This is a genomic window from Sphingomonas sp. Leaf67, from assembly GCF_001421965.1.
In the GTDB taxonomy this organism is placed as follows: Bacteria; Pseudomonadota; Alphaproteobacteria; order Sphingomonadales; family Sphingomonadaceae; genus Sphingomonas.
This window is the reverse complement of sequence record NZ_LMLP01000003.1, coordinates 57672-115342: the sequence shown is the minus strand read 5'-3', so window position 1 is coordinate 115342 and position 57671 is coordinate 57672. Positions and strand designations below refer to the sequence as shown.

Genomic DNA, 57671 nt, shown 5'->3' with positions numbered 1-57671 from the left:
AAAGCGATAGACGTCGGCATAGGTCGCGGGTGGTGCCGACAGGCCGTTGGCTTCGAGCAGGTCGGCCCGCCACCAGATCAGCGTCGGGCTGGAATAGATCGGCAGCGCCACGACCTGCCCGCCCTGTTCCCATCCCGCCATGATCGATCGCATGTGTCGCCGGTCGAGCAACGCATCATAGCCCGGCATCGCCGCGAGATTGGCGACCTGTCCCAGCGCGGCCAACTGTACCGCGAACCCTGAAAAGACGTTGGTGCACAGATCGGGTTCGGTGCCGGCGACCAGCGCCGACAACACCGTATCCTCCGAATTGCCGGCGGTCGGGATGGTCGTGAACTCGACCGGCAGGCCGATCCGCGCGGCGTTCCATTTCGCCACGGCGATCTTCCAGAATCCCTCCTCCGCCGCATTGGGCGCGACCCAGAGCCGGATGCGGTCGGTGCGCCGTTCGCTGCGCGGTTGCCCGCATCCGGCCAGCAGCGCCGCACCGCCCAGCGCCAGCAGCAGGGCGTCGCGCCTGCTGGTCATGGCAGCGGCGTTCCGGCGAGCGCGGTGGCGGCGAACAGCCCCTCGATGGTCGACTCCGCACCGGCGTTCGGGTTGATCTTGCCCGGGGCGATGATCCCGTCATAGCCGCGGCCGGCGGCGGGATCGTACATCACGCGTCGGGCATCGTTGCGCCCGGTGAACCACGTCCCCAGACGCTGCGCCAGCAACTGATAGCGCCCTTCCCCGGTCTGGCGATGCGCCTCGGTCGCGGCGAGGATCATCGGGGTGATACCATAGGCGATCTGCGGAAAACGTTCGGCCTCGACCGCTTTGAACCCCTGCCCGTCCTTTTGCAGCGCGAAGGCGGAGCGCATGCCCGTCTTGAGCAGCCAGGGATAGAAATGATCGACCTCGCGCAAGGCGCTGGCCGTGAAGTCGGCGCGTCCCAGCAGCTTGCCGGCGCGCAGCAGCGCATAGGCCTGCGCATTGCCCCACGCGTGCCAGCGATTCTGCCAGCTGAGGAACGCGCCGTGGGGGAAGCGCCTGGCATCGCCCGCCTGCATCGCGACCAGCCCGTCGCCGATCCGTCCGATCAGGGCGCGGGTCGCGGGGTCGCGTGTGCGTTGCCAGTGCGGCAGCAGGCCGAGCAGCGCGACCGATCCGGCATCGGCACCCGATTCGAGCGGCAGCCATGTCGGGACGGTCAGTCCGGCCACCGTCGTCGTGCCGCTGGCGCTGACGGGCAGGTCGCGCTGCAGGTTCGCGACGAGGCGGTCGGCGGCAGTGCGGGCGCGCGCGGCAGTGTCGGGGGCAAGGTGCGGCAGCGCCGCCTCCAGCCCCCACAGCGCGCGGAGCGACCACCAGTTCAGCTCGGCGAGCGAGGTGCGATAGTCGCGATTGATGCGACCATCGCCCCACAGGAAATTGTGGAAATAACCGTTCTCCGCCTGCATTTGCAGGACGAAGCGGGTCAGCATCTCGATCTGGTGCCGCCGCTTCGCATCCGGGTTGGTGGCGGTCAGCAGGACGATGCCCCGCGCCACATCATCGACGCAGGTATAGCCTTCGCGCGGTTCGATGGCGAAGCGATAGTCGGGGGCTTCGCTATAGATATGCAGGATGCCGACGCGTTCGCCGTTGAGGTCGCGTTCGGCATAGAGGTGGTCGAAGTGGACGAAGTTGCCACGTATCGCTGGTCGCGTCGGCGCTGCAATCGATTGCGCGACCGCCCCGCCCGGCAAGGGGATGGCAAGGGCTAGCAGCGCGGCCGCGCCAATGCGCAGGGTCGTCTTCACAAGCGGCCGTTCCTCTCCACCGCCCCCGTTTCGAGGTGCGGGTTTATCGTTAAACATTGGCAGTTGCGGCTGTCAAGGCGGCGCGGTAGGCAGGGGCCAACCGGCGGAACGGCCGACTGGAGAGAATGCCATGCCGCGCCCCAAACGCGCCACGCTGAAATCGATCGCCGCCGATCTGGGCATCACGCATACGTCGGTGTCGAATGCGTATAACAACCCGGCAAAGGTGTCGAAAGACCTGCGCGACCGCATCTTCGCCCATGCCCGCCATGTCCACTACGAAGGGCCGAACCCCGCCGCACGGTCGCTGCGCACCGGACAATGCGGCGCGATCGGGGTGCTGTTCAACGACCAGCTGAGCTATGCCTTCACCGATCCGCATGACATCGCGTTCCTGCGCGGCATCTCGTCGGTGTGCGAGGAGGAAGGGGCCAACATTGTCCTGATCCCGCTGAAGGACAGGCATCCCGAACGCCTCGACACGCTCACGGCAATCGTCGACGGCTATATCCTGAACGCACCGTACAAGAGCAATCCAACGATCCGCAAGGCGCTGGCGCGCGGCCTGCCGACGGTGGTCGTCGATTTCGATGCGCCGGGGCTGCCGAGCGTACGGACCAACGACCGGGCGATGATGCGGCAGGTGGTGTCGCACCTGATCGACCACGGCCATCGCCGGATCGCGATCGTCACCTTTCCCTGGACTGAGGATCATGGCGAGATCTACGCGCTGGACCGCGATTTCTCGGACGAGAATTACGTCGTCCATGAACGCATTCTCGGCTGTCGCGACGCTTTCGACGATGCCGGCATCGCCCGGCACGGCATCCTCGTATGCGAGACGCGCAATTCGGAGGAAGGCGGCGCGGACGCGGTCGACCGGTTGTTACAGCGGCAACGCGACCTGACCGCGATCGTCTGTTTCTCCGACCGGTTGGCGCATGGCGTGATGACGGCGTGCGAAGCGCTGGGGCGGCCGGTGCCGGGGCGGATGTCGGTGACCGGCTATGACGGAATCGACCCGCCGGGGCGCGTTGCCGATGGGCCGCGCCTGACGACGGTACGGCAGAATGCCTTCGAAAAAGGCCGCAAGGCCGCCGAACGGCTGCTCTGCGACACCGACGGCGGGGCCGCCCCGATCGGCATCGAGGCCGAATTCGTGATCGGCGACAGCAGCGCCGCCGCCTGGGAAGGGACCTGCGCATGACGGCACTGGTGCTCGAAGGACTCGGCAAGTCCTATGACGGGGTCGAGACGATCCGCGACATCGACCTGCAGGTGCGGTCGGGCGAGTTCGTCGTGCTGGTCGGGTCGTCGGGCTGCGGCAAGTCGACGGTGCTGCGGATGATCGCCGGCCTCGAAAGCGTCAGCCACGGCACGATCCGCATCGGCGACCGCGACGTGACCCATGCCCCCGCCGCCGATCGCGGCGTGGCGATGGTGTTCCAGTCCTACGCGCTGTACCCGCACATGACCGTGCGCGAGAATCTGGCGTTCGGGCTGAAGAACATCGGCACGCCCAAGGCGACGATCGCGCAGGCCGTCGACCATGCCGCGACGGTCCTCGAACTGGATGCGCTGCTCGACCGGATGCCGCACCAATTGTCGGGCGGGCAGCGGCAGCGGGTGGCGATCGGCCGGGCGATCGTGCGCGATCCGGCGATCTTCCTGTTCGACGAACCGCTGTCGAACCTCGACGCCGATCTGCGGGTGCGGATGCGGCACGAACTGGCGGCGCTGCACCGGCGATTGGGCAGTACGATGATCTATGTGACGCACGATCAGGTCGAGGCGATGACGCTGGCCGACCGGCTCGTGATCCTCGACAAGGGGCGGATCGCGCAGGTCGGCACCCCGCTGGAAATTTACGACCGGCCGGCCAACGTCTTCACGGCGGGGTTCATCGGGTCGCCGCGGATCAACCTGTTGGCGGCGACGGTGATCGGGCGCGAGGGCGCGATGACGCTGTTCGAACTGGCGGGCGGCGCGCGGATCGCGTGCGATCGTGGCGGGGCGTTGGCGATGGGCGACGCGGTCACGCTGGGGCTGCGGCCCGAGCATCTGCGGTTGCAGCCGGGGGCGGACGGCGTCGCGCTGCCGATGGTAGTCGAGGCGGTCGAGGCGCTGGGGCATTCGACCTATCTCTACGGACAGCTGGCGGCGGGCGGCGAATTTCGCGCGAAACTGGACGGGCATCATGCGGTGACGGGCGCGGTGACGCTGTACGCCGATCCGGCGCGGGTGCTGGTGTTCGATCGCGCTGGGGTGGCGGCGGATGGCGGGGCTTCGTCGTAACCTGATACTGATGTCGCACCGGGTAACGGTCAGCTCAGGGGACAAGGGTCTTTGCCGCACTAAAAACCAACACGACGAAACGCCTCAATCGGGCGATCGGTTCCGGGTTAACCATTTGCTAGTCCGATCGCGCTATGATTTAGGACAGACAGCGGAGAGCAGGGGGGCATCCCGCACTGGCAAAGGATAGCGCGAGCGATGGTCGAGACGGCAGTGTTCACCTATGGATTGTTGGCAAGTTTCGTGCTGTCGGGCGCGGCGCGCAACAAGCGGATGGAGCGGCCCAATCCGGCGATGCTGACCTATATGGGCTATCTGCTGGTCGGCATGTCGGGATCGGCGTCGGCGCTGTTGAGCGGCTATGCGGTGTGGCAGTCGATCTGACGACAGCCGTTCGTACTGCGTTCGCGCGCTGATCGCGCCGTTACATGCGTCCGGACGATGAGGCGTATGAGGACTGGGAAGTCTTCGATGTCGAGGAGTTCTCGTCCTACGGGCCGGTCATCAGTGGACTGAGCCTGCCATTGCTTGCGACCACGCTGATGCTGGCGTGGTTGCTCGATCGCCTGCCCGGTGCATTCTGGACCGGACGCGCGCTGGTCCTGTTGTTCGCGACCTCTCCCTTTGCCCTGTTCCTCTGGCGGGTCTGGGACAAGAAGGCGCTGCGCCTGCAGGATGGCCGGATCCTTCCCCGGCCTGCCGCGAAACGATATGCGGTGCGGCTATGGGCGACGGCCATGGCGGTCCTCGTCCTCTGTATGACGGGCAGCCATCTCCACAAGCCGTGCACCTGGTATATCGAACAGTTCAATTCCCGGTGCCAGCGGGCGGCCAAGCGAGCCCGGCTACATCCGTTCCCCGCGCCCGTTCGCGCACATCTACCGTGAGCAGCGGCGCGCACAGCGGCGATCGGCAAAAACCGTCCGCCTGACTCGCCCGCGATCTCAACCGCACATGCCCGCTTGCCGCGCGGCAGGTTGATCGTTAAACCTGTCGCTGCTTCCGACCGATGACCGCACGAACGGCATGGTGACAAGGGAAGCGATAGGGAGAGGATTCGGCATGAAATCCGATACGCGGTTCCGCTTGCTCACGATGGCCGGGATGGCCACGGTGCTGACCATCACCCCCGCCACGGCGCAGACGCAGGGGGCCGACAATCCGGCCCCGCCCGCCGGCACGGTGCAGGATGCGGCGACGTCCGCCGATGACGGCGAGATCATCGTCACGGGCCTGCGCGCCAGTTTGCGCCGCGCGACCGATATCAAGCGCAATGCCGACAATATCGTCGATTCGATCGTCGCCGACGATATCGGCAAGCTGCCCGACCAGAATATCGCCGAGGCGATCCAGCGCATTCCCGGCATCACCATCTCGCGCGACAATGGCGAGGGGCAGTTCATCACCGTCCGCGGGCTGGGCCCGGCGTTCAGCAGCGCGCTGTACAATGGCCGGATCCTCGCGACCGAGAATCAGGGACGCGAATTCAGCTTCGACATCCTGCCCGCCGAGCTCATCAACCGGGTCGACGTATCGAAGACGCCGACCGCCGCACAGATCGAGGGCGGCATCGCCGCGACGGTCGACATGTACACCGCGCGGCCATTCGATTTCAGCGGCACGAAAGTCTCGCTGTCGGGACAGGCCAATTACGACAAGCTGCGCGGGCAATTCTCGCCACAGGCGTCGGGGCTGTTCAGCACGACGTTCGGCGGCGGCGATTTCGGCATTCTCGGCGCGTTTTCCTATATCGACCGCAAGATCGAGGGGAAGCGCATCTTCACCGACGGGTGGGAAGCGAACCAGTCGCTCGACCTGAACAAGGACGGCACGCCTGAGTTCACCGGCGTGTCGTTGCCGACCTATGTCGAATGGGGCACCAACCGCACCAGTCGCAAGCGGCTGTCGGGCCTGCTGACCGCGCAGTGGCGGGCGGGCGACACGTTGCTGTTCACGCTCGACGGGCTGTATTCGAAGCTGGACGTGAACGACGATAACAAGGTGTTCTTCGTCTATGGCGGCCCCGGCGACATCACCGCCGCGACGGTCGATTCGAACAACACCATCACCAGCTATACCGGCATCGCATCGGGTCCGAACATCACCAACCAGGTCCGCCCGCGGCTTGCCACCACCTATCAGGCGGGCGGCAATCTCGCGTGGACCCCATCGGACCGGTTGAGCGGCTCGGTCGATTTTTCGTGGTCGAAGGCGACCGACGATACCGGCGGCAATCAGGCATGGTTCGAAAGCAATCTGGCGACGCCCAGCTATTCGCCGGCCGGCGTGCGCTTCGCGATCGGGCCGACCGGATTGCCGGTCTATACGGGCCTCGGCAACCTGCTCGACACGTCGAACGCGAAGGCGGGGTTCCTGACCTATGAGGGGGTCAGCGTCGAGGACCAGATCTATCAGGGCAATGCGAACCTGAAATGGGATGCCGATATGGGCATTCTCACGAAGATTTCGGGCGGGTATAATTTCTCGGATCGCAAGAAATCGCGGTTCTCGTTCAAAACGCCCGATGCGCTGCAATGCCTGTATTGCGGGGCAGGTGTCGGCGTGCCGCAGACCGTGTTCGGGCGACCGGCGGAGGCGACGAACTTCCTCGGCAGCGGAATGTTCGACAGCGCCTATCCGACCTATTCGGCGGCGGATCTCGCCAGCTATCTGCTCAGCGATGCCGCGATCAACCAGCTCGCCAATCCGGCGGCGGCGCGCGCGGCGTTGGCGGCCAATGGCGGTGGCTTCGGCGTCATTCCGGTGCCCGGCAACAGCGGATCGGCGCAGGAACGGACGATCGGCGGCTATGTGCAGGCGACGTTCGGCGGCGATTTCGGGTCGCGGCCGTGGTCGGGCAATATCGGGCTGCGCTATACCCGCACCGACGTGACCTCGCGCGGGTTCGGGCAGGAGATCGTGAGCATCACCCCCGCCCCGCCCGGCGGCGATCCGATCGTCAACCTGTCGGCGGCGCAACCGATCCGTCAGACCGGATCCTATGCGCAGTGGCTGCCGAGCGCCAATTTCAAGGTAGACGTGTTCGAAGATGTCGTGTTGCAGGCGGCGGTCGCCAAGACGCTGACCCGCGCGACGCTGTCCGACCTGCTGCTCATCCGCAACATCAACCCACGCCCGCGCGAACGGGCGATCACCGACGGCAATCCCGGTCTGGAGCCGATGATCGGATGGAATTACGATGCGGCGCTGACCTGGTATCTCGACCGGTCGAGCTTCGTCAGCGTCGCGCTGTTCGCCAAGGATCTGGACAATATCTCGGAAACGGTCACGTCGACGATCCAGCTGCTCGGCCTCGATTTCCGGCGGACGCGGCCGGAGAATATCGGCAGCCGCAGCTATCGCGGCATCGAATTTTCGGGGCAATATACCTTTACCGGCCTGCCCGCGCCGCTCGACGGGCTGGGCGTGCAGGCGAACCTGAGCCTCGTCGATCCCGATGCGACGACGTACAATGCCGTGGCCTTTTACGAAAAAGGGCCGTTGCAGGCGCGGATCGCCTATAATTACCGCAACGCCTATGAACAGACGCAGCAGGGCAATCGCGGACAGCCGGTCAACGTCGACGCCTATGGCATCTGGGACGCGAGCATCAACTATGCGCTGAACGATCGGTTGACCCTGTTCGCGCAGGGGCTGAACCTGTTCAACGAAAAGACCTTTTCCTACTCCGTCTATAAGGAACGGGTGATCGCGTTCGAAACCTATGGCCCGCGCTATGCCGTCGGTGCGCGGCTGAACTTCTGATCGGGACGGTGATGGCACCGGTTCGCGGGTCGTGCGTTACGACCCGCGACCTTTACCGATCAGGAGTAGATTCATGGCCGACACGCTCATCACCAATCGCGACGTCCCCGTTTCGAACGGCAAGACCAAGCTGACCGACGCGTTCAAGAAGCATTTCGGCGGCGACGCCCCGATCGCCGACAAGGCGCGCGGCTTTGCCAAGGAACGTCCGTGGACCAGCGCGGCGCTGGCCGGCGTGGCGGCGATCGCGGTGCTGAACACGCTGCGAGGCAAGAAGCTGTCGTAAGGCAAACCGCCCTTCCCTCCCCCCCGTTCGCTTCGAGCGCAGGTTCGAGCCTGTCGAGAACCGAAGTCGAGAAGGCAGCGCCCCAGGCGGGCCGTTCTCGACCGACGCTTCTCGACTTCGCTCGCAGCGGATCGAACCGAACGGGTTTGGGGGCAGAGGTGCCAACCTCTACCGCCCGATCAAGTCCCCATAGAGCGCACGATAGGACCCGATGATCGTCGGGTGATCGTAATCGCGCAGCACCCGGCGGCGCATCGCCTCTCCCATTTCCCAGCGTACCGCCGGTTCGCCGGCGATGGCGCAGATGCCCGCCGCGGTCGCCTGCGGATTGACCAGCGGCGTGACGATGCCGCCATGGCCGGGATCGTGGGCCCCACGCCCCTCGATCATCTCGCGGCAACTGCCGACATCGGGGGCGACGACCGGGATGCCGCACGCCCCCCCTTCCAATATCACCAGCGGTTGCGCTTCGGACAGGCTGGTCAGCACCAGCAGATCGATGCGGTTCATCCAATCCTCGATCCGCACCCGCCCGGCGAAATGCAGGACATCGTTCAGCCCGAGATCGGCGACCAGCTGGTTGCATTCGGCGGCATATTCGCGGTCTTCGTCCTCCGGCCCCAGCACGACGAAGCGCAGATGCGGTTTCTGCACATGGGCGATGGCGCAGGCGCGGACGAAGGTCTTGATATCCTTGATCGGCACCACCCGCCCGAGCAGCGCCACCAGCGGATGGTCGGGATCGCGAGCATCGGCGAGGTGCGAGAAACGCCGGGCGTCGATGCCGTTGGGGATCACCCGCACCCGGTCGGTCGCCGCGCCCAGTCGCCGCTGCACCGCATTGTTGTCGCCGTACAGCGCGACGATCGGATCGCAGGCATCGTAACAGGCACTGGCATAGCTGGTGAAGGCGCGCACCCACAGGTCGCGCAGGTCGTTGACCGTGCGGTCCATGGCGAGGCCGGTATCGACCTGATCGCCGATCCATTCGGCCATCATCACCTCGATCTGGCGTTCGAGCAGATAGATGCCATGTTCGGTGATGAAGCCGGGCCGGCCGCTGACCTGTGCCGCACGCGCCGCCAGCAGGCCGGCGAACCCGGTAGAGATGGTGTGATAGGCGCGCGCTTTGGGCAATGGCGCGGTCAGCACCGCGAGCAGCCCGCCGAGCAGCACCCGCATCGCCCAGAAATAATGGTGGAACGACGCCTTGGGCAACAGCGCCTGATAATGACGGCGCAACCGCGCGAACGTCGCGGGATGGGCGAGGATATCGCCGGGCGTCAGCGGGCGTCCGACGCCGTCGATCAGCGCGATCAGCGTGCCGAGCGTCCCCGCCCCGCCCCCGTCGACGAAGTCGATCAACGCATCGGCGATCGCCACCGCCTGCCCCGCCGGATAGCCGCGCGGCATCGTCGCTTCGGGAGCCAGCGCGATCTCGACCAGTTCGACGACATTGTCGGGCGGGGTCAGCTGCATCGCGAGCGGGGCCGAGGATGGCTTGATCGCGACGATGGCGAAGCGGATTTCGGGCAGGTGGGTGATCAGGTCCTGCAACCACCCCGATACGCCGCCGACGACGTAAGGATACGCCCCCTCGACGATCAGGCAGATATCGGCGGGCGGGCCGGGGTTGATCCGCGCGTTCACGCCCGATGCCCGATCGTCTGTCCGCGCCACCATCCGGTCGCACGGGCGACGCGATCGTGTGGGCCGGCATCGACCGGCACCTGTTCGACGATCGCGTCGATCGCGGCATAGTCGCCCGCCGCCCACAGCGCCTCGATCCGGGTCGGGTCGAGCGGCTCGTCGCCGATCAGGCCGAGCGCGTCGGCGCGCAGATGCGCCCGCTGCGTATCGGACAACAGCACGTTGCCGCGCGCATGGTCGGCGAGCATCGCCGCCAGCGCCGCATCGCGTTCCGGTCCGCTCGCCGATTCGAGCGCGGCGCGCCCGGTCGCCAGATTCTGCACGATGCGCGCCGATGCGGCGGCGGCGAGCGCGCGGATCGTCTGATCGCCATCGGTCAGCGCCAGCGCGATCAACGGCGAGAGCGACGGCTGAAACGAGCGCACCACCGTTTCCAGCGCGCGCCGCCGTTCGGCGACCTGTCCGTGGCGCATGATCGTGACCAGCGAATGCAACGCGTCGGGGTCGGCATGGAGCACGCGGCCGTCGAGCATCCGCGCGATGGTCAGGCTGGCCCCGCGCTGCGCCTTAGCCGACCGGACGACCGGTTCGGGCAGCGGGGCCGGCGGACGATCGTCGTCGGGCAGCGTGCGGCTCGCCCATTCGCCCGCCAGCAACGCCGCCGGCGCAATCATGCCGAAGACGATCGCGCTGAACCGCAATGCGCGACCGCCGCGCAGCCGCAGCACGATCGCGACGATCGAACAACCGATATGGGCGAGCAGCAACACGGGGCCGGGCCAGACCGGCGCCGAAGCCAGCATCGCCACGTCGGCCACCGCCAGCGCGACGATCGCGCGCATCATGCGACCTTTCCGGGCGATCGGACCGCCAGCATCGCGGGGCGACGCGGTTCGTCGATCAGCAGCGGCACCAGCCAGCGACAGATTTCGGTCAGTTCGGCCAGCAGATGCGCGCCCAGCGCCTCGAACGGCAGGTCGTGCAGCACCAGCATTCCGACCACGCGGTCGCCATCGCCGGTCAGCGGCAGGGCGGCGACGCCGACCCCGACCAGCGCGGCACGATCCGACGCCCGGCCGACATGGATCGCATCGCCGCGCCGCGCCATCAGCAGGAGTGGCGGCGGCAGCGTGTCGGCCCGCGCCTGTGCGGCGTCGCCGCGCAACCATGCCCGCGCCTCGTCACCGACCACCCGGTAACAGGTGAAGTCGCGGGTGTGCGCGGCGAGCGCGATCAGCGCCACCATGGCGGCACGGCGTTCGGCCGGATCGACATCGCCCAGACGCGCGGCGGTGGCGATGACATGGCCGATGCTGCGGTCATCGGTCGCGACCTGCACCTGCAACGCGCGGTTGGTATGGACCAGACGGTGGAACGCTTCGGTCAGCCGGACGACGTTGCGCCGCGCGGTATTCTTGGTCCGTTCGAGCCGGACGAGCCGCTGGGCGCGCACCATCGTCACCTCGCCGATCGCCACCGCCGCCATGAACCACAGCAGCGGCGGCAGCGACAGGTGCAGCAGGTGATCGAGATAATCGCGCTCGACGCCCGGTTCGTGTCCGATCGCCAGCCACAGTCCGCTGGCGATGCCCGCCGCCGCCAGCGCGGGAAAGGTGCCATAGGCCAGCGCCATGACCACCACCGGCAGCCAGAGCGGATTGGGATCGACGCCGGTAAAGGCCGTGCCGCCCAGCAGCAGCCGGTCGAGCGCGATCAGCACCCCGAAGCCCGCCGCCAGTTCCATGGCAATGCGCAGCGACCGGTGACGTCCTGCGCTCACCGCCCGTTCCCCAGGCCGCGCGTCACGCCCGCGCGCGCGAACATCTGTTGCCCGGCAAAGCCCGGCCGCGTGACCGAGCTGATCCCGCCGCTCCCCTCGACCCGCCAGGCGGTGCCGATCGGCAGCGCGAGGCCGAGGCTGGCATTGGGGCCGTCGCCGCCGAAGCGGTCGACCGTCCATCCGGCGAGGCCGGTCAGCTGCACTTCGCCGATCGCGCCGCTCACCAGCCCCTGCACCGTGTGGTTTTCGCGCGTCGCGAAATCGATTCCGCCGCGCAGTCGCTGCACATATTCGGCCTCCATCCGATAGGTCAGGCCGAAGGCGAAGCCGCCGCGCCGCCGGATATAGTCGAGCCCGCCGGCCAGGGTGATCGTGTCGACCGCCCCACCCTCGCCCGCAATGCCATAGCGATTGCCGCCGACATCGACCTGCCCCACCAGCCCCGGCGCGATGCGATAGGTGGCTCCTGCGGAAACGCGCGACAGCCAGCCATCGTCGATCGCCTGTTCGCGGGTCGAATAATCGGGCTGATGCAGCGTCAGCCCGGCGCGCCACTGTCCCTCCGCCGAGCCGGCGGCATAGCGCACGCCGCCGCCGGTGACGCCGCTGTCGAGCGCCCCGGCCAGCACCGCCTGCATCCGTGCCTCATCGCCGACGCGGACGGTGGCACCGGCTTCGGCAACGGTCGATCCGCGATGGTCGTCGCCGATGGTGCTGGCGATATGGCGCACGCCACCGCCGATCGTCGTGCGATCGGTCAGCGCGACATCGACGCGCGCGGCGCTCTCGATCTGCGACAGGTCGCTGCCGTCGCGCAGCGTCACGCTGGCCGATGCCGCGCCGGGGGCGAAGGCGGCGGCGCGCCGTGCGGTGCGGTCGGTCGCGCCGAGGCGGCGATAGAGCCGGGTCGCACCGGCGGCGTCGCCATCGGCGCTGCGGGCGTCGGCGAGGATGCGGATCACGCGCCGGTCGGCCGGATGCTGCGTCGCCAGCGTCTCCGCACGACGGCGGCCCTCGCCCGGATAGCCAGCGGCGACATCGGCCTCGATCGTCAGCAGTTGCGGGTCGAGGTCGGAGGCGTCCTGCGCCACCGCCGCGACCGGCGCGTCGTCGCCCGGCGTGAAGCCGATCGTCATGCGATTATCGCTATGCCGCCAGCGCAGGGTGCGTCCGGCGGCGGGGCGCAGCACAAGGCTGTCATCGTTCCAGCGCAGATCGCCGATCGCGTCGCCGGCGGCATCGCGAAACCGGTTGATCGCTCGGTCGTCGATCGGACGGTCGGCGCGAACGACGATCTCGCCGCCATCGCCCTCGACGCTCAGCGTCGTGCCGACAGGCCACACCAGCGGTGGATCGCCGCCCGCGACCTCGCCATCGGCAAGGATCGCCGGCGGCACGCGCAGCACCGGGCCGGCAATGCCCGCGATCAGGACCAGCGCCGCGATCATTGTTGCGACAACACCATGCGGGCACGGCCGGGCTGGCCATCGGCGATCAGCAGCCGGGCATGGAGCGCGACCAGTTGCCGGTCGTTCGGGGTCGCCTGTCGCAGGCGTTCGACCAGCGCCACCGCTTCGCGCCGACGGCCGAGCCGGTCGAGCAATTCGGCGGCGGCGCGGCTGTCGCCGGGCGTTTTGGCCAGCGCCTTTTCGAGCCATGGCCGCGCCGCGCGGTCGCCGCCGATCCGGGCCTGCGCATCGGCCATCAGCCGCAGCGCGGGCAGATCGTTGCCCTGTGTCGCCAGATAGTCGCGCAGGATCTGCACCGTGCGCGGCGCATCGCCGGCATTCCACGCGCTCCATGCCAGATCCATCCGGTCGCGCGGGGCGGCGATGCCGGTCGCGACGCGGGCACGAAGCAGCGCGGCGAGCTGGGCCGGGTCGGGCCTGCGCGGCATCGCGTCGCCCGCCGCGCGCACCGCATCGGCGGACAGCGCGCGTCCGTCGAACAGCCGGGCCAGCACCGTGCGCCCGGCGGAATCGTCCCCCGTCGCCTGCGCGAGCCGCAACCGTTCGAGCAGCACCGGCGTGCGATCGGCCAGCGGATGGCGCGCGAGGAACGCGGCCGCATCGCCCGGCCGGTCGCGATCGGCATAGGCAGCGATCCAGTCGAGCTGCTGCGCCGGCGCGCCGCTCAGGGTACGCTGGCGTAGCCATGCGACGTCGCTCTGGCGGGGGCGCGGACCGAGCAGATAAAGCAGCCGGCGCGCCGCCGGACCGTCGGGGCCGCTCTGCCCGACCGCCGCCGCCAGCACGCCGACCGCATCGTCGCGTGCCCCCGCCGCCAGCAATTGCTCGGCGATCGGCAGCGGATCGGTGCCCGGCACCTGCGCGCGGGCAAGCAGCATCTGCCGCAGCCCCGCCCGGTCGCCGGCACGGGTCAGGATCGCTTCGCGCGCGGCATCGCGCTGATCGCCGGGCAGCAGCCCCGCCGCCGCCAGCGCCGCGCGCTGGTCGCCTGCCGCCTGCGCGACGCGGATCGCAAGCCACGGATCACCGGCGCGCCAGTCGCTGCCGACCCGGGCGAGCCGCGCGATCCACGCCCCCTGCCCCGCCCGTTCCAACCGGCGGGCAAGGTCGAGCGACAGCGCGACGTCGGGTCGCGGGATCGCGCCGCGTTCGGCGGCGGCGACCAGCAGGTCGGGCCGTTCGAGCGTATAGGCGGCGGCGACGATCGCCGGCGCCGGCACACCCCTGGCCGCTTCGAACAGCTTCGCCGCGGCATCGCGCTGCCCCGCCTCGGCCAGCAGGTCGATGCGCAGCGGCCACGTCCCGGCGACCGTGCCGTCGGGCCGTGCCGCCAGATAGGCGAGCGCCACCGTGCCGCGACCGGCGGCCTTCAGGTCATAGGCGACCTGCAGCGTCGTGACCTTCTGCCCCGCCGCCTGCAATTGCGCGGTCAGCGTGGCGAGCTCGGCGGCATCGGCGCGCTTGATCGTATCGGCCAGCGCCGGCAGCTGCGGTCCCGCCGACGGCGCGGGCGACGGGATCGGCGGCGGCAGCGCGATCGACACCGTCACCGGATGGGCGCGGCGCTCGACATGCAGGATTTCGGTCCGGCCGGGCAACAGCAGGATCGCGGCGGCCAGCGCCGCCCCGCCCGCGGCCATCGGCACGCCTATCGCCAGCCAGCGCTGGTCGCCGGCCCTCATCCGGTCGGCTCCGGCCACAACCGGTCGAGCGCCAGCGTCGAGACATAGGGCGCAAACCCCGCCGCGCGTTCGCGGGCATAGAGTTTGGCCACCGGCCCGCGATCGGCCATGTCCCAGTAGTCGAGCGTGGTCACGACCAGCGCCGGGTTGATCGCTTTGGCCGCGCGCAGCCGGTCGGCCTGCCAATGCCAGTCGCTGTCGGACAGCATGTCGTAGCGCTTGGTCGCGAAGTTCCAGCGCGACGCCATCGATTCGCCCAGCACATAATCGATCGACGGCGCGACCCGGTCGAGCAGGGCGTAGCCGCGGTTGAGCATGATCCGGATTCCGGGAAAACGTTCCCGGATCGCGACGATCAGGCGCGCGCCCGCCGCCACCATATCCTTTGCACCGAGGGGGTCCTGCCGTTCCATCGCCTCGGCATTATCCATGGTATCGATGAAGATTCCGTCATAGCCAAGTTTCAGTATTTGCGGGACGATCTGGTCCAGCACCGTCGCGGTCCATGCCGGATGGCGCAGATCGGCACGGCGCGCATCGGGCCAGTCGGGATTGGCGATGCCGAGCGCCCCGGCCCGGTCGAGCGCCGCGAAATAGGGCCGCCGCTTCTCGACCTCGCCGAGGCTGACATAGCCGAGCAGCACCGCCCCCTCGCCGCGCAACGGCGCGATGGGGCGCGGATGATGCGGTTCGAGGACCAGCAGCTGATACCGTCGGGCCAATACCGGATCGGTCGCGGGACCATAATCGACCGCCCAGCGCAGCGACGCGTCGCCGCTGGCGGGGCGCACCTGTCCCGACGTCGCGCCACGCAACCCGAGCGTCAGCCCCACCGCGCCCGCACCCAGCGCCATCGCCTGCCTGCGACCGATCACAGCCAGCGGCCGCCATGGCCGACGACCGCCGGATTGTTTCCGACGAACAACAGATAGGTCATGTTCGTGCTTGCCTCCGCGACCAGCGCGAGGCCGACGAACGCCCCCACCACTGCCCCGGCCATATAGCCCCAGCCAAAGGCCGCGAAACCGGCATCGAACTGGACGAGCGTAGCAAGCGCACTGGCGAGGGCGAAGCTGGCCCAGGTGACCAGAATGCGTCCGAACAGGTCGTAATAGGCCAGCACCACCGTCGTCGCGATCACCACGAGGTGGAACACCGCCCCCGCCGACGTCTGACGAAAGGCGAAGATCGCGCGGACGTCGGCACCGATCGCGTCGAACAACGGCACTGCCAGCACCCACGCGAAGGCGGCGATCAGCATCTGCGCCAGCACCAGCAGGCGCAGGCTGTCCCCCATCACCCGGACGACCTCGCCCCGCGCTTCCTCGATCCGCTCCAGCGTCGAGGTGCCGGTGCAGCGCGCCAACATGCTGCCGAACGCGCGGTCGAACCGGGTTTCGGTGACGATCAGCAACAGCGTCAGCCCCGGTACGATCGTCAGCAGGCCGAGGAAACTGCCCCCGTCGTTGATCGGGTTGAGCCGCAGCGCGCCGATCGCGATCCGGCTCGCCGGGCCGAACCACAAGATCCATTTGTCGATCCAGATCGCGGCGACCCCGGCAATGCCGGCCAGCGCGATGATGAGCGCAAGGCGCGGGTGCATCGCATCGCGTGTCGGCAACACCACGTCGCCCGCGAAATGGCGGCGCAGCACCAGCAGGATCGCCGCCAGCGTGAGGCCGATGCCGCCGGTCACGACCAGCAACACCCCGACCAGCTCGCGCTGCGGCCAGAGCGACAGCGTGCCCGCCGCGACGCCGGTCCCGATCAGATAGGCGACCGGCACCGCGCGATAGCGGTCGAGCGCGGTCAGCATCGGTCCCGCAATCCAGATCTGCGCCAGCCACGCGAGCGCCACGCTCGCGGCCAGCGCCTGCGCGAACGGCAATCGTCCCAGCACGCCGAACAGCAATGCCCCCGCCGCCAGCCCGATCACGCCGCCCGCCGCCAGTGCCAGCAGGACGATCCCCGGTATCCCGGCCGCGTCGCGCGCGAAAATGCGATCGGCGACCAGTCGCGTCGCGACGATACCGATCGGTGCCGCGGCCAGCGCCGACAGGCTGAACGCATAGATCAGCACGGTTTGCAGGATCATGCCGTTGGCCGACGTCAGATGCACCGCCGCCCAGCGTTCGAGCAGCCCCATCGCGACCGCGGTCATCAACCACGGCCCTGCGCTGATGACGGCACCATGCGCAGCGGCGCCGACGATACCGCCGACGCCGCCTTCGCGCGCAACCTGTGCCAGTTTGAATCCGATTCCCGCCATTCGCGCCCCCGACGACGCTTCCTAGCCCAGCAATCCCTTACAGAAAGAAATCACCCGACGTCAGAACGTGATGCCCGAACAACGCGATCGAGAAATCGGCCGACTTGCCGAAGGTCGTGCCCTCGACGACGGTGTATTCGTTGCCGCCCGACATTTCGTAGCGATAGCGAAGCTGTCCTCCGCCCGAGAAACGGCCATTTTCGCCGATGAAGGCAAATGCCTGATCGCCCCGGGCGAATATCGAGATGTTGGCGTCGATCGCCGACAGGTCGATCTTGTCCTCGCCGGCGCGGAAATCGGTGATGACGTCGCGCAGGCCGGACGAGGTGAGGGTATCGCCCTCCCGTTCGAAACGGAACACATCGCGCCCCGCCCCGCCGGTCATCACATCGCGATCGTCGCCGCCGATCAGCAGGTCGTTGCCATTGCCGCCGTCGAGAATGTCCTTGCCATCATTGCCGATCAGCGTGTCGTTGCCGTCGCCGCCGTTCAACATGTCGTTGCCATAGCCGCCGGTCAGCTGGTCGTTCCCGCCGAAACCGTTCAGGACGTCATGCCCCCAGCTGCCGTCGAGCGTATCGCCCTCGCCGGTGCCGTTCATCACGTCGTCGCGCAGCGTGCCGATCTGGTTCAGTCCGGCGACGTCCTTCACCGTCACCGACAGCAGCTGCCGGTCGGTCACGCCATTGGCGTCGGTGGCGACGACGGTGACGTCGTAGATATTGTCGCGGTTGGCATCCTGCGCGTTTTCGTAATCGGGCGCGGTGTTGAACTTCAGGACACCGGTCGTCGCGTCGATGCTGAACAACGCCCCCTCGCCACCCGGCGCGATCGAATAGCGGACGACATCGCCGTCGCGGACGTCGGGATCGGTCGCGGTGACCGTGCCGACGGTCGCGCCGTTTTCGAGGACCGTGATCGAACCGCGATCACCGCCGCCCGCCGACGTGATGGTCGGACCGCCGGTCTGCTCCTTCACATTGTTCACATAGACCCACAGCAACTGCCGCGACGTCGCGCCGAACGAGTCGGTGGCGACGACGTTCACGTCGTAGATGTTGTCGCGGTTCGAATCGCGGGCGGTTTCGAAATCGGGTGCCGCCACGAACTTCAGCACGCCGGTATCGGCGTCGATCGTGAACAGCGATCCCTCGCCGCCCGGCGCGATCGAATAGCGAATGACATCGCCGTCGCGCAGGTCGGGATCGGTCGCGGTGACCGTGCCGACCAGCGTCATATTCTCGTTCAGCGCCATGCTGCCCCAGCTGCCGCCGCCGGACGAGGTGATGACGGGACCGCCGGTCTGTTCGGTCATGTTCTTGACCGTGACATAGACCATCTGCTTGTCGACCATGCCGCGGGCGTCGGTGGCGACGACATTCACGTCATAGATATTGTTGCGATCCGAATCCTGCGGGTTTTCGAAATCGGGTGCCTTGATGAAGCTGAGCACGCCGGTCGTCGCGTCGATCGTGAACAGCGCCCCTTCGCGACCCGCTTCGATCGAATAGCGGACTCGGTCGCCTTGCGCGACATTGGCGTCGGTGGCGGTGATCGTGGCGACCGCCATGCTGTTTTCGGCCAATGCCGGCAGCCACACCGCATCGCCGCCGCCGAACGAGGTGATCGTCGGACCGACATTGACGACCTGCGTCACCTTGACGGCGTGGGTGCCGATCGTACCGATGTCGATCGTCGCGATCTCACCCACCAGCGAGTCCAGCGTGCCGCCCTCGACGGTGATCCAGTTGGTGCCCGGCGCCTTCAGGTCGATCACGACCTTGCCCTCGCCCGCCACGGTGAACGACAGGTCGCTGCCGTCGCCCGACAGCGTTTCGAGCGATGCGCGCATCGGCAGCTGGGTGATGTGGGTGACGTCGTCGGCCTTCGCGCCCATGGTGATGTCGAAGCTGCCGCCCTTGGCCGGTAGGAATAGCTTGTCGTCATTATAGGCGTACCAGCCCTTGACGCTCTGGATCACCTGCCCCGCCTTTTGCCCGTCGACATCGAGCGCGAACAGGCCGCTGCCCATCGACGACGAGACCGACGCGGTGATGGTGTTGCCGACGACGCTGCTGACGACCTGCGCCTTGTCGAACGCGTTCACGCGGTTGGCGAGATCGGCGAGCGTTACGAACTCGACGCCCTTGGCCGCTGCCGCCGCGACGAAATTGTCGAACATCGACCGGACATAGGGGCTGCCGGCGTTGGTGGGGTTGCCGTCGTTGTCGATCGCCCAGGTGGTGGGGCCGTAATCATGCCACGGCCACACGATGATCGGCGCATCGGCATTGCCGGTCAGATTGGCCAGTTCCTTGGCCCACACCGCTTCGGCTTCGGCGACGGTCTTCTTCTGGAATTCCATCAGCGAGAAATCGAACGAGGTGTTCGGCGCGATATAGACCTGGTTCGATGCGGCATTGGCCGGGTTCATATAGCCGATGGCGTTGGGATAGCCGGCACCGACGCCCGAATAGCCGCCCGACAGATATTGCACGTACTTCAGGATTTCCTGCGACGTCGCGATCTGTTCGGGCGCGCCCGGAACCGCTGCGCCGCCGACCGACACGGTCCGGCCGAGATAGTCGCTCAGCTTGGCTTCCAGCTCTGCACGGCTCTGGCCGAATTCGAACCTGATCTGTTCGTCGGTCAGCAGGTTGGTGTCGTGCGGGTGGGTATAGCTGTGGGTGCCGATCTCGTTCCCCATGTCGATCAGCTGCTTGTAATAGGGCAGCGACACTGCCCAGTCGGTCGCCTGGCCATTGGCCGGATCGTTGCCGATATTGACGTAATAGCTGCCGACGAAATTATACTTCGCCTTCCACTCGGCAAGGATCGGGATCATCTTGTCATAGATGCCCGGCGCGCCCTCTTCGGGCTTCACTTCGTCGCGTTCCTGGCTCTGGTCCATGTCGGTGCGCGACGCGAACAGGCCGGCACCGCGGGTCATCTGCAACCCGACCGACAGCCCGCCGCCATGCACCGAATAATCGATCGCCTTTTGCAGCAGGTTCTCGTCGGCCATCACCGCTTCGGACGAAAAGATCACGTTGCGACCGCCGGTCTGGGTCGCGATCGCCGCCGAATAGGTCTCGCCGTTCACGGTCGCGGTCGCGATCGTCTGCCCGGTGCCGCTCTCGCTCTTGAACGCGTTCCAGCCAACCTGCTTGTAATCATGGACGACCTGCCCGTCGGCATAGCCGTCGAGCACGAGGCCGCTCGCGTCGGTCGCCTTGATCGTCACGTCGGCGGGGAAACCGCCGGTCACGCGCGTCGCGTCGAACAACAGCTTCATGCGCGCATAGCTGTCGCCGGCCAGCGCATTGCCCGCCGCGTCGTTGGTCATGAACTCGCCCGCCGCGATCAGGCCGATGCCGTACTGCTTGGTCGCCTGTTCCAGCGTCTGCGCGATGGCGTCGACCTTGGTCGCGTCGACGTTGCGGAACGACGGGAAGATGATCGAGTCATATTTGGCGACGGTCGCGAGGCTGGTCAGATCGTCTTCGGTCAGGATGTCGAACGGAACGCCCGCCTGCATCGCCTGCGCCTGCACCGACATGAACAACTGCGAATAGGCGGTCTTGCTGAAATAGGCGTTGGCGGTGCTTTCCGACCATACGATCGCGACGCGCTGCGCCGGGTCGACGGCGAAGCCCGCATCGTTGAAGACCGTGAACGGCGGTGCGGAATAGCTGCCGGGCAGGAACACCGAATCATTGACGTCGTAGAGCGTATCGATCGCTTGCGGGTTGCCGATCGCGGCCTTGTCGACGCGGAATTCGACGGTCGAGCGATCGTCCGACCACACCGCCTGCAGGTTGGCGATCGCGGCGGCGGCACCCGGTGCGCCCTTGTACAGCGCGACCGATCCGTCGGCATCGAAATTGACGCTATATTCGGCCCCGCCGGCAAAGCCGAAAATCTGGTAGCCGGTCTGCGCGTTGCGATCGGTATTCAGCCAGACCGTCGTGTTGATCCCGACGGTGCCCGGCACCTTCAGCGCGAAGGCGAACGCGTCGCCATCGCTCCTGGCATAGATGGCATAGCCGTCCTCGAGCCCGCGATCGATACGGTCCTGTGCGCTCCAATCGCCCAGATTGCCGTCCAACATGATCGGGTTCACGCTTGCCATCTTGTCCATCCCTGTGTCGCCACCGATCCTTCGCCATGGTCCCCCGGCGGTTCGGTTGGCCGCGCTTCGCATCTGGTTGCGATCGTCGCAAGTACTTCCTGAACGGGAGGGCACTTCATCGTTCAGTCATTCGTATCAGGTCGATACGGATTGTCCGGAACCGGGACAGGATCGGATAATTTACCAACAATCCTGTGGTATTAACTATGTCAATACTCAATCAGGTTGAGTTCGCCACGGACTAAATCGTACGAAATCGACGACATGTACGCCGATACTGACCTCGATTGACGAACCGGCCGCAGCACTGGATGTCGGTCGAGGATATGCTTGCCGCAAAAGGTTAATGCCCGAACGCATGGACCCGGACGGATCGGTCGCTACTATACTGACCATGCACGATAATCTCACCGCCGATCGCCCGACCTTCGTCACCCATCTCGAATGCTCGATGACCGGGGAGCGGTATGACGCCGATACGCTCCACAATCTATCGCGGGTCGGCAAACCGTTACTGGTCCGTTACGATCTTGCAGCGGTCGGTGCGGCGCTGTCGCGCGATACGCTGGCGGCGCGCGATACCGATCTGTGGCGATGGCGCGAGTTGCTGCCGGTCCGCCATGCCGCGAACATCGTCAGCCTGGGCGAGATCGAGACGCCGCTGATCCCCATCCCCTGCGCCGGGGGCGAGCGGGTGTTGGTCAAGGACGAGGGCCGCCTGCCGACCGGCAGTTTCAAGGCGCGCGGGCTGGTGATGGCGGTGGCGATGGCCAAAGAGCTGGGCGTACGCCGCATCGCCATGCCGACCAACGGCAATGCCGGCGCGGCGCTGGCCGCCTATGCCGCGCGCTGCGGGATCGAGACGATCATCTTCTGCCCCGAAGATACGCCCGAAGTGAACGTCCGTGAGATCGCGGCGCAGGGCAGCCGGGTCTGGCGGGTCAACGGCCTGATCGACGATTGCGGGGCAATCGTCGCGAGAGGTGCTGCCGAGGGCCGCTGGTTCGACTTTTCGACGCTGAAGGAACCGTACCGGATCGAGGGCAAGAAGACGATGGGCCTCGAACTCGCCGCGCAGCTTGGCTGGCGGTTGCCCGATGCGATCTTCTACCCGACCGGCGGCGGTACCGGCCTGATCGGTATGTGGAAAGCCTTTGACGAGCTGGAGGCGCTGGGCTGGATCGGGTCGGAGCGGCCGCGCATGTATGCGGTGCAGGCCGCTGGCTGCGCACCGATCGTCCGTGCGTTCGAGGCGGGACAGGACCATGCCTATCGCTGGGAAGACGCACACACCGTCGCCGCCGGCATCCGCGTTCCGCGCGCGGTCGGCGACTTTTTGATCCTGCGCGCGGTGCGAGAGTCGGGGGGCAAGGCGCTGGCGGTGGGGGACCCGGCGATCCTGAAGGCCGTGGACGATTGCGCACGGCGCGATGGCCTGCTGCTGTGTCCCGAGGGCGGCGCGACGCTGGCGGCGTATCGGCAGGCGCTGCGCGATGGCGAGGTCGATGCCGAAGAGGACGTCGTGCTGTTCAACTGCGCGACCGGGCTGAAATACCCCCTGCCCCCCGCCGACGCGACGCTCGACCGGCATGGGGAGATCGATTTCGACCGGTTATGAGGTAATGCTACGCCGGCTATTCAGACTGGCGACCGCCGCGCGGCGGTTCGTCGAGCCGGTATGGCCGGCATGGCATGTGGACTGGGTGGTCCGTTACCATCGCCGCCGTCACGCTACACCTGTGTCCGTAGCAGCCTGTTCGTTGTCCGCCTGCTCGCCGAACAGGGCATCGTCGGCGTCCTGCGGTCGGGCATCCCGCCTGCCGACGAACGGGAACCCGCGTCCGCGTCGTTCGGATTTCGTGCAGTCGGTGGATGGGAAAGCCATACCTGGGTCGAGGCGTGCGGCTTTATCATCGATATCACCGCCGACCAGTTCGGCGATGCGCCGGTGATCGTCGTCCCGGCGCACGACCGGCGGTATGCGGCGGGCAAAGGCCCCACTGCCCTGCCCGCGCCGGAACCAAAGCCTGTCGAGGCTGTCGATATCGTCTGGCAGGCCCGGGCGTGCGGGACAGGACGGGAACATTTCGCTTCCCTTTCGCGGGCGACCGACTCATAGAATCGACATGCCGATCCGTGCCGAAAATCGCTGGCTCTACCCGATCGACTGGACACAGCTGTCTGCGACGATCCGGTTCGATCGTGCCGGGGGCCGCTGCGAGCGATGTGGCCGGCCCCATCTGGCGCGGGTGCCGCATCTGGGCGATGGTCGCTGGTGGGATGCCGACGAGCGTTGCTGGCGGTCGCCACGCGGACGACGGATCGTGACCGTTCGTGTGCCTCTTGCCCGCGTGCGCATGACCCGTGTTGTGCTTGCGTGTGCGCATCTCGACCATGATCCCGGAAACAACGCTGCCGCCAACCTCGCTGCATTGTGCCAGCGATGCCATATCCTGCACGATGCGGCCGAACATCGCTGGCAGCGCTGGTGGAATCGCTTTCGGTACAGGGCGTTGCACGATCTGTACGAACACCCTCCCCTTACCCGCAAACGCCTTGCTGCTGGTCGAGCTGCTCCTTTCAAAACCTGAAATCAAGCCATCGAAATGGTTAGACGGTTTATTGAAAGGTTAGCAGGTTAAGGGCGCGGAATAAGCTTCCCAACCGGCTCACAACCACGAGTCGCGTGCGTGTTCGCGTTCCTGAAAGTTCGACGCTTCGTTCCCGATAGATCGGCCGTCACGTTCCCGAAGTGTCGGTCCATCGTTCCCAAAGGGTCGAACGGCGTTCCCGGAGTGTCGACGGCTCCCCGATACCGCCCGATCGACCGCCCCGATTGAATCAATTCTTCAGTGGTGGGGGTGAGGGACGTTCAATTGGGGTGGGGATATTCAATTTCATGCGCAACTGGCTGTTGGGGGCTTGGGCCGCACGACACTTCGGGAACGCGGGTGCGGGGGGTGGTCGATCTTTCGGGGACCGTTTGAGGGGTTCTACGGGTTTGCCGATCCCGGCATTGCGAAGGCGGTATGCGTTAAAAGGGCCGTATAAAGAACGGGGGGCGGGGCCTCGCCGCTACGTTGCCCCGCCGTTACCGGCCGAGTTCATGTCGGTGTTGTGCATCCCAACGCCGGACATAGCCGATAAACGCCGCCTGATAGCTGACCGGGGTCCGGGTGCTGTCGGCTTCGATCCAAGCGCGGAATTCGGCGTGCAGCGTCTGATAATCCCAGCCCGGACATTCATTGCGGAGCAGCGACAGCGTCTGCGGCGTGATTTCGCCTTGGGTCGCCCGGTTCGCCAGTCCCCTGATCGAGGCCCGGATCAGGGCGGCAGCATCGACCAGTTCCTCGGTCCGTTCGGGGGACGGCGCGGGCGTGGCGACCGGGGCGGGGGCAGGGGGCGCGCCGACGACGGTGGTGCGCGCGGCCCCCCCGGCTCGGCGGCGCATCCGCAGCAGTGGCTCGCGCTTGTCGACGGGTTGTTCGAGCGTTAACGAATAGCCCGGCAGCTCGTTGCGTTCCGCGATCTTCGCGATTTCGAATTTGAAGCGGCGATACTGGCCCTCGGCACCCGATTTTTCGAACAGGGTAGGCATCGAGATCGCGAAACCGGCCTCGCCGGCCCCGCCGGCATGTTTGCGCGCGACGCGGTACAGCCAGCGTTCGCGCCCGCCGGTCAGATCGAAATAGGCGCGGTCGATCGACAGCACGCCGCCGGTCATCATCACGCCTTCCCAAAACCAGTTCGACAGTTCGATCGTCATGCCCCGCGAGCGTTCGGTTTTTTCATCGACCAACTGGGTCCAGCCATCGAGCCAGCTGAACGTCGCCTCGCGCCGGTTCTCGGCACGGATATTGGTCTTGATCGTCGTCGCCACCAATCGATCGAGCGCCTGCCCGAGCAACTCATAGGCGCGGCCGGTCGTCGGCCGTCCGATCGCGCGCAACAGGTCATAGGGCATCAGGTGCAGCTTGCGCGGCACGTCGTTGACGCCGCGCCGCGCCATATCGGCCAGCACGCTGGCGCAATAGATCAGGATGTCGGCGTCCCAGATCGTTGCCATGCCGTAATCGGCATTGGCGGAGACATGGACCCACAGCTTCCCGTCGGGACTGCGATAGTCGATCGGCTTGAGCCGCTTGGTCTTCGCAAGGCTGAAGAACGGCCGCTCCATCATCTCGCGCTGATCGCGCAGCGGCATGTCGGCGAGATAGGGGAGGAACAGGTCGAACTGTTCGGGGATCTTTTCGGGCGTGGCGCGGGTCATTCGATCGGGTCCGATGGCGGGTTTCCCCGGGGAAACTTGGGAAGCGGGCAGGGCAGGGACGGGCGATGTTTCCCCGGGGAAACCGGCACCGCCCCGCCGCTCACCGTTGCAGTCCGCGACCGTCGGCTTCCAGTTCGCGCAGCGCCTGACGCACCATTTCGGCCATTTCGTCGTTGCCGAGACCCGATCCGGCATGAAGCCGCATCGTCACCCCCTGTCGATTGATCGTCTGCGCCGTCACCGCGACGCGGCCGTGCGGCGTCGTCCACACGAACCGGTCCTTGGTCTCCTTGCCGCGCTTGGGTGCGTCGATCAGCCGTCGCAGGACGTCGGCTGTCGCGATCGGCGGCAGGCCCTTGTCGCGCCGGTGCTGCTGTTCGCGCGCGAGGACCTTCGCCTCGCCGCCGATGACCGCCGCATCGGCGCGATCGTCGAGCGCCTGCGCCAGCGCGTAGCCGCCCTTCAACTGCACATCGCCGGGCGAGGCGAAGGCGGCAACGATCGGGTCGGGCAGCGCCGCGACGCGCAGCATCTTCGACAGCCAGCCTTTCGACAGCTTTAGTCGATCCGCCATGCGCGAGGCGTGGTTGCCATAATGGGTCTTGAGCGCGGCGGCATAGTTGCGCGCCCGTTCGAGGTCCGAAACATCGGCCCGCGCCCGGTTTTCGAGATCGGCAAGGCGAAAGGCGGCTTCGTCGTCGAGCGTCGCGACCTGCGCCACGAACATCATGTCGGGATAGCTGTGCGCGCGCAGCCACGAAATGGACCAGTGACGGCGGGTGCCGGCGATGACCTCATAGTCGTGCGCGGCGTCCCCCTCGACACGGCGCACGACGGCGGGGACCTTCTGCCCACCCTCCGCAATGATCGAATCGATCAGTTCGCGGCAGCTCGCCTCGGTCAGATGCGCGTAGGAGCGGGCATTGCCCGGCCAGATGCGGATGCGGGCCGGGTCGAGCAGCAGCTGCGTGACCTGACGAACCTCACCCGATGCGACGCGGGCGAGCGCGGATTCCCGGCCGAGCAGGGTCGTACCGCGCAGGCGATCGGAGCCGCGCTCGGCCGGGGCAGGGGGGGCGTCGGCAGGCTGCGGGGCTTCGTCGGACAGCAGCGCGGCGAGGTAATCGGATTGCTTACGCGCCATGGGGATGGGCCTTGTGGATGGGGTAGTTTGTTACGCGCGCCGCATTGGCCTTCGCCAACGCGTCGGTCGAGCCTGGTGCCCGCCGGCCGGGCGGTTTGAGAGCGGTTGGCGCTTTCAGCGCCTCCGCCCCGCGCTGCGCGCTGTCAAACCGCCGCATACAGCACCTCTTCCCCCGCCGGTGCGACACGTCCCCACCCCTGCCGGACCAGTTGCTCGATCTGTCCCAACGCCTCGTCCAGATTGGCGCGACAGCGTTTGTGCGTCTTGGGCGTGCCGATCGGCTTTTCAAGTTCGTAGACGGTCATCATCCGCATCGCCGCGTGACTGATCTCCGCCGATTCGAGGATCGGAACGGGCAGGAGCGCCGGGCCGAAGCTCTGTTCCATGATCGCGCGGACCATCGCGTGGCTGGGATCATTGCCGTCGAACTTCGAACAGATCAGCCGGACGAAGCTGTAATCGACCTCGATTCCGGCGCCGCCCAGTTGTTGCAACACCTGATCCATCATCGACAGGAATTGTACCGTCGAACAGAAATCGGGCGTGGTCGCCGCGAGCGGCACCAGCAGCGCGTTCGCGGCCTGCATCACCGCCAGACTGATCGTACCGAGCGCGGGCGGCGGATCGAGTAGGACGATGTCATAGTGTCGGGAAAGGTCGATAAGCCCTTGTTTTAGCTTACGAAACCGCGCGGCAAGCACCGATTGCCCGTCCGATCCCGACGCCGCCAGTTCATATTCGACGTCGAACAGTTCGAGGTTCGACGGGATCAGGTCGACATTCGGCCACGACGTCGATTTGACCGCATAGGACAGGTCGTTCTGCGTCGGATCGATCGAGAGATAGGGGTAGAGCGTCTCTTCACGCGTGATGTTGAAATGCGGGTTGAAGCCGAACAGCGTCGTCGTCGTCGCCTGGCTGTCGCAATCGACGACCAGCACGCGATACCCCTGCACGGCGAAATAATGGGCAAGATGCGTGGTTACCGTCGATTTCCCGACGCCGCCCTTGAAGTTCTGCACGGCGATGATCGCCGGCACGTCGAGCGGTGCGCGGGCGGGGGAGGCGCCGAGCACCTGCCGCATGTGCAGCAATTCCTCGACATTATAGCCGAGGCGACGGCCGTTTTCGGCGGCGGGGGCGGGGGGCAGGCGGCCATCGTCTTCGGCCATGCGGATGCGGTTGGTCGAACAGCCGAGCAATTGCGCGGCTTCAGCAATGCCGAAGCGGACGGTGAGTGCCTTGCGGCTTTCGGGCAGGAATGCCTTGCGCCGCAGCCGTTCGATCATCCGCTCGCCGGCATCGGCAAGATCGCCGATCTGGGCGACGATTGCATTCATGTTTGGGTCCGATCCGCAGTTTGAAGCTTGTCGGCAGGTATATGCCATCACGTGCTTCAATCGAGCAAGCGTAATCAGCGGAAAGTTCAGTGGCTGGTTTCGCTCAGCGCAACCTTGACCGGATCAGGCCGGTAATGAACAACAGGGCGCGCGTATCTGTACCGACCCCCCGGAAGCGGAGATGCACGATGAAAACCCTGACCTATGCGATAGCACCGGAGCAGTTGATCCAGGCGATCAATCCGTGGCGCTTCTATCAGCAAGGTGCCCAGATCGGGTTCGTGAACATTCAGCTGGGCAGTACACCCGCGCCCGAAGTCGAACAGCAGATATTGGACGATGTCGGAAGCTATGGCCGACAGATCGGCCGGATCGGCGACGTGCTGGAAGTTCTATTGAAGCATGTGCCGATGGAGACGTTGAGCGTGCAGGAGGCGGATGCGATCGCGATCCTGACCGGGCAGCTCGCTGCGGTGCGCCAGATCAAGCGTGGCCGGCGCACTTCGCGGTACCCGGTTGCCCGATAGCGGTTACGTAGCAACCGCCCCCAAAAAAATGGCGGGGAGCCGTTGTCTGCTCCCCGCCGATCCCGACGATTATGCGCGACCGAGATCGAACCGATCGGCCATCATCACCTTGGTCCATGCCGCCACGAAGTCCTGCACGAACTTCTCGCCGGCATCGCTACAGGCATAGACTTCCGCGATCGCCCGCAGCTGCGAGTTCGACCCATAGACCAGATCGGTCCGCGATGCGGTCCACTTCTGCTCCTTGGTATGGCGATCGGTACCGACAAACTCCTGATCGCTGTCGTCGCTGACCTGCTTCCACGCCGTGCCCATATCGAGCAGGTGCACGAAGAAGTCGTTGGTCAGCTGGCCTGGCCGGGTCGTGAACACGCCGTGTTCCTTCGCCTTGCTGTGGTTCGCACCCAGCACGCGCAGGCCCGCGACCAGCACCGCCATTTCGGGTGCCGAGAGCCCCAGAAGCTGCGCCCGGTCGACCATCAGTTCCTCGGTCGGAACGTTGAACTGCACCTGCAGATAGTTGCGGAACGCATCGGCCTTCGGTTCGAGCACGTCGAAGCTCTCGACATCGGTCCAGTCCTGCGTCGCGTCGGTTCGGCCCGGGGTGAAAGGAACGGCAACATGGTGGCCGGTCGGTGCGATCGCCTGTTCGACACCGACGACACCGCCCAGCACGATCAGGTCGGCGATCGAGACGGTCTTGCCGCCCTTGCCGTCGAAATCGGCCTTGATGCCTTCATAGACACCCAGCACCTTCGCCAGCTGTTCCGGCTCGTTGACGTCCCAGTCCTTTTGCGGGGCCAGACGGATACGCGCGCCGTTGGCACCGCCGCGCTTGTCCGACCCGCGATAGGTCGAGGCCGAGGCCCATGCCGTCGTCACCAGTTCGGCGAGCGACAGACCCGATGCGGCGATCGCTTGCTTGAGCGTCGCGACATCGCCCTCGCCCAACGGTTCGCCGGCCAGCTTCGGGACCGGGTCCTGCCATATCAGGTCTTCCTTGGGCACTTCCGGACCGATCAGGCGGACGTTGGGCCCCATGTCGCGGTGCGTCAGCTTGAACCATGCCCGCGCCCAGACATCGGCGAAATAATCGGGATCGGCACGGAATTTCTGACAGATCGCGTTGTACGCCGGATCGACCTTCAGCGCCATGTCGGCGGTCGACATCATCGTCGGCACCTTCTTTTCCGGGGTATGCGCGGCCGGGGCCAGCGTATCCTCGGGGTTGCCGACCGGCTGCCACTGGTGTGCGCCCGCCGGGCTCTTCACCAGTTCATATTCATGGTCGAACAGCATGTCGAAATAGGTCATGTCCCATTTCGTGGGCGTCGGCGTCCATGCCCCTTCGAGGCCCGAGGTGATCGTGTGATCGCCCATGCCGCTCTCATGTGTCGAGGTCCATCCGAGGCCCTGTGCGGCGATATCGGCGCCTTCCGGCTCGCGGCCGACATGGCTCGGATCGCCCGCGCCATGCGCCTTGCCGAAGGTATGGCCGCCGGCGGTCAGCGCGACGGTCTCCTCGTCGTTCATACCCATGCGGGCAAAGGTCTCGCGCATGTCGCGTGCCGAACCCTTGGGCATCGGGCAGCCGCCCGGACCCTCCGGATTGACGTAGATCAGGCCGTGCTGGATCGCGGCGAGCGGGCTTTCGAGCGCGAGGCCGGCTTCCTCATCGATGCGGGTCTGGCCGAGCCATTCCTCTTCGGTGCCCCAATAGACGTCCTTTTCCGGCTCGAACACGTCCTCGCGTCCGCCGCCGAAGCCGAAGGTCGGGCCGCCCATCGATTCGATCGCGACATTGCCGGCGAGGATGAACAGGTCGGCCCAGCTGAGCTGCCGGCCGTATTTCTGCTTGATCGGCCAAAGGAGGCGACGCGCCTTGTCGAGATTGCCGTTGTCCGGCCATGAATTGAGCGGCGCGAACCGCTGCTGGCCCGCCGACGAACCGCCGCGGCCGTCGCCGGTTCGATAGGTGCCGGCCGAGTGCCACGCCATGCGGATGAAGAACGGGCCGTAATGCCCATAATCGGCCGGCCACCATGGCTGGCTGTCGGTCATCAGCGCGGTCAGGTCGGCCTTCAGCGCGGTATAATCGATCGCTTCGAATTGCTTGCGGTAATCGAAGTCGTTGCCCATCGGGTTACCGCTGACACCCTTTTGATGCAGGATGTCGATCGACAGCGCCTCTGGCCACCAATCGCGCGCGGTGTGTCCCAGCAGGCGGCGCATCGCCGCGGGCTGCTTCTTGGGATCGTTGATCGGGCTGCCTTCGGTAATGGCATCCATGGTGAAACTCCTCTCAACCGTGTCGTGTCGGCAACATGAACCAGCGGGATATGATATGCTAATGACTTGAAACGATGCCAACGATCGGTTTTTTCGATCTACCGCGGCTATTGCGCGTCGTGTCGGGCACGCCCGGCGTAGAAGTCCGCCAGCACATCGAACGCCAGCTTGCGCTGTCCGGTTTCCGACACCAGCCCCTTGCGATTATAGCCCTGTTGCCAGCCATTCTGGCGGCGCGGCGAGCGGAAATCCTTGAGCAACCATGGCGACAGGCCGGTAAGCGTCGGGATACGCTCCGCCATCGCCAGCGTCGCGCGGTAATAGTCGCGCTGATATTCCTCAGAGAATTTCTGCGGGGCGGCGCGATCGTCGTGGAACCCCGCCTTGGCACCCGCACCGAATTCGGACAGGATCAGCGGCTTGTCGGTCGGCACCCGCCACCGAATGGCGGGCAGATCGGCCAGACGGTCGGGCGAATACCATCCATTATAAGTGTTGACGCCCATCACATCGAGCCGGTCGGCGAGCGGGTCGTTGATCGTCATCAGCGGATGGCCGTCGCTGGTCGACCGATCGGTCAGCAGCGCCGCCCCCAGCAACCGCGTATCGTCAAGCCGCCGGACGTCGTCGGCCAGCGCGCCCAGAAAGGCGTTGCGCGCTGGCGAATTAGGGGTTTCGTTGGCGATGCTCCAGATCGCGATCGATGCGCGGTTGCGGTCGCGCACGATATTGTCGGCGAGCATCGCGCGGGCGGTACGCAGCGTCGCCGGATTGTCCCACGCGATCAACCAATAGACCGGCACCTCGCTCCATACGAGCAGACCCAGTTCGTCGGCGAGGCGCGTCGTCACCTCGCCATGCGGATAATGGGCAAGGCGGACGAAATTGGCGTGGAGGCCGTCCTTCGCCTCGGCCAGCAGCGCGCGCGCCGCGGCCGGGGTAATGGCCCGCGCCGGATTGTTGCCGAACTCTTCCTCATGCACGCTGATGCCGCGCAGGAAGACCGGACGGCCGTTGAGCAAAATCTGCGCCCCGCGCCGTTCGATCGTGCGAAAGCCGATGCGGTCGTGCCAGCGATCCTCGCCCGCCTCGATCGTCACGTCGTAAAGGCTTGGCATTTCGGGGGACCAACGGCGCAGGCGTCGGGGGGCGGCGGTCTCGCCGTGCCAGCGGCCCTCGCCATCGGTACGGCCCGAGACCGTGACCCCCAGCGCCGGGATCGTCAGCCGCAACAGGGCATTGGCGGCGGTGGTGCCGTTCAGCTTCGCATCGATCGCGATCCGTCCGCTGCGGGTCAGCCGGACCCACGCATCGTCGACAAAGGTCGCGGGCGTTTCGATCAGGCGGATGTCGCGGGTGATGCCGCCGTAATTCTCCCAGTCGGTGACCGGCGGCGGTACGCTGCTGGCGTCGACCGCGGAATCGACCGCGACGGTGATCTGGTTGTCGCCGGCCCGGATGCGATCGGTGACCTCGATCGCAAAGGGGGTGAAGCCGCCCTCATGTTCGCCGACGAACTGGCCGTTCAGAAACACGCGTGCGCGGTAATTGACCGCGCCGAACCGGAGGAAGCGGCGCTTGCCGGCCATCGGCTGCGCGCTGAAATGGCGTTGGTACCAGACCAGCCCCTGATAATGGCGCATCTCCGCCGCATGCGTCATCCACCCGCCGGGCAGCGTCGCGATCGGCGCGGCGGCCATGTCATATTCGAACAGCGACTGCTGGTTGCGGCGCAGTTCGGCGGGGACGTCGACCTCGGCCCAACGGCGTTCGGTGACGTTCGCGTCCTCGCCGTGAAAGCCGCGCATCCCGGCGCGATAGGGATCGATCGAATAATGCCATTGTCCGGTCAGGTCGGTGCCGGGGCGCAGATCGCCCGCGACCATCGCGACCGGTACCGGCGGCGTCTGGGCAAGGGCCGGGCGGGCGGGAAGCAGGAGCGCGAACGCGCCGAGCAGTGCGAGCGGAAGGCGGGCGATCATCGCGGCATCATTGCCGTTGGGGGGAAGGGGGACAAGGGGTTAGCTGGGAAGCCGGCCGGCTGCTCGGTTGATCGCCTCAATCGTCATCCCCGCGCAGGCGGGGACCCATAGACGCTCTGGCTGCGTCTCCATCGCGAACGTCGGCGCAGATGGATTCCCGCCTGCGCGGGAATGACGGAGGTGGTGGGCTGGAACCCGACCTCCCGCGGGGTCCGTGGCACGGAAGGGTTAGGCGGCCACCGCTTCCAATCGCGCCAGCAGCACATCTTCCTCGACGATCTCGATCGCGGCACCGGCGCGGTTGAGTTCTTCCGCGCGGCGATAATCGGCATGGGCGTGGACGAACCGGCCAAAGGTCTGGGCATTGCCGATCACCAGCAGCGTCGTGGTCGTACCGACGCCGGCCACGATCCGCGCGCCGAGGCCCGCAAGCCGATGGGCAAGCGGACCGTCGCGGGTCGCACCGATCAGGGCGATGCGCTGCCCCTTCAGCGGGCCATCGCCGGCCGCCCTGGGCGCGGAACCCCGTTTGGGCGCGGGCGCGAACAGGGTGGCAAGGTCGTGGCCGGTATGCGCCATGGCACGGACGACGACCATGCCCGCCGCCCGTGCGTCGCTGAGCGCGTCGTGGTGCTTGTGGCGCAGTTTCAGGAATTTGGTCAGGATGTTCAGGCGGTGGCTGGGCAATTCGGGCCACGCGCGGCGGGCGACGCCGACGCTGTCGAGCCAGCGCGTCTCGATCGGGGGCAGGCCGTGCTGCGCACAGGCGGCGGCCAGCGCGCTCTTGTCGAACGACGAATGGGCGACCGTCACCTGCCCCGTTAGATAGCTGCCGACCGTCACATGAATGTCGGCGAAATTGGGTTTGCCATGGACATGGTCGCTGGTGATGCCGTGGATGCGGACGTTCGACGGGAAGAATTCGTCGCAAGGATCGAGCAGCGTTTCATAGGCGAAGACTTCGATGCCGTCCCGAAAGCCGACGATGCCGATCTGGCAGATGCTGCTGACGCGCGAACAGGCGGTTTCGACATCGATGACGACGAAATCGACGGGCGGAACGGAAGGCACGGACACCGCGTCGCCATAGCATGACCATCCGGGCCAGCGTAAGGGTGCCGCGATGGGGACGACGGGGCAATACGCGGTACGATGGGCGGCGACGCTGCTGGTCGTGGTGACATGGATCAGCGCGGCGCTGTTCGGCGCGTATATCGTCGCGTTCTTCGGCGGCGCGGCGCTGCGCGGCAATCCGGAGCAATGGAACGCGTCGCTGCCCGCGCTCTTCGACCGTGCGGGACCGGTCGGCACGGTGGCGATCGGCGCGCATTTCGTCGCGGGCGGCGTGTTGCTGCTGTTCGGCCCGATCCAGTTGATCGGACGCCTGCGGGCCGCGTGGCCGGCGCTGCATCGGTGGCTGGGCCGCGTCTATGTCGTCGCGGCGGCGGTGGCCGGGGCAGGGGGGCTGGGCTTCATCGCCACGCGCGGCACGATCGGCGGGATCGTGATGGATGTCGGCTTCGGCCTGTACGGCCTGCTGGTCTTCGGCGCGGCGGTGCTGGCGTGGCAGCGGGCGTGGACCGGACGGATCGAGGCGCACCGGGCATGGGCGATCCGCCTGTTCGCGCTGGTGATCGGATCCTGGCTGTACCGGATGGAATATGGCCTGTGGTTCCTGACCATGGGGAAGGCGGGGCATGCCAGCGATTTCCACGGTCCGTTCGACGCGGTGATGGCGTTCGCCTTCTACCTGCCCAATCTGCTGGTCGCCGAACTGTTCCTCCGGGCGCGGCGTCGCCCGGCCAATAGCGCCGCGATGGTCGTTGCGGTCGCGGGGCTGGTCGCCGCCAGCCTGTTCATCGTGCTGGCGACATGGGTATTCGTGACGCGCTTCTGGGGACCGGGTTTCGTCAGCGGGGTGACCGGCGCGCCGCTGTGACGCGCCCGCCCGTCGTCAGTCGATCGCGCTGATCCGCGCTTCGAAAAAGGCCCAGTTGCCGTCGCGATCCCAGAATTTCTCGCCATCGGCCCATGCAGACTGGATCGATGCGAAATCGCGCATCACGAACATGATCGTCTCGCGATGCCCTTCGGAAATAGTCATGATCTGGTTGTTCGCCGCCTGAATCTCGAATTCCGGATCGCCGGGAGGAAAGTCGTAGCAGTGAATGTCGACCTCGATCAGCATCGTCGCCGTCGGCGGGTCGACCAGCCGGATCAGCACCTGCGGCCGTTCGACCGAATAGGAGGACGGCATATCCTTGCGAAAGATCAGGTCGAATGCGGCATACATATAGCTGCCATCGGCGAACTGCCCCATGCCGACCGAACTGGGGCTGACATATTCGACCCAGCCCTTGCCCGGCACGATCGGTTGGTCGGGACGCAGCGTCAGCCATGGAGCGTCGAGCTTATAGGGTTCGCGCGATCCCAGCAGCGCGGCGATCCGCGCGGCCCGCGTATCGCGCAGCACCGCGAGGCGGGCGGGATCGATCCGCATCCGCGAAGGATCGAAGCGTTTGCGGGTGAAGGTACGCAACAGCCTGGCATCCGGCATGGCGGCTTTCCTCTGGTTGGTGGTGCGGGGCGGTGGCCTCGGCCAGCCTGGATCGGACCGCGCGCAGGATGCCGGGGAAGCGCCATACCGGGAATACGCCATATCGGGTAGCGGCCCATGGTGCCGGCAGTACCAAAAATCGCGGCTTTTCAATTATTCGGGCTGTGATAGCCTGATGCGATCCAGCCATTCCGACGGAGACATGCGTGTCGCTCATCATCAACGGGGTGGCGGTCGCGCCGCCGGCCGATCCCCGCACCTCGCTGCTCGACCATCTGCGCGAGACGCTACACCTGACCGGTACCAAGAAGGGCTGCAACCAGGGGGCGTGCGGGGCGTGTACCGTACTGGCCGATGGCGAGCGCATTCTGTCGTGCCTCGCGCTGGCGGTGCAATATGACGGACTGTCGATCACGACCATCGAGGGGGTGGGGCAGGGCGACGCGCTGCACCCGCTGCAACAGGCGTTCATCGAGCATGACGGGTTCCAGTGCGGCTATTGCACGCCCGGCCAGATCTGTTCGGCGCTGGGCATGATTGCCGAGGCGAAGCGCGGCGTGCCGAGCAACGTCTCCGTCGACCTGACCGCCACCGTCACGCTGAACCGCGAAGAGGTGCAGGAGCGGATGAGCGGCAATCTGTGCCGGTGCGGCGCGCATAACGGCATCATCGATGCGATCCGGCACAGCGTGGAGGCAGCGGCATGACCCCGTTCGACTATGCACGCGCGGACGATGTGGCGACGGCGTTGCGGATGGGCGCGGGGGAGGGCAGCGCGTTTCTGGGCGGCGGCACCAATCTGGTCGACCTGATGCGCGAAACGGTAGCACGGCCGACGCGGCTGATCGACGTGACCGGCCTGTCGGACACGATCGAGGAGACCGATGGCGGCGGGCTGCGCATCGGCGCGGCGGTGCGCAACACCGCATTGGCCGAACATCCCGCCGTCCGCAGCCGCTATCCGGTGCTGTCCCGCGCGATCCTCGCGGGGGCATCGGCACAGATCCGCAACATGGCGACGGTCGGCGGCAACCTGCTGCAACGGACGCGCTGCACCTATTTCTACGACACCGACGGGTCGCGCTGTAACAAGCGGGTGATTGGGTCGGGATGCGATGCGCTCGGCGGGTTCAACCGCATCCATGCGGTGCTCGGCGCGTCGGAAGCGTGCGTGGCGACGCATCCGTCCGATCTGTGCGTGGCGTTCGCCGCGCTCGACGCGGTGGTGCAGGTCGCCGGCCCCGATGGCATGCGCGCGATCGCGTTCGACCAGTTTCACCGGTTGCCCGGCGACCGGCCCGATCTGGACACGGTGCTGGCACCCGGCGAGCTGATCGTCGCGGTCGAGGTCCCGCCCGCCCGGGTCGCGGCGAATTCGACCTATCGCAAGGTCCGCGACCGGGCGAGCTATGCCTTTGCCCTGATCTCGGTCGCGGCGGCGCTGACGATCGAGGACGACCGGATCGCCGAACTGCGCATCGCGTTCGGCGGGGTCGCGCACAAGCCGTGGCGCGCGCGAACGGCGGAAGCGGCGCTCATCGGGCAGGTGCCGGGCGAAGCGGCGTTCCGCGCGGCGGCGGCGGCGGAGTTCGCCGATGCGCAGGTGCTCCGCGACAATGGATTCAAACCGGTGCTGGCGGAACGGACGCTGGCGGCGGTGTTGGGCGAACTGGCGACGGGAGCACGGGCATGAGCATCATCGACAGCGCCAAGCAGACCGCACAGGGACTGGTGATGGGCGCGCTGCAAAAGCTGGTGCCGCTGGCCCCAGACAACTGGATTCCCGGCGGGGTTCCCGACCCGCTGATCGCGCGCAAGCACGGGCTGATCGGTACGCCGGTGTCGCGGCTCGATGGGCCGTTGAAGGTCGGCGGCGGTGCGCCGTTCGCCGCCGAATTCCGGTTCGACGGCATGGCCTATGCCGCGCTCGCCTATGCGACGATCGCGCGCGGGCGGATCACCGCGATCGACAGCGCGGCGGCGGAGGGCGCGCCGGGCGTGGTGCTGGTGATGACCCATCGCAACGCGCCGCGGATGAAGACCCCGGCGATGTTCGGCACGTCGATGAGTGCGGTCGGGCCGGACACGATCCCGATCCTGCAGGACGATCAGGTGCACTGGAACGGACAGCCGGTCGCCTGCGTCCTCGCCGAAACGCAAGAGCAGGCCGATCATGCCGCCTCGCTGCTGCAGTTTACCTATCGTCAGGTGCCGGCGGTGACGACGCTGGCGGCGGCGAAGGCCAGGGGTATCGAACAGGGGCTGTTCATGGGACAGCCGCTGCGCAACGACATCGGCGATGCCGAGGCGGCGCTGGTGGCGGCACCGCACCGCGTCGACCGGCGCTATACGACGCCGCGCCACAACCATAACCCGATCGAACCGCATGCCGCGACGCTGGCATGGATCGATGGCGAACTGGTGATCCACGACGCCAGCCAGATGGTCGCGCAACAGGCGCAGACCATGGCCGAGGTGTTCGGGATGAAGCCCGACAAGGTCCGGCTGACATCGCCCTATGTCGGGGGCGGGTTCGGGTCGAAGGGGCTGTGGGAGCATCAGGTGATCGCCGCCGCCGCCGCGAAGCTCGCCGGGCGACCGGTGCGTATCGCCCTGTCGCGCGAGGGGGTCTATCGCGTCGTCGGCGGGCGGACGCTGACCGAACAGCGCGTGGCGATCGGTGCGCAGGCCGATGGCCGCTTCACCGCGCTGGTCCATAGCGGGCTGTCGGTGATGACGCCGCACAATGCGATGCCCGAACCCTTCATCCTCGGCACGCGGTCGGCCTATGCGGTGCCGAACATCGCGCTGAAGGTCGAAGTGGCGCGGATGCAGATGCTGGCCAATACCTTCATGCGCGCGCCGGGCGAGGCGGTCGGCACCTTCGCGCTGGAATCGGCGATCGACGAACTGGCCGACGATCTGGGCATCGATCCGGTCGAACTGCGCATCCGCAACGAACCCGACCGGGACCCGACATCGGGATTGCCCTTTTCCTCGCGGCATATCGTCACCGCGTGGCGACAGGGGGCGGAACGCTTCGGATGGAGCGACCGGCCGCAGACGGCGACGCGGCGCGACGGCGCGTGGCGGATCGGCATGGGCTGCGCGACCGGTACCTATCCCTATTACCGGATGCCCGGGGCGAAGGCACGGCTGACCTTGACCCGCGACGGCGACGACGTGCGCGCCTTTGTCGAGGTCGCGGCGGCGGAAATGGGCATGGGCACCGGCACGACCACCGCGATCGTCACCGCCGAACGGCTCGGCCTGCCGCTCGACCGGGTCGATGTCGGCTATGGCGACAGCGCCATTCCCGGCGCGATCATGGCCGGCGGATCGCAACAGACCGCGGCGATCGGTGCCGCGGTCATCGCCGCGCACAATGCGCTGAGCGCCGAGCTGCTGAAACTGGCCGGCAACGATTCGCCGCTGGCCGGCCTGTCGGCAAAGGAGATCGGCAGCAAGGGCGGGGGGCTGGCAAAGCTCGACGATCCGGCCCGGCGCGAAAGCTATGCGTCGATCCTGCGCCGCGCCGGGCGCGACAGCATCAGCGTGACCGAGGCCGGCTCGCCCCCGCTCGAATTCATGCACTGGTCGATGCATTCGCACAGCGCGCTGTTCTGCGAGGTCGGGGTCGACGACGTGACGGGCGAGGTGCGGGTGCGCCGTTTCCTCGGCGCGTTCGACTGCGGTCGCATCCTGAACCCGCGCACCGCCGCCAGCCAGTTTCGCGGCGGCATCGTCATGGGGCTGGGCATGGCGCTGATGGAGGAGACGCAGTTCGACGAACGCAACGGCCGGATCATGAACCCCAGCCTCGCCGAATATCATGTGCCGGTGCATCTCGACGTGCCGGAGATCGACGTGATCTGGACCGACATTCCCGATCCGCACACGCCGATGGGCGCGCACGGCATCGGTGAGATCGGCATCACCGGCGTCGCGGCGGCGGTGGCCAACGCGGTCCACAACGCGACCGGCCGCCGCATCCGCGACCTGCCGATCACGCTCGACAAGCTGTTGTAGGGACGGCGGCGGCACGGGCGGCATCCGCGTCGCTGCGGTGTAGCGTCGCGGCAACATTCGGCGGCGTGCCGAGGGAAAAACGAAGCCGCATCCGTGCGGTCGCTGCGAATGCCGCTTGCCCTTGCCCGTCGCTGCGGCAATTCGTTGGCAAATACCGGGCCGCCCGAAGCGGTCGGACGAAACGACCCGGGGGAGGGGCGGATGGCGTTACCGGAACTGAGCGTAGCATTTTTCCTGCAAATCTTCGTCATCGTCGGCGCGTGCCGGGCGATGGGCTGGTTCGGAAAACGCTTTCTCGACCAACCGCAGGTGGTGGGGGAAATGATCGCGGGGGTCGTGCTCGGCCCGTCGCTGCTGGGACTGGTCGCGCCCGATCTGCAGGCGGCGATCTTTCCCAAGGATGCCAAGCCGATCCTGTACGTCTGCGCGCAGCTGGGCGTCGGGCTGTACATGTTCCTCGTCGGGCTGGGGTTCCGCACCGATCATTTCCGGCTGAACGCCCGCAGCGCGATCGCCGTGTCGCTGTCGGGCATGGCGGCACCGTTTCTCGTCGCGTTCGCGCTGACGCCGTGGCTGCTCGGCCTCGACCTGTTCGGAAAGGGGATTACGAGCCTGCAGGTCACGCTGTTCATGGGGGCGTGCATCTCGATCACCGCGTTTCCGATGCTGGCGCGGATTATTCATGAGCGCGGGCTGACCGGTACGCCGCTCGGGTCGCTATCGCTGTCGGCGGGGGCGATCGACGATGCCGGGGCGTGGGTGGTGCTGGCGATCGTGCTGGCCAGCTTCGGCGGCGGCAGCGAGGTGGCGGTCAAGGCGATCGTCGGCGGCGGCGCGTTCGCCGCGTTCATGATCGTGCTCGGGCCGAAGGTGCTGGCTCCGCTGACCCGCTGGGCCGAACGCGAGGGGCGGGTGACGCAGCCGATGCTGGCGGTCGTGGTCATGCTGTTCGGCCTCAGCGCATGGGCGATGGATGCGGCGGGGATGCATTCGGTGTTCGGCGGTTTCCTGCTGGGCGTGGTCATGCCGCGCGGGGTGCTGACGCGCGAGGTGCGCAAGCAGGTCGAACCCTTCACCACCGCGCTGCTGGTGCCGATGTTCTTCGCCTTTTCGGGGCTGAATACGCAGTTGACGATGGTCAACAGCGTCGACCTGATCCTCGTCACGGCGGTCATCCTGATCGGGTCGGTCGGGGCGAAGGGCGTGGCGTGCTGGGCGGCGGCGCGTGCGACCGGGCAGGACAATGCGACGGCGATGGCGGTCGGCACGCTGATGAACGCGCGTGGGCTGATGGAACTCATCATCATCAATATCGGGCTGCAAAAGGGGATTATCGGCCCGGCGCTGTTTTCGATGCTGGTCATCATGGCGATCGTGACGACGCTGATGGCGTCGCCGCTGTTCGAGATCGTCTATGGTCGCAAGGCGCGCGAGACGGGGGCGCTGGGTCAATTGAACGAGGACGACGATGTGGCGTCCGTCCCGGCCCGCCCGTCATTGCGGTAGCATCGGCCAAGGCCGGTCGGTCGGGATCGGTACGGACGGCGAAGTTGTCGGCATCGCTGAAACGGTTTGCGGCACGGTGCGTTGGCGCGACGTTCCTCTGATGCAGGCGAAACGGCATGCTCCACGCTTCCGCGATCGACCCGACCCCGGCGGTGCTTCCGCTCCCCTCGATCCGCGTCGTCGCCGCGCCGGGTGATGCCGATCGCCGCACCGGCAACGTTCACGACCACCGGTCGCGCGAGGTGTTGCTGACCCGGATCGCCGGACTGCTCGACGTCGGTATCGGCGAACCGGTCGAGGATGCGACGCTGCATGTGCCGGGCGACGCGATCGAAGTGGCGGTGGCGAAGGACCTGGGTATTCGCCGGCGGGACCAGATTCTGGGCGGTGTCGTCCCCGCCGCCTTCGTCGCGACCAAGGCGATCACTCATGGCCTGTTGCACCCCGACGCCAGATGCCCGCCGCTCTGGTCCACGGCGCTGGCCGGGCTGATGGGGGATGCCGCGCTGACCGGCTATACCGCGTTCAGCCGTGCCGACGCGCTGGCCGCTGGCCGGATGTTGCTGGCCAACGGCCCGGTCCGGATCAAGGACGTGTGTGCGAAGGCCGGACTGGGGCAGGTCGTGGTTCATGACGACGCCGCGCTCGCCGATGCCCTGTCGCGCGAGGACGATGCCGACCTCGCCCATTGCGGTATCGTGCTGGAGGAAAATCTTACCGAAGTCGTGACCTACAGCGTCGGCACCATCCAACTCCCCGCCCGGACGATCAGCTATTGGGGCAGCCAGAACCTGACCCGCGACCATCAGGGGCGCGAGGTATATGGCGGGTCGGACCTGTATGTCGTGCGCGGTGGGCTCGACACGCTCGCTGCCGAGCCCTTGTCGCCGGCGATCGCGCGGGCGGTGGCCTGTGCCGGGGCGTTCGACCGCGCGGCGCAGCTTGCTTATCCCGACCTGCTGCTGACGCGCCGCAACTATGACGTGATCGAGGGTATCGATGCGGCGGGTGCCCGGCGGATCGGCGTGCTGGAGCAATCGTGGCGCGTCGGTGGGGCCAGCGGTGCCGAGATCGCCGCGTTCGAGGCGCTGCGCGACGAACCCGACACCCATGCCGTGCGCTGCTCGACGGTCGAGATCTATGCCGAGATCGATCCGCCGACCGGGGCAACGGTCTATTTTCGCGGCGTCGATCCGAGGGTCGGGCCGATGACCAAATATGCGGTGAGGCTGGCGTGAGCGATCCCGGGCGCTTGGACGAAGGCCGCGTCACGCTGCGCGTCGATGGACAGAAGCTGACCGGTACGTTGATCGAACCCGAAGCACCGGTGCCGGGTTTCCTGTTCGTCCATGGCTGGGGCGGGGATCAGGCGGAGGATTTCGGACAGGCCGAGGAACTGGCGCGGCTCGGCTGTGTCTGTTTCACCTTCGACCTGCGCGGCCATGCCGGCAGCGACGCCGACCGCAGCGAGGTAACGCGTCAGAACAGCCTCGATGACGTTATCGCCGCTTACGACCATCTCGCAGCCCACCCGTTGATCGATCGAGCGGCGATCGGCGTGATCGGCACCAGCTATGGCGGCTATCTGTCGGCGTTGCTGAGTGCCCGGCGTCCGATCCGCTGGATGGCGTTGCGGGTGCCGGCGCTGTACCCCGACGCGCATTGGGACACGCCCAAGGCGCTGCTCGACAAGGAAGTGGTGCGGGCCTATCGCCAGCAGCCGCAGGACGAACGGGGCGACCGGGCGCTCGCCGCCTGTGCATCTTTTCGTGGCGACGTGCTGATCGTCGAGTCCGAAAAGGACGAACAGATTCCGCGCGAAGCGATGCTGTCCTATCAATCGGCGTTTCGCAACGCGAACTCGCTCAGCCACCGGATTCTGCACGGCGCGACCCACGCGATGCGCGATCCGCGGCACCAGCGGACCTACACGACCTTGCTTCTGCACTGGATCGATGAGATGGTCCGCGCGAGCCGCAGGACAGATCGCGGATTGCCAAATGTAAGCTAATCGTAATAGGCGGTGCCGGATAGCCCGGCAAAACCGGCTCTTGCCGATTCGAATCAACCTAGGACCTTATACCTCATGCAGATCATCGTTCGCGATAACAATGTCGACCAGGCGCTGCGAGCGCTCAAGAAGAAGCTGCAGCGCGAAGGCGTGTATCGCGAAATGAAGCTGCGCCGGCATTACGAAAAGCCGTCGGAAAAGCGTGCCCGCGAACGCGCCGCCGCGATCAGCCGTGCACGCAAGGCCGACCGCAAGCGCGCCGAACGCGACCGCTGAGCCGGGCGGCGATGCCGACCATCGGCACCCGCATCGATGAAAGCGGAACGCTGATCCGCGAAGGTGGCGCCTTTTACCTGCGGCGTGATCTGGGCGGGCGGTATCAGCTCGAACTGCACCGTACGCCGGTGGACGAAGTCGAAAAGCGTGTCCGACTGGTCGGCACGCTGGTCGGTGCCGATCTGGTGAACGCCGACAGCGTCCTGCTCGCGTGAACCGCCCGGGGCGGGCATCCTGCCCGCCCCGGTGGTCGCTTACCAATACAGGTCGCTGCCCGACAGCGTCCCCGTGACCGACAGCATGAAGTCGGCAACGCCGTCGCCATTCTGGTCGAGGGACAGCATCGTCGTGCCGTTGCTGCTGGCGATCACCGCCTGCCCCGCGCGCCCGCTGAACTGCGCAACCTGGCTGAATGCCTGATCGCCCGATAGCGACAGGTTGGCGTCGATCGCCGACAGATCGATCTTGTCGACGCCGGTGGCGAAGTCAGTGATCCGGTCGCGGACGTTCGACGTCGAATCGCCGATGGCGGTGAAGACGAAGATGTCCGACCCGCTGCCGCCGGTCAGCACGTCCGCCCCGCCGCCGCCGATCAGCACGTCGTTGCCGGCATTGCCGACCAGCTGGTTGGCGACTTCGTTCCCGAGGATGCGGTCGGCACCCGACCCGCCGCGCGCATTCTCGATCGTCGCGCCCTGCGCGATGGCGACATTGCCCTTCAGCCCGCCGACGTCCGAAAAATTGCCGTCGTTCAGGTCGATCAGCTGTGCGCTGGCATAGCCCGAAAAGTCGAACGTGTCGTTGCCGCCCGCGTCCCATGCCGCGAAGATCAGCGCCGAACTGCCCGACGTCGCGGTATAATAGTCGCGCCCGGTGTTCGACCCGAAGCCATAGACGGTGTCGCCGGTGCGGGTGGTGTTGTTCGCGCCATAGAGCCGCTGGGCCGCGGCGATATCGTCCAGCAACGGTGCCGCGGCATAATAGCCGCCATTGTCGCCGCCGGTGTTGGTTTCGGACCAGTAGCTCATCACCGAATATTGTCGCGTATCCTCGTAATAGGAGGCGCTGTTGGCATAGGTTGGCGATCCGTTGCCGGCATTGTAATCGCCCGGATGGCCTAGACCGAGTGCATGGCCGATTTCGTGGATCAGCACCTGCCCGCCGTAATTCAGATTGTCGGGGGCACGGTTGTAGCTGAGCGAACTGTTGTACCAGCTGTCGCCGCCGACGCCGCTGCCGGGATAATAGGCGAAGGCCGCGGCCCCCGACGCGCCGCTGGAGTAATTGCCCAGCAGCATCTGCGCATTGTTGCTATACCCGTTGCCGCTGTCGACCCGGCGAAAGGTGACGCGCGCCACATCGGCCCATGCCTGCAATGCGATCGTCGTCTGTTCGATCTGCGCATCGTTGAAGCGCGAGAAACCGGCGGTGCCGTTGGGCATCGACGTGGGCGCGGTAGCGCGGAAGGCATAGGTGACCTCGGCCGCCTGTCCCAGCGTTGAACCGTTCCACGTCTGGTTCGCGCGACCGATCTGTGCGGCGGCTTCGCCGATCGTCAGCGACTGCTTGCCGTTCGGGCCGGCATCGCCGCGCTGCTCGCCGTTCAGCGCCGCCTGCGGACCCGATCCGGTTCTCTGATCGGGCGTGCCGCCGTTCATGCAGCCCCAGCAATGGCATCCCTCGGCGGCGGCCGCCGTCTGCGACGACTGGTGCGACTGCCACGCGTCCCATCCGAAGCCGAACGATGCGCCGGGAGCGGGGATCGACATGACCGCGGACAAGGTCGGGGCTGTCGAAATCGAAGGCAAGTCATAGCCCCCGATCATGGCGTTGCTATCGTTCATCAGCCGGTGCAATAACGATGTCGGATCAGGATCGTTCGGTCCATCCAAATATTGGTCGGACAGGTTTCCGATAACGGGAGTTGTGGAATGCGCTACGGCCACAGATATTCTCCACACAGACGCGCCGCGATCGCATGGAGCGGACGCGTATTTCGGTACGTTCGGGGAATGACTTTCGGTATTACCCCATTGGTATTCTTTATCAATACGGCCGCATGCGCAACGCTTGGTACGAAGAAGGACATCGAGATGACGCAACTTCACGGCGAACCGGCACAATCGAGCGGCAGTTTGAGACTGGAGGAGCCCGCCACGCTGGTCGGACGCTGGATCATCGCCATGCAAACGGGCGATTGTGCCGTAGATTTCACTGCCCGACGGATCGATTCCGCCAATGCATGGGCGGTCGAGGATGTGACGGGATGCCTGACCGCATCGGTACCGGGCGTCGTCGGATGGCGACCGACTCCCGACGGCATCGCGCTGGCGTCGGCCGACCGGCGCACGGTCGTGTTGTTCGCTACCGGTGCGGACGGATGGTCCGCGACGCTGTCGGGCGGTCCGGCGACGCTGCGCCGGGGGTAGGGCAGTGGGGGGGCAGCGACCGGCGGCGGATCTACTGCGGACTTGGTAGAAGTAGCGGCGAACGTCCCGCCCTCAACCAAAAACGGGCCGCACCCCCGCCAAGGTGGAGGTACGGCCGAATGCAAGAAATCAGCGCTTTCGCTGCGGTTTCATCGAACCGGAGGTCGCGCAGAGAACGGGCCGGAGGGCGAAACCTCCGGCCGCGTCGATTACGCCAAGGTACGAACCTTCTGCTCGCGGTCCCAATAACGCTGCTTGGCGGCCTTGACGAAGGATGCAAGGTCGGTGACGCCCTCATCCGCCTCGACCCCGGCCTTGTCGAGCAACGGCTGCGCGGCGGCGTTGTGGCCGATCGCCTTCAGGTGCCCGAACGCGTCCATGACCCACTGGACGGCCGCACCTTCCTTGGTCAGCTTTTGTGCAGCTTCGTCCGACAGGATCACCGCACAGGCATCGACGGTGATCGAAGGCTGGCCGAACAGCTGCGCATCGGCGGCGATGGTCGATCCGTCGGACAGCGGAACCTTGCCGACCTTCGGCGCGATCGTCATCGCATGGCCACCCGCCGCCTTTACCGCGTCCTTCAGCGTCTTCAGCTCACCGGCATCGGTACCGTCGGCGATGAGGATGCCGACCGTGCGCCCTTCGAGCGTATGCTTTTCGAGCGGCCCGCGAATGATGCGCAGCGCGGGCGAGAGGGCCATATCGAGCACCGGTGCGGCGGTCGGCGAAGCCTCGGGCAGGTCCATCGCCAGTCCGTCGGCGACGCGGGTAGCGAGGTCCTCGTCGACGTTGCGCAGATTGGCCAGCACTGCGGTGCGGATGTGGTCGAGGCTGACCTTCGACAGCTCGAACACCAGCGCGGAGGCGATATGCGCCTGTTCGGCCGGATCCATCGACCGGAAGAACAGCCGCGCCTGGCTATAATGATCGGCGAAGCTTTCGGGGCGGATGCGCAGCTTCTGGCCTTGTTCTTCCGACGGGAAGGTCTTGTAGCCCTTCTCCGGGTCCTCGCGTGCGCCGGCTTCCTCACCGGCCTTGGCGAGGCTGTTCGGTTCGTAATTGGCGCGACCCTTCGGAACCGCCATCTGCATATGGCCATCGCGCTGCTGGTTCATGAACGGGCAGCCCGCCGCCTCGGCGCGACCCTTTGCCGAATTGATCGGCAACTGATGGAAATTGACCGAGCCGAGCCGCGAGAGCTGCGTATCGGTATAGCTGAACAACCGCCCCTGCAGGAGCGGATCGTTCGAGAAGCCGATGCCGGGGACGACATGGCTCGGCACGAAGGCTGCCTGTTCGGTTTCGGCAAAGAAATTGTCGGGATAGCGGTCGAGCACCATCCGGCCGACGATGCGGACCGGCAGCACCTCTTCCGGAATGATCTTGGTCGCGTCGAGCACGTCATAGGGCTGGCTGTTGGCGAATTCTTCGTCGAACAACTGTACGCCCAGTTCCCATGTCGGGAAATCGCCACGGTCGATCCGTTCGAACAGATCGCGCCGCTGGAAATCGGGATCGGCGCCGGCGATCTTGACCGTCTCGTCCCAGATGGTCGAAGCGAGACCGGCCTTCGGCTTCCAGTGGAACTTGACGAAGGTCGACGTGCCTTCCTTGTTCACGAAGCGGAAGGTGTGGACGCCGAACCCTTCCATGTTGGCAAAGGTACGCGGCAGCGTCCGGTCCGACATCGCCCACATGATCATATGCGTCGATTCGGGCATCAGTGAGATGAAGTCCCAGAAGGTGTCGTGCGCGGTCGCCGCCTGCGGATATCCGCGATCCGCCTCCATCTTGGCAGCATGGATCAGGTCGGGGAACTTGATCGCGTCCTGGATGAAGAACACCGGGATGTTGTTGCCGACCAGATCCCAATTGCCTTCGCGCGTGTAGAATTTCACCGCGAAGCCGCGCACGTCGCGCGGTGTGTCGACCGATCCCGATCCGCCCGCGACCGTCGAGAAACGGACGAACACGTCGGTGCGCTGCCCCTTCTTCTGGAACAGGTCGGCGACGGTGATGTCGGACAGGCTGTCGGTGCATTCGAAATAGCCGTGCGCGGCGGATCCGCGGGCATGGACGATACGTTCGGGAATGCGCTCGTGATCGAAGTGGTTCATCTTCTCGCGGAAGACTTCGTCCTCGATCAGCACGGGTCCACGCGCGCCCGCCTTCAACTGGTTCTGGTTGTCAGAAATCGGCGTGCCGTGATTGGTGGTCAGCACCGGGTGATCGGCATCGGTCGTCTGATGCGTCTCGCCGCCGGTTCCGGGGTTGCGGGCAATGTGATCGGTCATGGCAATCCTTCTCGTTCGGAATGCCAACGGATCGCGACCCCGCTAAGTTGCCCAAGAGAAAACGCTTTGTCCGAAATCACCGCCGCTCGTCGTGCTCGCGCCATTACCCCGGATCAAAAGGAAGGCCCCGATCGCTCGGGGCCTTCCGGATGGTCAGAACTTTATATTCGCGTTGGCGAAGAACTGCCGCCCGACATAGTCGTAGCCCGAATAGAGCGGGGCGTTGCCGATAGTCGTAAACTGGAACGACGTAATACGCGGCGGTTTGGTATCGAGCAGATTGCGGACACCAAAGGTAAATTGATACTGTTTTTGCACGTTGAATTGTAGCGACAGCGAATGCAAGAAGTAGCTGGGTGCCTCGAAATAATAATTGTCGCGATATTCCCGGACCACGTCGGGGTCGATCTCGCCGGTCAGATTGTCGAACCCGAAATAGTCATAGGTCCGGTTGCGGTCGCCACCGGTCCAGTCGAGACCGTAGCGGATCGTGACGGGATCGATGCTGAACGTCGCGTCGAAATTGCCGACCCAGTCCGGCGCGGTCAGGATACCGTTGGAATCGGTCAGGAATTCCTCGGGGAACAGGCGCGTCGACTGTTCGGTATATTTGGTGACGTTGGCGTTCAGGATGAACTTTCCGCCGAGCAGTTCGCGGGCATAGCGGCCGTTGAACTCGAAGCCCTTGACGATATTTTCCGACAGGTTGACGAAGCTGCTGGTGACGGTCAGCGCCTGGTTGGTATCGCGCTGGACGAACCGGCAGAAACCCTCGGTCGGGTTGAAATTGGCATTGCCGTAGCAGCGCTGGAGGATCGTCGTGCCGCTGAGGTCCGACACCCCATTATCGACCTTCACGTCGAAATAGTCGAGCGAGAGCGATAGCTGGCCGATCGCTTCGGGCAACCGCGGACTGATGACGGCACCGATCGTCCAGTTGGTCGACGTTTCGGCGCTCAGCCCCGCTTCGGCACCGCCGACGCGGAACGACGTGATGCCGCTGCGCTGTTCGAAGTCCGCCGGCAAGCCGATCGAGGCGCAGTTGCGCGCGACGATCTGCTGGTTCGGCGACTGTTCGCCCGCGACCGGCAGCGCGCTGCACGGATCGCTGTTCGAGCCCAGGAAGCCGCTGGTGGCGCCGAGGAACTGTTCGGCCAGCGCCGGCGCGCGGTACGACGTGCCATAGCTGCCGCGGATGCCGAAGCCGCGGAACGGTTCCCATTCGCCCGCGATCTTGTAGGTCACGTCCGAACCATAGGACGCATAGTCGGTATAGCGCGCCGATCCGGTCAGGTTCAGACGATAGAAGAATGGCTGATCCTCGAGCAGCGGCACGAAGATTTCACCGAAGCCTTCCTTCACATTGTCCTTGCCGACCGTCGGCGTCGCCGCGGTCAGACCGTACAGGTTGCCGTTGACTGAATTGAGATCGGGCTGGTCGTTCAGGCTCTGTCGGCGATGCTCGACGCCCAGCGCGACTTGCACGTCACCGGCGGGCAGACGGACCAGTGGGCCGTCGATATTGAACGCATAGGTCGTTTCGCGGAAGCGGGTCTTCCCGATCGTGTTCTGGACGATGTAGTTGCGGAAATCGGTCGGCAACTGGCCGCCGATCACCGCCGCGCTCAGGAACGGGGCAGCGACGCAGTTGGCGTTCGAGGCGATGCTGGCGCAGCTGAACGTGCCGTTGGCGTTGGCAGTGACGTTCAGCGAATTGGCGAGCCGGTCGATCAGGAAGGACTCGGCTTCGTAGGTGCCGTCGTTGAACGACTTGCCGATATAGGCGTCATAGCGCCAGTTGGGGAAGAAGAAGTCGCCGCGCACGCCGCCCGACGCGCGGACATAGTCCACCGTCTGGGCAGAGGAGGTCATGCCATAGCCGATGAACGCCCGCGCCGCGATGTTGCGGCCGCTCGACGTGTTGGTGGGGTTGGCGAAGGCGCCGTTGCGGATCGCTTCGGGAAGCAGCGGGCTGCCCTGGAGATAATCGAGCGACAGCTGACGATAGAGGTCCGTCGACGACTTGCGCCGCGTCGCCAGCAATTCGCCATACACTTCGGCATTGCCGAGGAAGTCCAGCTTGTAGGTCGCCGACAGATAGCCGGTATAGATTTCGGTATCGTTGATGAGCGGCTCTTCCTCCTGCCGCGGATCGAAGGTGTCGCGGTCATAGGTGCCGACGCCGAGATAGCCGGGGAACGGGCCGGTGGTCTGGCCGGGCGCTGGTACGAACCGGTTGAACCGGCCGACGGCACCGCTGGTACGCCCGATCGCATCACGGGTCGGCAGGCCCAGCGTATTGATCGTCACGCCGCCATTATCGAGCGTGAAACAGGCACGGGGATCGTCTGGCGAAAAATTGTCGCCCGAACCGAATGCCGAGCCCTCGCCGTTCAGGAAACCGCCGATCGGGCAGCCGAAAAACGGCACGTCGTTGCGCGAAAGGAGATCGCGTTTGCGATATTCGGCTGAGCCGATGACGCTCAAACGATCGTTGCTGAAGCCGAAGCTGGCGCTGGCGCGGCGATCGATGCCGGCTCCGACCTCGGGCACGTTCATCTGGAAATTGAGCTGGAGGCCCTTGAGCTTCTGGTCGGTGATGATGTTGACGACGCCGGCGACCGCGTCCGAGCCATAGACAGACGACGCGCCGGCCTTCAGCACCTCGATCCGTTCGACGATTGCGTTGGGCAGGACGTTCAGGTCGGCAGCGAGCAGCGATCCGCGCGTGCCGCCCGGTGCCAGTCGCCGACCGTTCAGCAGGATCAGCGTGCGGTTGGGGCCAAGGCCGCGCAGGCCAAGCGTGTTCGCGCCGCCCCCGCCGTCGGTGACGAAGCCGCCATAGGCGCTGTTGATCTGCGACGCGCCCTGCGCAACGGCATTGCTTTGCAACGCATCGCCGACGCTGGCGAAGCCGGCCTGGGTGATTTCGCCCCGACCGATCACGGTGATCGGTTCCGCCACCGAGAATTCATCGCGGCGGATGCGCGAACCGGTGACGACGATATCCGTGCCGACCGTCACGGTGCCGTCCTCGGCGTTCGGCGATTGCGGGTTCTGGGCGTCGCTCGGCACCTGGGTCGGATCGGGAACCGGGCTGGCTTGCGTATCGGTGGCGATGGTCTGCGCCGACGCAGGCAAAGCAATAGCGATAGCCAGCGGCGTCAATGCCGTGGCCACATAAAGATGTGACAGCTTCACAAAATTTCCCCGTTTAGTCCGCCCTACAGGGCTTATTCATATAAGAGTATTCGGCAGGGAAACCGGCAAGAGCAAAAATGTAGGCGGAACCTACTAACTTCTTTTCTGTCACATAAATGCCACGGTGGCCGGGTGCTGCGTACTGCGGTCGCTCTGTGCGCCGGACCAGGGTGGCAGACCGCGCTGCGATATCGAAGCGTCCATGCACTGGGCAAGTACCGTGGCAATTGATCGCTGACCTGCCCGGCCCCAGCGGCGGCTGCCAGCGGAGCCACAACGAAAAAAGGCGCCCGCGTTGCCGTGGGCGCCTTTCCGGACCGGTCTTGCCGTGCGTCGGCGCTACCGGCGGGTTCGGTTTCGTTAGATGCCGTTCTTCAGGTTGGTGTCGGCATCATGGGTCCGCATGTCTTCGGCCTGGTTCTCGCCGGTTGCGCGAACTGCCTCGGCGGCGTTTTCCAGATTCGCCTCGACTGCGTCGTTCGATACGGCGTCCGCCGCGTCTTCGAGGTTGTCGGCAACCGCCTCTGCGTTCGCCTCGATATTGTCGGCGGCCTGTTCACGCGGGGTGTTGTTGCATGCGGCCAGTGACAGCAGACCGGCGGCGACGCCAAATGCAAATACCTTCTTCATCGTGTATCACCTTCCCTAAACCAGCGTTCGACATACCCCATGGCGGGGGGTTGGCAAGATATATCCGATTCCCGGGGTTACGTGCTTTGCCTTGGGCGCATCGCGTTGGCAGATTGCCCATTCCGGCGGTATGGACGCGGTGCTACGATCGCCCCGTTCGCGCTGTGGCACTTGTTCGCTGGCGGAATGAAGCATAACCATCCGTTGTCCGATCGACGACCCGCCGACAAAGGACCAGTGCCGGATATGATGACCGACGCCCTCGAGGAACGCATCCGATTGTGCGACATGCTGGAACGGGTTGCGGCCGAGGATCGGGATGCGCTGGGCGAATTATATCGCATGACCTCCGCCAGGCTATTCGGCATCTGCCTGCGTATCTGCGGCGACCGCAGTTCGGCGGAAGACGTGTTGCACGATGTGTACGCGATCATCTGGAAACGGGCAGGCGCGTTTCAGGTCGGGTCGATCTATCCGGTCGCGTGGCTGGCGACGATCGCGCGAAACAGATCGATCGATTGGGTCCGCAGCCATGGTCGGCGGCCGATGCGCCCGATCGAGGAGGCGTTCGCCATCGCGGACGATACCCAGGATCAGGCGGTGACGGCGGAGCGTGCCGAAACCGTGCAGCGGCTCTATGACTGTCTGAACGAACTGACCCACGCGCAGCGCGACGCCATCCGGACCGCGTTCGTCGACGGGATGACCTATGCCGAGATTGCCGACGCCCGCGGGGTGCCGCTGGGGACGATGAAGAGTTGGGTTCGACGCGGATTGTTGCAGCTTCGGGGGTGTGTCGGCGATGACTGATCCTGATCCCGAAACGATGGCCGCCGAGTTCGCGCTTGGCTTGCTGGACGGTGCCGATCGATCGGCGGCGTTGCGCCGGTCGCTGTCGGACCCGCATTTCGCGCGCGAGGTCGAATGGTGGCGGCATCGGTTTGCCACGCTGTTCGACGATGTTCGTCCGGTCGAGGCACCGGCATGGCGGACCGACCGGATTTTCCCGACACCCGCGACGAAACGATCGGGGTTCCGATGGGCGTTCGTTCCGCTGGCCGGCGCGATGGCCGCTGCGGTCGCGTTCCTGCTCGCGCAGCCGAAGGGTACGGTCGAGCCGCCGGCCCCGCGGGTGCAGCAGACGTTGCTGGCGGCACTCGTGCCCGCCGACAAGAACGGCGCGCCCTTCGCAGCGTCGATCGATCTCGACGCCAGCGAGGTTCGCGTCGCGACCAGCGGTCTGGCACCGACGGGGAAGGACGCACAGCTGTGGATCATCCGCGATGGTGTGCCGCATTCGATCGGGCTGCTTGATCGGGCCGGCGCGACACGGCTTACCCTGCCGGCGGCCGTGCGTGGTGCGCTGGGGACGAACGAGGTGCTGGCGATATCGATCGAACCGCTGGGCGGTTCGCCCGAACCGACGCCGACCGGCCCCGTCATCGCCAGCGGCGCGCTTTCCCAGACATAGGCCGGCACGCTCCAGCCACGTTCTACCGCGCGAATAATCGTCGCAGGAACACCGTTTCCACCTCGCGCCGCAGGTCGTTGTTCGGCTTTTTCAGAAACCCATGGCCTTCGTCGGCGAACAGCACATACCACGTGTCGTTGCCGTTCGCGCGCAGGCGCGCCACAACCTGATCCGATTCCGATTGTGGCACGCGCGGGTCGTTGGCCCCCTGCATCACCAGCATCGGCTTGGTGATCCGCGCGACATTGGTGATCGGCGACACCCGCGTCAGCACGGCGCGCATCGCCGGATCGCGCTCATCGCCATATTCGGCGCGGCGATTGTCGCGGCGATAGGCTTCGGTGTTCTGGAGGAAGGTGTTCCAGTTGCTGATGCCGTAGCGTTCGACCCCGCCGACCAGCCGGTCGGAATATTTGGTCATGACGGCAAGGCTCATATAGCCGCCATAGGACTGGCCATAGACCGCGACGCGGGCCGCATCGAGGCCGGGCTGCGTGCCGATCCAGTCGAGCAGCGCCCCGATATCCTTCACCGAATCCTCGCGCTTCGCGCCATTGTCGAGGTTCAGGTAGCGCTTGCCATAGCCATCGCTGCCACGGACGTTGGGCAGAATCACCGTCGCCTTCAGCACATCGGCGAAATATTGCGCGCCATAGTTCCAGATCGGACGCGTCTGCGCCTCCGGGCCACCATGGATGTCGATGATGACCGGCGTCCGCGTGCCCGTCGGTACGCCGCGGGGCCGATAGACGAATGCGGGGACGGACAGGCCGTCGAACGACGTGAACCGCACCAGCTCGGGCTCGGCGAGCGTGGCGGGATCGAGTTCGCCCAGTTCCGACACCGTCCAGCGCGTCAGGTCGCCGCCGCTCACCCGCCAACTCCATACGTCGCCGGCCGACGTTGCCGAGGTCAGGCCGATCGCCAGATTCCGGCCATCCGGCGAGAATTTCAGCGCGGTCAGCACCCCGCGCGGCAGCACCGGTTGCGGCAGCGCCCGGCGAGTGATGCGATCCTGAACCACGATGCGTGAGAAGCCGTCCTCGTTCACGGCATAGGCCAGCACGCGACCGTCCTCGGTCAGGTCGAAGCTTTCCACATCCCATTTCAGGTCCGGGGTCAGGACCGTCTGCGCACCGCTAGCGATATCGATCTCGACCAGCCGGCGGGTGTCGCTGCCGGCATCGGAGATGGCGATCAGCTTGCGGCCGCCCGGCAGATAGCGCGGATCGGCATAGACCGCGGCAGCGGCCTTCGGCGCGATCCGCGTTGCCTTGCCGCTCGCGATATCGAGCTCGAACAGCTGGTCCTCGCGGTTGGACAGGCTGCGCACGAAGATCAGCCGCGCGGCGTCGGGCGCGATATCGGCGGGCGCCACCGCACCATCGGACTGGTAGAGCGTGCGCGGTTTCCCGCCCGCCTTCGGATCGATGCCGCGGATCGCATAGGCAGCGCTGCCCCTGGTCGCGCGCGCCCATGCCATCAGCGCACCGTCCTTGCTGAAGACCGGCGACTGGTTGCGCGTCCCGGCCTCGGTCAGCGGCGTCGCGACACCGGTGAGACCGCGCGTGTACAGCTGAAACCATTCGTCCCCGCCCGTGTCGCGCGTCATCACGAACCGATCGCTGCCGGGGATCGTCGTCGCTGCGGCGACCGGTTCGGCGCCGAAGGTGATCTGCGTCCGTGCGCCGCCGGGGGCCGCGACATGATGCAGTTGCTGGGTTGCGCCGAAGCGCGTGGCGATCAGCATCGAACCGTCGGGCAGCCAGTCTTCGAACTGTGCCGCGCGGCTGTTCTGATAGCGCTGCACCGCCTCGCGCACATCGGCGGGAATGTCGGGCACGCCCGACAGGGTGGCGGTGCCGACCTGCCGCGTGGGCACGGTCTGCGCAGCGGTGCCGGTGGCGAGGGCGAACAGCGCGACGGTGGCGACGAAAGGCTTGATCATTCGATGAGTGTCGGACGCCGGGCACCGCGAGGTCAAGGGCGGGGGCGATCCGCCGCCGCCCGGGACGCCGCGTGGCGTCCAATCCGACCGAAAAAGCGACATCTATATGCGCGCACTATGCGATTACCCGGAATCGCTCTCGAATTGCTACGCGATATGGGCCTAATCGCGCGTCCCTGAAGGCAGCGTCATGCGACGTTCGCCGCGCAAAGGGATGGCAGGAATGAAGTTTTATCAGGCGGCTGCAGTCGTGGCGCTGTTCGCGCTGCCGGCCGCGGCGCAAGCCCAGTCGGCACCCGCCGCCGACGCGGAAGCGGGAGCCGGGACCGCATCGTCCCCGGCGATCACGATCAGCGGGTCGGCGTCGATCGCGTCCGATTACCGGTTCCGCGGCGTATCGCAGTCCGATCAGGAAATGGCGGTGCAGGGCGGGATCACCGTCGCGCACGACAGCGGCCTGTATATCGGAACATGGGGTTCGAACCTTGCCGGCTGGGGCACGTTCGGCGGGGCCAATATGGAGCTCGACCTGATCGGCGGGTACAAGGCGAGGCTGTCCGACACCGCGACGCTGGACGTCGGGCTGACTTGGTACCTGTATCCGGGTGGTGCCGACAAGACCGATTTCGCCGAACCCTATGCCAGACTGACCGGCACCGCCGGGCCGGCGACGCTGACGGCCGGTGCTGCCTATGCGCCGAGGCAGGAGGCCATCGGCAAGTCGTACGACAACGGTGTCGCCGCTGCCGCCGGAACCTACACCGATCCCGGTGCCAAGGACGACAACCTGTATCTGTGGGGCGACGGCGCGTTCGCGCTCGCCGGTACGCCGATCACCGCCCGGGCGCATGTCGGCCATAGCTGGGGACAGGACGGGCTCGGTCCGAACGCGACCGCGGTTTCGCCCACCGGCACCTATTGGGATTGGTCGCTGGGTGCCGATGCCACGTACAAGAACCTGACGTTCAACGTCAGCTATGTCGATACCGACATTTCGAACCGCGAGGCGACGTACCTCCGCCCCAGTTTCAGCAAGGGTCAGGACGGCACCGGCAACATCGCCGGCGGCACCGTCGTGGTCGCACTGACCGCTGCCTTCTGAGCTTTGGAGAACACCGATGCAGGACCTGCTCTGGGTCGCGATCATGGTCGGACTGGTGGCGCTGACGCTCGCCTATGTCCGCCTTTGCGACAATGCGTGAGGGAGCGCTGACATGACGCTCGATCTCTGGCTGGCGGCGCTGACCGCGCTTGGCCTTCTCGTCTATCTCGTGGGCGTCCTGATCTGCCCCGAACGCTTCTGAAAGGGGCGGCACCATGACACTTCAGGGCTGGTTCCTGATCATCGCCTTTACCGGCATCCTGCTGGCACTCGCCAAGCCGGTCGGTCTGTGGCTGTTCGCGCTGTACGAAGGGCGACGCACCCCGCTGCACCTCTTGCTCGGCCCGGTCGAGCGGGGCTTCTACAGGTTGTCGGGTATCGATCCCGCGCAGGAGCAGGGCTGGCGCCGCTACGCGATGCACATGCTCCTGTTCAACGCGGTCCTCATGGCGTTCACCTATGCGGTGCTGCGTCTGCAGGGCATCTTGCCGGGCAATCCGCAGCATCTGGCCGGCGTCGGCGAGCATCTGTCGTTCAACACCGCGATCAGCTTCACCGCCAACACCAACTGGCAAAGCTATGGCGGCGAGAGCACCATGTCGAACCTCAGCCAGATGCTGGGGCTGACGATCCACAACTTCCTGTCGTCGGCGACCGGCATCGCGCTGGCCTTTGCGCTGTTTCGTGGGTTCGCGCGGCGGGAAACGAAGACGGTCGGCAATTTCTGGGCCGATGTGACGCGGATCACGCTCTATCTGCTGCTGCCGCTCTGCGTCGCGCTGACCCTCTTCTACATTGCCAGCGGCGTGCCGCAGACGCTGGGCGGGGTCGTCGACGTGCAGACGCTGGAGGGCGCGCGCCAGTCGATCCTGCTGGGACCGGTCGCGTCGCAGGAAGCGATCAAGATGCTCGGCACCAATGGCGGCGGCTTCTTCAACGCCAATTCGTCGCATCCGTTCGAGAACCCGACGGCGCTGACCAACTTCATCCAGATGCTGTCGATCTTCGTCATCGGCGTCGGGCTGACCTGGACCTTCGGCAAGGCGGTCGGCAACCCGCGACAGGGCTGGGCGATCCTCGCGGCGATGATGATCCTGTTCCTCGCCGGCACGACCGTCACCTACTGGGCGGAAGCGGTAGGTAACCCGGTGCTGCACCAGATCGGCGTCGCGGGCGGCAATATGGAGGGCAAGGAGGTGCGCTTCGGCATCGCCGCCTCCGCGCTGTTCTCGGTCGTCACCACCGCCGCGTCGTGCGGGGCGGTCAACGCGATGCATGACAGCTTCACGGCGCTGGGCGGACTGATCCCCCTGTTCAACATGCAGCTGGGCGAGGTCGTGATCGGCGGCGTCGGGGCCGGCATCTACGGCTTCCTGCTGTTCGCCATCCTCGCGGTGTTCGTCGCCGGGCTGATGGTCGGCCGCACGCCCGAATATGTCGGCAAGAAGATCGAGGCGCGCGAGGTCAAGCTGGCGGTCCTCGCCATCGCGGTGCTGCCGCTGATGATCCTCGGCCTGACCGCCCTGTCGTCGGTGCTGGAGCAAGGGCTG

47 protein-coding genes (2 of these 47 cut by a window edge) are annotated in these 57671 nt (G+C 66.2%); 25 read left to right on the top strand and 22 right to left on the bottom strand.

Annotated elements, in window-relative coordinates; all coding sequences use genetic code 11:
• Positions 1 to 528 carry the 5' portion of an ABC transporter substrate-binding protein gene (locus ASE90_RS06535; RefSeq protein WP_055997995.1) on the bottom strand. It extends 756 nt beyond the left edge of the window, so the window shows 528 of its 1284 coding nt (coding positions 1-528); it begins with the start codon at positions 526 to 528; its stop codon lies beyond the left edge, outside the window.
• Entirely contained in the window at positions 525 to 1784 is a 1260-nt protein-coding gene (locus ASE90_RS06530; RefSeq protein ID WP_055997992.1) for a hypothetical protein, read from the bottom strand. The genes ASE90_RS06535 and ASE90_RS06530 overlap by 4 nt, the downstream gene beginning before the upstream one ends.
• A 130-nt stretch (positions 1785 to 1914) precedes the next feature.
• Between ASE90_RS06530 and ASE90_RS06525 the strand changes: the two genes are divergently transcribed.
• From ASE90_RS06525 to ASE90_RS06500, 6 genes are all read left to right on the top strand, one after another.
• Positions 1915 to 2991 (top strand): LacI family DNA-binding transcriptional regulator, encoded by a 1077-nt coding sequence (locus ASE90_RS06525; protein WP_055997989.1) that lies wholly within the window; start codon positions 1915 to 1917, stop codon positions 2989 to 2991.
• Complete coding sequence (locus ASE90_RS06520; RefSeq protein ID WP_055997986.1) at positions 2988 to 4079, top strand: ABC transporter ATP-binding protein; 1092 nt, start codon at positions 2988 to 2990, stop codon at positions 4077 to 4079. Before ASE90_RS06525 ends, ASE90_RS06520 begins: the two co-directional genes overlap by 4 nt.
• A 198-nt stretch (positions 4080 to 4277) precedes the next feature.
• Positions 4278 to 4463 (top strand): hypothetical protein, encoded by a 186-nt coding sequence (locus ASE90_RS06515; protein ID WP_055997983.1) that lies wholly within the window; start codon positions 4278 to 4280, stop codon positions 4461 to 4463.
• Between the two features lie 44 nt (positions 4464 to 4507).
• The gene (locus ASE90_RS06510; protein ID WP_055997980.1) at positions 4508 to 4966 is read left to right on the top strand and encodes a hypothetical protein; all 459 of its coding nucleotides are present in this window, start codon (positions 4508 to 4510) and stop codon (positions 4964 to 4966) included.
• A 175-nt stretch (positions 4967 to 5141) separates the two neighbouring features.
• A complete protein-coding gene (locus tag ASE90_RS06505) occupies positions 5142 to 7844 on the top strand; it encodes a TonB-dependent receptor (RefSeq protein WP_055997977.1) in 2703 nt (900 codons plus the stop codon).
• A gap of 73 nt (positions 7845 to 7917) precedes the next feature.
• The gene (locus ASE90_RS06500; RefSeq protein ID WP_055997973.1) at positions 7918 to 8130 is read left to right on the top strand and encodes a hypothetical protein; all 213 of its coding nucleotides are present in this window, start codon (positions 7918 to 7920) and stop codon (positions 8128 to 8130) included.
• Positions 8131 to 8298: 168 nt separating this feature from the next.
• On the opposite strand, the gene pelF is transcribed toward ASE90_RS06500, so the two are convergent.
• The 8 genes from pelF to ASE90_RS06460 are packed head-to-tail and all read right to left on the bottom strand — an operon-like array spanning position 8299 to position 21112.
• Positions 8299 to 9780 (bottom strand): GT4 family glycosyltransferase PelF, encoded by a 1482-nt coding sequence (gene pelF, locus ASE90_RS06495; protein ID WP_235531694.1) that lies wholly within the window; start codon positions 9778 to 9780, stop codon positions 8299 to 8301.
• Complete coding sequence (locus ASE90_RS06490) at positions 9777 to 10625, bottom strand: hypothetical protein (RefSeq protein ID WP_055997966.1); 849 nt, start codon at positions 10623 to 10625, stop codon at positions 9777 to 9779. The genes pelF and ASE90_RS06490 overlap by 4 nt, the downstream gene beginning before the upstream one ends.
• Entirely contained in the window at positions 10622 to 11560 is a 939-nt protein-coding gene (locus ASE90_RS06485) for a hypothetical protein (RefSeq protein ID WP_156361478.1), read from the bottom strand. Before ASE90_RS06485 ends, ASE90_RS06490 begins: the two co-directional genes overlap by 4 nt.
• Positions 11557 to 13008, bottom strand: coding sequence for a hypothetical protein (locus ASE90_RS06480; protein ID WP_055997960.1), 1452 nt, complete (start codon positions 13006 to 13008; stop codon positions 11557 to 11559). Before ASE90_RS06480 ends, ASE90_RS06485 begins: the two co-directional genes overlap by 4 nt.
• A complete protein-coding gene (locus ASE90_RS06475; RefSeq protein ID WP_156361477.1) occupies positions 13005 to 14711 on the bottom strand; it encodes a hypothetical protein in 1707 nt (568 codons plus the stop codon). Before ASE90_RS06475 ends, ASE90_RS06480 begins: the two co-directional genes overlap by 4 nt.
• On the bottom strand, positions 14708 to 15586 hold the full coding sequence (locus ASE90_RS06470; protein WP_055997953.1) for an endo alpha-1,4 polygalactosaminidase: 879 nt from the start codon (positions 15584 to 15586) through the stop codon (positions 14708 to 14710). Before ASE90_RS06470 ends, ASE90_RS06475 begins: the two co-directional genes overlap by 4 nt.
• Positions 15583 to 16980 carry an exopolysaccharide Pel transporter PelG gene (pelG, locus tag ASE90_RS06465; protein ID WP_055997950.1) on the bottom strand — a complete coding sequence of 466 codons (1398 nt, stop codon included), beginning with the start codon at positions 16978 to 16980 and terminating at the stop codon, positions 15583 to 15585. Before pelG ends, ASE90_RS06470 begins: the two co-directional genes overlap by 4 nt.
• Positions 16981 to 17017: 37 nt before the next feature.
• Positions 17018 to 21112, bottom strand: coding sequence for a cadherin domain-containing protein (locus tag ASE90_RS06460; protein ID WP_082449630.1), 4095 nt, complete (start codon positions 21110 to 21112; stop codon positions 17018 to 17020).
• 394 nt (positions 21113 to 21506) lie between these two features.
• Between ASE90_RS06460 and ASE90_RS06455 the strand changes: the two genes are divergently transcribed.
• From ASE90_RS06455 to ASE90_RS19015, 3 genes are all read left to right on the top strand, one after another.
• The gene (locus ASE90_RS06455) at positions 21507 to 22730 is read left to right on the top strand and encodes a threonine synthase (RefSeq protein WP_055997944.1); all 1224 of its coding nucleotides are present in this window, start codon (positions 21507 to 21509) and stop codon (positions 22728 to 22730) included.
• Between the two features lie 69 nt (positions 22731 to 22799).
• The gene (locus tag ASE90_RS06450) at positions 22800 to 23231 is read left to right on the top strand and encodes a hypothetical protein (RefSeq protein ID WP_156361476.1); all 432 of its coding nucleotides are present in this window, start codon (positions 22800 to 22802) and stop codon (positions 23229 to 23231) included.
• Positions 23232 to 23238: 7 nt separating this feature from the next.
• Complete coding sequence (locus ASE90_RS19015) at positions 23239 to 23703, top strand: hypothetical protein (protein WP_082449619.1); 465 nt, start codon at positions 23239 to 23241, stop codon at positions 23701 to 23703.
• Positions 23704 to 24203: 500 nt separating this feature from the next.
• On the opposite strand, the gene ASE90_RS06445 is transcribed toward ASE90_RS19015, so the two are convergent.
• From ASE90_RS06445 to ASE90_RS06435, 3 genes are all read right to left on the bottom strand, one after another.
• The gene (locus ASE90_RS06445; protein ID WP_055997938.1) at positions 24204 to 25382 is read right to left on the bottom strand and encodes a replication initiator protein A; all 1179 of its coding nucleotides are present in this window, start codon (positions 25380 to 25382) and stop codon (positions 24204 to 24206) included.
• A gap of 100 nt (positions 25383 to 25482) precedes the next feature.
• Complete coding sequence (locus tag ASE90_RS06440; protein WP_055997935.1) at positions 25483 to 26526, bottom strand: ParB/RepB/Spo0J family partition protein; 1044 nt, start codon at positions 26524 to 26526, stop codon at positions 25483 to 25485.
• Between the two features lie 143 nt (positions 26527 to 26669).
• Positions 26670 to 27866 carry an AAA family ATPase gene (locus tag ASE90_RS06435; protein ID WP_055997932.1) on the bottom strand — a complete coding sequence of 399 codons (1197 nt, stop codon included), beginning with the start codon at positions 27864 to 27866 and terminating at the stop codon, positions 26670 to 26672.
• Positions 27867 to 28054: 188 nt separating this feature from the next.
• Between ASE90_RS06435 and ASE90_RS06430 the strand changes: the two genes are divergently transcribed.
• A complete protein-coding gene (locus ASE90_RS06430; protein WP_055997929.1) occupies positions 28055 to 28393 on the top strand; it encodes a hypothetical protein in 339 nt (112 codons plus the stop codon).
• 69 nt (positions 28394 to 28462) lie between these two features.
• Here ASE90_RS06430 and katG read toward each other — a convergent pair whose 3' ends face one another.
• The 3 genes from katG to ASE90_RS06415 form a co-directional block, all read right to left on the bottom strand.
• Complete coding sequence (gene katG / locus ASE90_RS06425) at positions 28463 to 30682, bottom strand: catalase/peroxidase HPI (protein WP_055997926.1); 2220 nt, start codon at positions 30680 to 30682, stop codon at positions 28463 to 28465.
• Positions 30683 to 30789: 107 nt separating this feature from the next.
• Positions 30790 to 32664, bottom strand: coding sequence for a glycoside hydrolase family 2 protein (locus tag ASE90_RS06420; protein WP_082449618.1), 1875 nt, complete (start codon positions 32662 to 32664; stop codon positions 30790 to 30792).
• A gap of 228 nt (positions 32665 to 32892) precedes the next feature.
• Positions 32893 to 33741, bottom strand: coding sequence for an exonuclease domain-containing protein (locus ASE90_RS06415; RefSeq protein WP_055997923.1), 849 nt, complete (start codon positions 33739 to 33741; stop codon positions 32893 to 32895).
• Between the two features lie 46 nt (positions 33742 to 33787).
• On the opposite strand from ASE90_RS06415, the gene ASE90_RS06410 reads away from it, so the two are divergent.
• On the top strand, positions 33788 to 34603 hold the full coding sequence (locus ASE90_RS06410) for a DUF2306 domain-containing protein (RefSeq protein WP_055997920.1): 816 nt from the start codon (positions 33788 to 33790) through the stop codon (positions 34601 to 34603).
• A 15-nt stretch (positions 34604 to 34618) separates the two neighbouring features.
• Here the strand turns inward: ASE90_RS06410 and ASE90_RS06405 are convergent, their stop codons facing one another.
• The gene (locus ASE90_RS06405; RefSeq protein ID WP_055997917.1) at positions 34619 to 35221 is read right to left on the bottom strand and encodes a hypothetical protein; all 603 of its coding nucleotides are present in this window, start codon (positions 35219 to 35221) and stop codon (positions 34619 to 34621) included.
• Between the two features lie 206 nt (positions 35222 to 35427).
• Here ASE90_RS06405 and ASE90_RS06400 point away from each other — a divergent pair, with 206 nt between their 5' ends.
• The 8 genes from ASE90_RS06400 to ASE90_RS06365 all read left to right on the top strand — a co-directional run bounded on the left by ASE90_RS06400 (position 35428) and on the right by ASE90_RS06365 (position 43258).
• Positions 35428 to 35928 (top strand): 2Fe-2S iron-sulfur cluster-binding protein, encoded by a 501-nt coding sequence (locus tag ASE90_RS06400; RefSeq protein ID WP_055997914.1) that lies wholly within the window; start codon positions 35428 to 35430, stop codon positions 35926 to 35928.
• A complete protein-coding gene (locus ASE90_RS06395; RefSeq protein ID WP_055997911.1) occupies positions 35925 to 36914 on the top strand; it encodes an FAD binding domain-containing protein in 990 nt (329 codons plus the stop codon). Before ASE90_RS06400 ends, ASE90_RS06395 begins: the two co-directional genes overlap by 4 nt.
• Positions 36911 to 39250, top strand: a complete 2340-nt coding sequence (locus ASE90_RS06390) for a xanthine dehydrogenase family protein molybdopterin-binding subunit (protein ID WP_055997908.1) — start codon at positions 36911 to 36913, stop codon at positions 39248 to 39250. The genes ASE90_RS06395 and ASE90_RS06390 overlap by 4 nt, the downstream gene beginning before the upstream one ends.
• Before the next feature lie 201 nt (positions 39251 to 39451).
• Complete coding sequence (locus tag ASE90_RS06385; RefSeq protein WP_055998069.1) at positions 39452 to 40756, top strand: cation:proton antiporter; 1305 nt, start codon at positions 39452 to 39454, stop codon at positions 40754 to 40756.
• A 116-nt stretch (positions 40757 to 40872) separates the two neighbouring features.
• Positions 40873 to 41994 carry a DUF3182 family protein gene (locus tag ASE90_RS06380; RefSeq protein ID WP_055997905.1) on the top strand — a complete coding sequence of 374 codons (1122 nt, stop codon included), beginning with the start codon at positions 40873 to 40875 and terminating at the stop codon, positions 41992 to 41994.
• A gap of 14 nt (positions 41995 to 42008) precedes the next feature.
• Positions 42009 to 42767, top strand: coding sequence for an alpha/beta hydrolase family protein (locus ASE90_RS06375; protein ID WP_055998066.1), 759 nt, complete (start codon positions 42009 to 42011; stop codon positions 42765 to 42767).
• A gap of 75 nt (positions 42768 to 42842) precedes the next feature.
• Entirely contained in the window at positions 42843 to 43043 is a 201-nt protein-coding gene (rpsU, locus tag ASE90_RS06370) for a 30S ribosomal protein S21 (RefSeq protein WP_055997902.1), read from the top strand.
• Positions 43044 to 43054: 11 nt separating this feature from the next.
• The gene (locus tag ASE90_RS06365; RefSeq protein WP_055997898.1) at positions 43055 to 43258 is read left to right on the top strand and encodes a DUF5818 domain-containing protein; all 204 of its coding nucleotides are present in this window, start codon (positions 43055 to 43057) and stop codon (positions 43256 to 43258) included.
• A 39-nt stretch (positions 43259 to 43297) separates the two neighbouring features.
• On the opposite strand, the gene ASE90_RS06360 is transcribed toward ASE90_RS06365, so the two are convergent.
• Entirely contained in the window at positions 43298 to 44812 is a 1515-nt protein-coding gene (locus ASE90_RS06360) for a serralysin family metalloprotease (RefSeq protein WP_235531693.1), read from the bottom strand.
• 324 nt (positions 44813 to 45136) lie between these two features.
• On the opposite strand from ASE90_RS06360, the gene ASE90_RS06355 reads away from it, so the two are divergent.
• On the top strand, positions 45137 to 45472 hold the full coding sequence (locus ASE90_RS06355; RefSeq protein WP_162235059.1) for an AprI/Inh family metalloprotease inhibitor: 336 nt from the start codon (positions 45137 to 45139) through the stop codon (positions 45470 to 45472).
• A gap of 209 nt (positions 45473 to 45681) precedes the next feature.
• Here ASE90_RS06355 and ASE90_RS06350 read toward each other — a convergent pair whose 3' ends face one another.
• The 3 genes from ASE90_RS06350 to ASE90_RS06340 form a co-directional block, all read right to left on the bottom strand.
• A complete protein-coding gene (locus tag ASE90_RS06350) occupies positions 45682 to 47769 on the bottom strand; it encodes a catalase (RefSeq protein WP_055997890.1) in 2088 nt (695 codons plus the stop codon).
• A 153-nt stretch (positions 47770 to 47922) separates the two neighbouring features.
• Positions 47923 to 50970, bottom strand: a complete 3048-nt coding sequence (locus tag ASE90_RS06345) for a TonB-dependent receptor plug domain-containing protein (RefSeq protein ID WP_055997887.1) — start codon at positions 50968 to 50970, stop codon at positions 47923 to 47925.
• Between the two features lie 360 nt (positions 50971 to 51330).
• Entirely contained in the window at positions 51331 to 51600 is a 270-nt protein-coding gene (locus ASE90_RS06340) for a hypothetical protein (RefSeq protein WP_055997884.1), read from the bottom strand.
• Between the two features lie 249 nt (positions 51601 to 51849).
• Here ASE90_RS06340 and ASE90_RS06335 point away from each other — a divergent pair, with 249 nt between their 5' ends.
• Positions 51850 to 52410, top strand: a complete 561-nt coding sequence (locus ASE90_RS06335; RefSeq protein ID WP_082449629.1) for a sigma-70 family RNA polymerase sigma factor — start codon at positions 51850 to 51852, stop codon at positions 52408 to 52410.
• Positions 52403 to 53071: an anti-sigma factor domain-containing protein gene (locus ASE90_RS06330; protein ID WP_156361475.1), complete on the top strand. Its 669-nt coding sequence runs from the start codon at positions 52403 to 52405 to the stop codon at positions 53069 to 53071. The genes ASE90_RS06335 and ASE90_RS06330 overlap by 8 nt, the downstream gene beginning before the upstream one ends.
• A gap of 22 nt (positions 53072 to 53093) precedes the next feature.
• Here ASE90_RS06330 and ASE90_RS06325 read toward each other — a convergent pair whose 3' ends face one another.
• Positions 53094 to 55019, bottom strand: coding sequence for a S9 family peptidase (locus tag ASE90_RS06325; RefSeq protein ID WP_055997875.1), 1926 nt, complete (start codon positions 55017 to 55019; stop codon positions 53094 to 53096).
• 223 nt (positions 55020 to 55242) lie between these two features.
• On the opposite strand from ASE90_RS06325, the gene ASE90_RS06320 reads away from it, so the two are divergent.
• From ASE90_RS06320 to kdpA, 3 genes are all read left to right on the top strand, one after another.
• A complete protein-coding gene (locus ASE90_RS06320; protein ID WP_055997872.1) occupies positions 55243 to 56121 on the top strand; it encodes a TorF family putative porin in 879 nt (292 codons plus the stop codon).
• A 112-nt stretch (positions 56122 to 56233) separates the two neighbouring features.
• Positions 56234 to 56323 carry a potassium-transporting ATPase subunit F gene (locus ASE90_RS06315; RefSeq protein ID WP_055997869.1) on the top strand — a complete coding sequence of 30 codons (90 nt, stop codon included), beginning with the start codon at positions 56234 to 56236 and terminating at the stop codon, positions 56321 to 56323.
• A 13-nt stretch (positions 56324 to 56336) separates the two neighbouring features.
• Positions 56337 to 57671: the 5' portion of a potassium-transporting ATPase subunit KdpA gene (kdpA, locus tag ASE90_RS06310; RefSeq protein WP_055997866.1), read on the top strand. The gene runs 369 nt beyond the window's last position; only the first 1335 of its 1704 coding nucleotides appear in the window; the start codon lies at positions 56337 to 56339; the stop codon falls past the right edge of the window.

Excerpts from the sequence above, each read along its gene's own strand:
- ASE90_RS06435 (WP_055997932.1), bottom strand. The coding sequence starts at position 27,866 with ATGAATGCAATCGTCGCCCAGATCGGCGATCTTGCCGATGCCGGCGAG.
- ASE90_RS06365 (WP_055997898.1), top strand. The coding sequence starts at position 43,055 with ATGCCGACCATCGGCACCCGCATCGATGAAAGCGGAACGCTGATCCGC.
- ASE90_RS06510 (WP_055997980.1), top strand. The coding sequence starts at position 4,508 with ATGCGTCCGGACGATGAGGCGTATGAGGACTGGGAAGTCTTCGATGTC.
- ASE90_RS06405 (WP_055997917.1), bottom strand. The coding sequence starts at position 35,221 with ATGCCGGATGCCAGGCTGTTGCGTACCTTCACCCGCAAACGCTTCGAT.
- ASE90_RS06445 (WP_055997938.1), bottom strand. The coding sequence starts at position 25,382 with ATGACCCGCGCCACGCCCGAAAAGATCCCCGAACAGTTCGACCTGTTC.
- ASE90_RS06410 (WP_055997920.1), top strand. The coding sequence starts at position 33,788 with ATGGGGACGACGGGGCAATACGCGGTACGATGGGCGGCGACGCTGCTG.
- ASE90_RS06360 (WP_235531693.1), bottom strand. The coding sequence starts at position 44,812 with ATGTCGATCCCCGCTCCCGGCGCATCGTTCGGCTTCGGATGGGACGCG.
- ASE90_RS06430 (WP_055997929.1), top strand. The coding sequence starts at position 28,055 with ATGAAAACCCTGACCTATGCGATAGCACCGGAGCAGTTGATCCAGGCG.
- ASE90_RS06335 (WP_082449629.1), top strand. The coding sequence starts at position 51,850 with ATGACCGACGCCCTCGAGGAACGCATCCGATTGTGCGACATGCTGGAA.
- ASE90_RS06380 (WP_055997905.1), top strand. The coding sequence starts at position 40,873 with ATGCTCCACGCTTCCGCGATCGACCCGACCCCGGCGGTGCTTCCGCTC.
- ASE90_RS06525 (WP_055997989.1), top strand. The coding sequence starts at position 1,915 with ATGCCGCGCCCCAAACGCGCCACGCTGAAATCGATCGCCGCCGATCTG.
- pelG (WP_055997950.1), bottom strand. The coding sequence starts at position 16,980 with ATGGCGGGAATCGGATTCAAACTGGCACAGGTTGCGCGCGAAGGCGGC.
- ASE90_RS06505 (WP_055997977.1), top strand. The coding sequence starts at position 5,142 with ATGAAATCCGATACGCGGTTCCGCTTGCTCACGATGGCCGGGATGGCC.
- ASE90_RS06330 (WP_156361475.1), top strand. The coding sequence starts at position 52,403 with ATGACTGATCCTGATCCCGAAACGATGGCCGCCGAGTTCGCGCTTGGC.
- ASE90_RS06455 (WP_055997944.1), top strand. The coding sequence starts at position 21,507 with ATGCACGATAATCTCACCGCCGATCGCCCGACCTTCGTCACCCATCTC.
- ASE90_RS06480 (WP_055997960.1), bottom strand. The coding sequence starts at position 13,008 with ATGATCGCGGCGCTGGTCCTGATCGCGGGCATTGCCGGCCCGGTGCTG.
- ASE90_RS06500 (WP_055997973.1), top strand. The coding sequence starts at position 7,918 with ATGGCCGACACGCTCATCACCAATCGCGACGTCCCCGTTTCGAACGGC.
- ASE90_RS06325 (WP_055997875.1), bottom strand. The coding sequence starts at position 55,019 with ATGATCAAGCCTTTCGTCGCCACCGTCGCGCTGTTCGCCCTCGCCACC.
- ASE90_RS06340 (WP_055997884.1), bottom strand. The coding sequence starts at position 51,600 with ATGAAGAAGGTATTTGCATTTGGCGTCGCCGCCGGTCTGCTGTCACTG.
- ASE90_RS06420 (WP_082449618.1), bottom strand. The coding sequence starts at position 32,664 with ATGATCGCCCGCCTTCCGCTCGCACTGCTCGGCGCGTTCGCGCTCCTG.
- ASE90_RS06385 (WP_055998069.1), top strand. The coding sequence starts at position 39,452 with ATGGCGTTACCGGAACTGAGCGTAGCATTTTTCCTGCAAATCTTCGTC.
- rpsU (WP_055997902.1), top strand. The coding sequence starts at position 42,843 with ATGCAGATCATCGTTCGCGATAACAATGTCGACCAGGCGCTGCGAGCG.
- katG (WP_055997926.1), bottom strand. The coding sequence starts at position 30,682 with ATGGATGCCATTACCGAAGGCAGCCCGATCAACGATCCCAAGAAGCAG.
- ASE90_RS06355 (WP_162235059.1), top strand. The coding sequence starts at position 45,137 with ATGACGCAACTTCACGGCGAACCGGCACAATCGAGCGGCAGTTTGAGA.
- ASE90_RS06490 (WP_055997966.1), bottom strand. The coding sequence starts at position 10,625 with ATGATGCGCGCGATCGTCGCGCTGGCGGTGGCCGACGTGGCGATGCTG.
- ASE90_RS06440 (WP_055997935.1), bottom strand. The coding sequence starts at position 26,526 with ATGGCGCGTAAGCAATCCGATTACCTCGCCGCGCTGCTGTCCGACGAA.
- ASE90_RS06520 (WP_055997986.1), top strand. The coding sequence starts at position 2,988 with ATGACGGCACTGGTGCTCGAAGGACTCGGCAAGTCCTATGACGGGGTC.
- ASE90_RS06395 (WP_055997911.1), top strand. The coding sequence starts at position 35,925 with ATGACCCCGTTCGACTATGCACGCGCGGACGATGTGGCGACGGCGTTG.
- ASE90_RS06390 (WP_055997908.1), top strand. The coding sequence starts at position 36,911 with ATGAGCATCATCGACAGCGCCAAGCAGACCGCACAGGGACTGGTGATG.
- ASE90_RS06460 (WP_082449630.1), bottom strand. The coding sequence starts at position 21,112 with ATGGCAAGCGTGAACCCGATCATGTTGGACGGCAATCTGGGCGATTGG.
- ASE90_RS06475 (WP_156361477.1), bottom strand. The coding sequence starts at position 14,711 with ATGAGGGCCGGCGACCAGCGCTGGCTGGCGATAGGCGTGCCGATGGCC.
- ASE90_RS06515 (WP_055997983.1), top strand. The coding sequence starts at position 4,278 with ATGGTCGAGACGGCAGTGTTCACCTATGGATTGTTGGCAAGTTTCGTG.
- ASE90_RS06350 (WP_055997890.1), bottom strand. The coding sequence starts at position 47,769 with ATGACCGATCACATTGCCCGCAACCCCGGAACCGGCGGCGAGACGCAT.
- ASE90_RS06320 (WP_055997872.1), top strand. The coding sequence starts at position 55,243 with ATGAAGTTTTATCAGGCGGCTGCAGTCGTGGCGCTGTTCGCGCTGCCG.
- ASE90_RS06450 (WP_156361476.1), top strand. The coding sequence starts at position 22,800 with ATGGCATGTGGACTGGGTGGTCCGTTACCATCGCCGCCGTCACGCTAC.
- ASE90_RS06315 (WP_055997869.1), top strand. The coding sequence starts at position 56,234 with ATGACGCTCGATCTCTGGCTGGCGGCGCTGACCGCGCTTGGCCTTCTC.
- ASE90_RS19015 (WP_082449619.1), top strand. The coding sequence starts at position 23,239 with ATGCCGATCCGTGCCGAAAATCGCTGGCTCTACCCGATCGACTGGACA.